Here is a 40882-nt window from a genome sequence, read left to right as displayed (position 1 = left end):
ACCCTTGACCCCGCCGTCCGCCCCGGAAAGACAAGGACTGTCGGGAAGCCCCCGGGGGGAGGGCCGGCATGGGGGACGTGTCCCAGATGCGGCCACGCGAGGGTGGCGGGCCAGCGGCTGTCGCCCGACCGGCCGCCCTGTCGGGCGGAGAGCTCCGTTTCCTCGAAGCCCCAGCCTGTTTGGCCCGGCGGAGCCCCGGGCGCCTCAAATCGCTACGCGCTCCGCCTGGTTTAGCGTCTCCGGACCGCCTGTGGCCGGACATAGGCCGCCATCGGCCACTACGCCCCCGGTTGTTTGGCGGCAGACGGACCGGCCGTGGTCGGACATAAGCCGCCATCGGCCCGTTTGGGGCAGTGGGAAGTCGAAAACACGGCGAAATGGAGCTCAGAGCAGGAGAGGCGGCCATCACGGCCTGAAGACCCTTCCATCCTGCCTGGATTGCCCCGATATGCGCCCCTGATTGGGGTCACGAGACGGCCGGTGGCCGCCGAGATGACAGGAGCGAGCAGCGATCGGCGGCGGCCTATGCCCGGCCGCGGCCGGTCCGTCTGTCGCCTGACCACCGGAAGGCGTGGTGGTCGGTGGCGGCCTATGTCCGGCCACAGGCGGTCCGTCTGACGCCTGACGGCAGAAGCGTGTAGCGATCGGTGGCGGCCTATGTCCGGCCACGGCCGGTCCGGAGACGCTAAACCGGCCGGAGCGCGCAGCGATCGTTGGCGGCCCATGGTCTGGCCTTGCCAAATGGGCGCGGGCTTCGAGGAAATGGAGCTCTCCGCCCGGCAGGGCGGCTGGCCGGGCGGAGCCGCTGCTCAGCCCCTTGTGCATGGCCGCATCTGGGCACCTGCCCCCATGCCATCCCCCCGGGGGCCGCCCGACAGTCCTTGTCTTTCCGGGGCCGGCCGGTCGGTCAAGGGTGGAGCGAAGCGGAATCGCGTAGCGACGCGACGAAGGAGCGCCCTTGAGGGACCGGACGGACACGGAAGGACAGTGAGGACTGACGGGCAGCCCCCGGGCACCACCCTGATTCCGCCCGACCGTTACTCGGCCCCCGAAGCCCAGCCGGTGAAATCAGTCCAGCTCGTGGGTGCCACCGCCAGCATGGGGCCGGCCGGGTTCTTGGAGTCCCGGACGTGGATGACCGTGGCGCAGGCCGCCACCTCCACGCACTCGCCGCCCTCACCACTGCTGTAGCTGGACTTCCGCCAGGCGAAGGCGACTTCAAGGCACTGGCCGCCCTCGCCACTGCTGTAGCTGCTCTTGAACCAGGCCGGATCCGTGGTGTTCATCGCTCTCCCAGCATCTTTTCGACCAGCGCCAGGGACTCCTGTGGAGTGAGTGCCTGTGCGCGGATGATCCCATAGCGTTCGCTGTAGATGCGGACCGCTTCCGGGTCGGTGATCAGGTTGGCGTGACCATAAGTCTCGGTGTAAGCCACCTCCTGGCGACCTTTGGGGCGAAGCAGGGTGAAGGAGCTGTCGAGGCTTGGGTGTTCCTCCCGGGACATCGGCATGACCTGAAGGTGGACGGTGCGGCGGCTGCCCACGGACAGGATCCGGCGGAGTTGCTCCCGGTGGATCTCGGCTCCGCCGATGGGACGGTGCAGGATCGCCTCTTCCAGGACGAAGCTGAAGGTGGGAGCAGGCCAGCGGTCCAGGATCACCTGTCGGGAGAGCCTGTCCGCCACTCGCTTCTCGATCGTCTGCTCGTCCAGGACCGGCCTGCGGTGCTGGAAGACCGCGCGTGCGTAGCCCTCCGTCTGAAGGAGGCCGGGCACGGCCTGGACGCTGTAATAGTGCAGCGCCTGCGAGTTCGCCTCCGCCGTCGCGAAATGGCGGAACCAGTCCGGATGCCGCGTACGCGCCCGCTTCAGCGCCTCCCGTACGTCCGGGATTGCCGCCAGCAGGACGCCCCGTGCCCCCAGCACTCCGTCCGCGCGTTCCAGTAGGTCCGGTTGTGGGGTGCGGACGCCGCGTTCGATCGAGGAGATCAGGTCCTCGCCCACGTGCAGGCGGGCGGCCAGCTCCTTCTGGTGGAGGCCTGCGGCCTCCCGCAGCGCCTTGATCTGTCTGCCCAGCGCGCGGAACAGGTGGGCCGTGCCGTCCGTCTCGACCGGGTGCTCGGGGCGCTGCTCGCGATCCGAGAGGTCGTGAGGGTCGAGGTAAGGGTCGTGCTGGTTGTTCATCGGATGAACCGCCCCCGTCCGTACGGGCCGTACACGGAGAGACCGGCGCTCCTACGGCTCACCGCCGTCGCGCCGCTGCTCCTGGCAAGCCTACGGCGGAACGGACACGCTCGGTGAGGTGACCACCGAAATCAGTTACCACGCGTCCGGATTCCGTCAGCGGTTCAGCGCCACCCGGCGAGGAGCCCGGCTGGCCCGGCGGCTCGCGCAGGCGCAGCTGGAGTTGTGGGGGGTTCCGTACGGCAGCGGGCTGTCCGAGGACGTGGGGCTCGTCGTCGGGGAGCTCGCCGCCAACGCCGTGCTGCACGGGCGGGTGCCGGGCCGGGACTTCGAGCTGCTGCTCGCGTACGACGGCGACGGCGGCGGGAAGAGCGTCCGGGTCGAAGTCGTGGACGCGCGGGGCGACCGGCTGCCGCCGGCCGAGCCGGGGCCCGTCGACCCCTGGTCGGCGGAGTGCGGGCACGGGCTGCTGCTCGTACGGGCCTTGGCGCGCGCCTGGGGCGTCAGCCCCCGCCCGCCCGGCAAGGCGGTGTGGGCGGAGGTTGAAGCGTGACATTGTCACAAAGGCAAGGGGGGACGGCGAGTCGGATCCGGATACCTGATAAACAGTGGATATTCACAGCTCGTCTTGGGGGGATCGCCGCACTGTGAAACCTCTTCACCGACACCTCGTCAGCACCTCGCGCAAAGTGCTCTGCACCGCCGCGCTCGCCGCCAGCCTGACCACCGCGGCCGTGGTGACGACCACTCCTACCGCCGATGCCGGGGAGTCCGAGCCGACCCCGGACAGCCCCCAGGCGAACGACCGGGGCAACGCCCGCCTGGACCTTCCCGATCTGGTGGCCAACCCGCCGACGCAGGGCACCGGCGCGGGCCCGGGGCCCGGGACCGCCGAGGGGGCCTCCGGCATACCCGCGACCGCCCTGGAGGCGTACCGGCGCTCCGAGGCGGCGGTGGCCGCCGCGCTTCCCAAGTGCAAGCTGCCCTGGCAGCTGCTGGCCGGCATAGGCCGGGTCGAGTCGGTCCACGCCTCCGGGTACGGGCTCAAGGCGGACGGGTACACCGAGAAGCCGATCCGCGGCCCCCGGCTCGACGGCAATGGCTTCGCCGAGATCCGCGACACCGACAAGGGCGAGTGGGACGGCGACAACATCTACGACCGGGCGATCGGCCCGATGCAGTTCATCCCGTCCACCTGGGCGCGGTGGGGGGCGGACGGGTCCGGCGACGGCAAGCGCGACCCGAACAACATCTACGACGCGGCGCTCGGCGCCGGGCTGTACCTGTGCGCCGGTGACCGGAACCTGAGCGATCCGGCCCAGCTCGACAAGGCGATCCTCAGCTACAACAACTCGCGCGAGTACGTGAACACCGTCACCGGCTGGATGCGGCAGTACCAGGGCGGAGCCACCGGCGTGCCGAACCCGCCCGCCGGCAACTACCCGACCCAGCCGCCGACCCAGCCGATCCCGACGCCGGTGACGCCGGCCCCGCCCATCACCCCGGCGCCGGTCACCCCGCCCGCCAAGCCCACGCCCACGCCGAAGCCCAAGCCGCCGGTCAAGCCGACCAACCCGCCGACCAAGCCGCCGGTCAAGCCGACTCCGCCGCCGGCCACGGTCTCCGGGCTGGAGGTCGTCGGCGAGCGCGCCCTGACCTTCGAGCCGGGGCAGACCGTCGAGCAGAGCTCGAAGGTCAAGGCGGTGCTGGGCAACGGCAAGCCGGCCGCCCGGGAGGTCGTGGTCTTCGAGATCGAGGACGACACCACCGCGGGCACCGTCTTCGCGGACAACAAGTCCAAGAAGCACCAGGTCGTGAAGACCGATGCGCAGGGCCTCGCGGCCATCCCGCGGATCAAGGTGGCCGACGACGCCAAGGGCGGCACCTTCACCGTGCGGGCCACCCTCTACGGGACCCGCGCCTTCACCCAGAAGTTCGAGGCCAAGGTCACCCCGAAGCCGGTCGCGGACAAGATCACCCGTACGGATGACAAGGCGCTGAAGGTGATTGCCGGCGCCAGCTTCACTCCGCAGGAGCTGCTGGTCACGGGGGCGGACGGGAAGCCGTTCGCCGGGGTCGCCCTGAAGGCCGCCATGATCGAGAAGAACGAGCAGGGCGAGTGGGTCCCGGTCGCGGCCGACGACACCACCGGCCCGTTCTTCAAGGACAAGGACGGCAAGCCGGTCCGCGCCCTGGAGCTGCCCGCCACGGACAAGAACGGCAAGGTCACCCTGCCGTGGATCTACACGGTCGGGATCGAGCCGGGCACGTATCACCTGCGCCTGGCCACCCCGGAGGGCGTGGAGCTCATCCTCGACCTGGTCGTGGAGAAGGCCCCGGAGACCCCGACTCCGAAGGGCTGAAACGTACGTACGGGCCGTGAGCAGTGCTCACGGCCCGTACGTGTGCTCACCGCCGCCGAGCACACAAAGGCAGGAGCCCTGCCTCCTCCGTTCCCACGGAAGAGGCAGGGCTCCTTAGGTACTGCTATCCAACCGCGATCCGGTTGGCCCAGGCGATTAAGCCGGGGTGACGTTCTCCGCCTGCGGGCCCTTCGGGCCCTGCGTGACGTCGAAGTTCACCATCTGGTTCTCCTCGAGGGAGCGGAAGCCAGAGGCGTTGATCGCGGAGTAGTGGACGAAGACATCCGGGCCGCCGCCGTCCTGGGCGATGAAGCCGAAGCCCTTTTCAGCGTTGAACCACTTCACGGTTCCGGTAGCCATGAGCCCTCCTATGGGCCAAAGGGTCGCCCTGCTCCAGAACCTGCTAAGAAGTCTGAAAACTACAAAAGCCTGCGGGTTACATGCTCCGCAGGCTTCGTACTGCAAGGGAAACCAAACTGCAACTTGCGTCGAGCCTAGCACGCAGAGTCCCGGGGAGACCAGAGGGAAAGATCACGTCACCCGGACGTTTGAGACCCTCGAAGAGGCTGACGGTGTCGCGCGGGCTAGTCTCGCGATGTGGACCCCTATCGCAGCCGGCCCCGGGTCGGTCACATTCAGTTCCTGAACTGCCTGCCCCTCTACTGGGGGCTGGCCCGCACCGGCACTCTGCTGGATCTGGAGCTGACGAAGGACACCCCCGAGAAGCTGAGCCAGCGGCTGGTGGAGGGGGAGCTGGACATGGGTCCCATCACCCTGGTGGAGTTCCTCCGGAACGCGGACAAGCTGGTGGCCTTCCCCGATCTCGCGGTCGGCTGCGACGGCCCGGTCATGTCCTGCGTGATCGTTTCCCAGGTGCCCCTGGAGCAGCTCGACGGGGCCCGGGTGGCCCTCGGCTCCACCTCCCGTACGTCCGTACGACTGGCCCAGCTGCTGCTCGCCGAGCAGTACGGCGTACAGCCCGAGTACTACACCTGCCCCCCCGACCTGGGGGTGATGATGCAGGAGGCCGAGGCCGCCGTGCTGATCGGCGACGCGGCCCTGCGGGCCTCCCTGCACGATGCGCCGCGGCTCGGGCTCGCCGTGCACGACCTGGGGCTGATGTGGAAGGAATGGACCGGACTGCCGTTCGTCTTCGCCGTCTGGGCCGCCCGCCGGGACTATCTGGAGCGGGAACCGCACGTGGTGCGGAGCGTGCACGAGGCCTTCCTCGCCTCCCGTGACCTCTCCCTCGAGGAGGTTGCCAAGGTGGCCGAACAGGCGGCCCGCTGGGAGGCATTCGACGCCGGGCTGCTGGAGCGGTACTTCACCACGCTCGACTTCCGCTTCGGCGCCGACCAACTGGCCGGCGTACGGGAATTCGCCCGCCGTACCGGCCCGACCACCGGGTTCCCGGCGGACGTGAAGGTGGAGTTGCTCGTTCCCTAGCCTGGCGGTAATTCCCTGTTAAATTCTGCGGGTTTAGCGGGCGCGTCAATTCGCCCGCGCCGAATTGCCCGTGGAGCAGGGGGAGTACGCGCATGTCCGGAGTACCGGGAGTCGTTGCCGCAGACGACATACGGCAGCCGCCGCCCACCCGTAAGCGGAAGCCGAAGCGGATGTCGGTCACGGTGGCCTTGCTGGTGCTCACCCCGCTGCTGATCGCGTTGAGCGGGTGGCTGGTGCAACCCCTGGGGCTGGGGTGGCTGGTGCTGGGCACCCTGCTCTCCTTCGTGGTGCTCTGCACGGCATGGGCGCTGTGCGGGGCCTGGCCGGGCGCCTGTGTCGCGGTGTCCGGGTTCGCGCTGATGCTGTTCCTCGGGCCCTCCCTGGACGAGGCCGTGCTCGAGGAACGCGGGGTCCGGTACGAGGCGTTGGTCGTCGACACCGACTCCCACAAGCGGACGAGCCGCCCCACGAAGTACTGGTGCCGGGTCGGCATCCCTCCCGAGGCCGGGGCGAAGGTCCGCTTCCACGACGTGAGCTGCGCAGCGGGCCACCGGGTGGACGACTGGGTGACGGTGGTGGTGGACCCGGAGGACTGGCTGGCGACCCGGCTGGCGGAGAACGCCCACGGGCCCTACACCGGGGTGCTGTGGACCTGCGCCGGGCTGTTCGTGGCGCTCGAAAGCAGCATCCTGTGGGGCAGGTTGCGGCGCCGCGCCGGGTGAGGCCCTAGGTGGCCGGTGCCGCCGTTTCGCTAATGTGCGGAGGGCAGTTGAGCCACCGTCGGGGGAAGGGACGCCATGCAGCCGCTGGACGAGGGGGAGCCGCGGACCATCGGGGCGTACCGGCTGCTGGGCCGGCTCGGGGCGGGCGGCATGGGCCGCGTGTACCTGGGGCGCAGCGAGGGCGGCCGGACGGTCGCGGTGAAGATCGTGCACCCGCACTTCGCCTCCGACGAGGAGTTCCGGGCCCGCTTCCGGCGCGAGGTGACGGCGGCCCGCCGGGTGGGCGGTGCCTGGACGGCGCCGGTCCTGGACGCCGATCCGGACGCGGCCGTGCCGTGGGTGGCGACCGGCTATGTGGCCGGTCCCTCGCTGGACCGGGCGCTGGCGGCGCACGGCCCGCTGCCGGAGGCGGCGGTCCGGGCGGTGGGGCTGGGGCTGGCCCGGGCGCTGGTGGCGGTGCACGGGCTGGGGCTGGTCCACCGGGACGTGAAGCCCTCGAACGTGATGCTGACCCTGGACGGCCCGCGGCTGATCGACTTCGGGATCGCCCGGGCCACGGACGGCACGGCCTCGCTCACCTCGACCGGGGTCTCGGTCGGCTCGCCCGGCTACATGTCGCCGGAGCAGATCCTCGGCAAGGGGGTCACCGAGGCGGCGGACGTGTTCTCGCTGGGTGCGGTACTGGCCTTCGCGGCGACCGGCACGCCGCCGTTCAGCGGGGACAACTCGGCGACGCTGCTCTACAAGGTGGTGCACGAGGAGCCCGACCTCGAGCTGATGCCGGCCGGGGAGCTGCGCGAGCTGGTGGCGGCCTGCCTGGCGAAGGCGCCGGCGGACCGGCCCGCTCCGGCGGCGATCGCCGCCGCGCTGGACGGGGCCCTGGACGTGCCGGGCTGGCTGCCGGGGCCGCTGGTCGAGGAGGCCAGCCGGGCGGCGGTCCGCCTGCTGGACCTCGACGCCATGCCCTCGGCCGGGCGGGCTCCTGCCGCGTCCGGGCCGGCTCCGGTCGGCGGGCCGGGTCCTGCCGCGGCCGGGCCCGGTTATGGCTACCCGGGCGCCGTCCCGCCCGCCGCCGGGCAGGACACCTTCGGCGCTGCCGACTCGTCGTACGGCGGGCTCGCGGGCTCGGGCCCGTACGGGCCGCGGCCCGGCTACGGCTACCCGGGCGCCGCCGGGCAGGACGGGTTCGGCGCTGCCGATCCGTCGTACGGCGGGCCGGCCGGCACTCCCTACGGGCAGCCGCAGGCCACAGCGGGCTCCGGCGCGGACGCCGGGCCGTACGGGGCGCCCACCGAAGCCGACGGCGGGGCCGGCCGCGAGGTCCGGGTCACCGCGGCCGGGCGCCGGTTCAGCTGCACGGTGGTGCTGGCCGCCGCCACGGCGGTGGCCGCGCTGGCCGGCGGGCTGTACGGGACGGGACTGCTGCCGGGCAGCGGCGGCGACAGGCGTGACTTCGCGGAGCAACCCCCGAGCAAGGCCCTGCCCGGCGACACCGCACCGAGTGCCGCGTCGAGCGCCAAGCCGAGCACCAAGCCGAGCGGTTCCGGTCCCGGCGCCGCCCGGGACGACGTGCCCAAGGAGCTCATCGGCACCTGGAAGGGCACCATCACCACCTCCCGCCTCGGCGTCTCCTCCGAGTTCGAGATCACCATCAAGGCCGGCAAGGTCGGTCAGGTCGTCGCCCGCGACAAGTCGGTCGTCGCGATCCTCGGCACCGACTGCAGCGGCGACTGGAAGCTCGCCTCCGCCACCGACCGCTCCCTGGTCCTGGACACCGCCGGCGGCCCCAACCCCGCCCCCGGCGTCTGCTCCAACGGTTCCGCCAACGAGCGGTTCACCCTCAACGCGAACGGCACCCTGCACTACGCCTCGGGCGACACACCGGCCGGAAACCCGGAGGGAGACCTCACCCGCAACCCTTGACAGCACTGGCGTAGGCTGGGCCGGTCCGGACCTCTCTTGACACACCGCCGAAGGGTGACGCACCGGTGACCGACCAGGCCGCTCTCCAGTCTGTCCTCGACCGAGCCGCCGCGGGGGGCCGGATCTCCGCGGAGGAGGCGCTCGACCTCTACCGCCACGCGCCGCTGCACGCCCTCGGCTCCGCCGCCGACACCGTGCGCCGCCGCCGTTACGCGGGTACCGAGCACATCGCGACGTACATCATCGAGCGGAACATCAACTACACCAACGTCTGTGTGACGGCCTGCAAGTTCTGTGCGTTCTACGCGGCGCCCAAGGACAAGAAGAAGGGCTGGAGCCGGGACCTCGAGGACATCCTGCGCCGCTGCGCGGAGACCGTGGAACTCGGTGGCACCCAGGTGATGTTCCAGGGCGGCCACCACCCGGACTACGGGGTGGAGTACTACGAGGAGCACTTCTCCGCCATCAAGAAGGCCTTCCCGCAGCTGGTCATCCACTCCCTCGGCGCCTCCGAGGTCGAGCACATGGCCAGGATCTCCGGGGTGAGCGCCGAGGAGGCGATCCGCCGGATCCACGCGGCCGGCCTGGATTCCTTCGCGGGGGCCGGCGCCGAACTGCTGCCCGCCCGGCCGCGCAAGGCGATCGCCCCGCTCAAGGAGTCCGGGGAGCGCTGGCTGGAGATCATGGAGCTGGCCCACAACCTGGGCGTGGAGTCGACCTCCACCATGCTGATGGGCACCGGCGAGACCAACGCCGAGCGGATCGAGCACATCCGCATGATCCGTGACGTGCAGGACCGGACGGGTGGCTTCCGGGCCTTTATCCCGTACACGTACCAGCCCGAGAACAACCACCTCAAGGGCCGCACCCAGGCGACCGTCTTCGAGTACCTGCGGATGATCGCGGTGGCCCGGCTGTTCCTCGACAACGTCGCGCACATCCAGGGCTCCTGGCTGACCGTCGGCAAGGAGGCGGGCCAGCTCTCGCTGCACTACGGCGCGGACGACCTCGGCTCGATCATGCTGGAGGAGAACGTGGTCTCCTCGGCGGGCGCCAAGCACCGCTCCAACCGGCACGAGATCATCGACCTGATCCGCAAGGCGGGCCGGACGCCGGCGCAGCGCGCGACCACGTACGAGCACCTGGCGGTGCACGAGGACCCGGCGAACGACCCGGTCGACCACCGCGTGGTCTCGCACATCTCGTCCACCGCCATCGAGGGCGGCACGGCGCACCCCGAGCTGAAGCTGATCTCCGCGAACTGATGCTCACGCTGCACACCGCGGACCTGTTGGTGCCGGGCGGCGCTGCGGACGAGGCGGTTCCGCTGCCCGGCGGGGCGGTCCTGGTCGAGGGCGACCGGATCGCCCGGGTGGGCCCGTACGAGGACCTCGCGGGCCGGTACCCGCACGCCCGGGTCCGCCGCTGGCCGGGGCTGCTGGTTCCGGGGCTGCTGGTGCACGGTGCGGCGGAGCTGCTGGAGCGTACGTACTACCCGGACGACCCGTACGAGGTCACCGAGCTCGGTGCGGAGCCGATCACCGGGGAGGCGGCGCTGGGCGACCTGAAGATGACCGAGGCCCGGTGGGGGCACAGTGCGCGGCGCGGCACGCAGAAGCTGTTGGCGCGGGGGGTGGTGGCGGTGACGGGCGGGCTCACGGTGCCGTCGGTCCGGACGGCGGTCACCCGCTCCGGCTTGACCGTCCTGCCGGCGCCGTCCGGCGGGGGCCGGCGCCCGGTCTCGCTGGACCCGTTCGCGGGTCTCGCGGTGCCTGGCGAGGCGTACTACGGGCGGCTGGAGGCGGGCGCGCCGGCCCGCTTCGCGGCGTTCGCGGTCCCGACCGAAGCGGCGCTGCTGGCTGAGGGCGCCACGACCTGCGTAGCCACCGTGATCGGTGGCCGCCTGCTCCACCGCCGCCGCTAGCGCGCCGTGTGGGCAATCGTGCCGCAGGGCGGCACGGGTGGGCACACGGCACACCGGCCCGCACCGGCCGCGCAGCGTGCACCCATTGCCCCGCCCGGCCGGGGTCGGGGGGACGCTGCGCGGACGGTGCGCGCCGTCGTTCCGGTGTGCCCACCCGTTCCGCCCTGCGGAACGACTGCCCACACCTATGGGACCGCCGGGCCCGACACGTAGCGGCCTGCCGTGTCGTATGGCCAGGCGTTGGCCTTGCAGCCCTCCAGGCCCTTGATCTGCTGCATCATCGCCGGCGCCGGCTTCCCCGCCCCCGGACACCCCTCATGGCCGCGCCCGATCTCGTGCCCCACCTCGTGGTTGACGATCAGCGCCCGGTACTCGCCCACCGGCCCGTCGAACTGCGGTGAACCCTGCTGCCACCGCTTGAGGTTGACCACCACGGTGTGGCCGGCCCGGCAGTTCGTCTCGCCCACCAGCTCGGGGGTGGTCACCTCGCACAGCCGGTCGGTGGTCGCGGGCGTCGCTATTCGGACGGTGAAGTCCACCGGGCCCTGCCCGGTCAGCTGGAAGCCGTACCGGTCGTCCCGGATCCAGCCGCGCCGGTTCGCGAGGATCGTGTCGATCTCCCGGGCAGCCGCGTCGGGGTCCACCCCGGCGCCCTCTTCCACCTCCACCCGGTAGCGGCGGGCGGGTCCTTTGCCGTGCTTCTCGGCAGAGAGCCCGGAGGCGGTGAACGTGCCCGTCCCGGAGCGCGGCACGTCTCCCCGGGAGGCCCGGGAGGCCTCGGGATCGGGGGTGCGGTCCAGCGGGGGCGGGCCGGACGGGGCGACAGTCGGGTCCGGCGCGGGGCGCAGGGCGGCCGGGGCCCGGCCCGCGGGCGGGTCCTCCCGGGTCAGGACCAGGGCGCCGGCACCGATCACGCCGGCCGAGCAGACGACGGCCAGCATGGTGCGGCGAAGCCGTTTGACGCGTTGGGCGCGGCGCCGGAGACGGCCTGAGCGGCGGCTTCCGCCGCCGGTGCTGTGGGACTGGCGCATACATGCGCCGCGCGGGCCTGCGCCGGAGTAAGTCACGTACCCCTCCGGCCGGTTCGCACGGCTACCTCCCGGCTCATCGGTACGAGTTCGGAACAGCTGGCTCCTCATGCCTGTAGACGGAGATCGGCAGGCCCCGGTTCCCCCCGGGGGGTGCCGCAGCCGTTCCGTACCGCCTGCCAGAATGGGGCAGGCACTCCACCCGAACCGAGACGAGCGAGGCCGAACGCCAGTGACCCGCGCACACCTGGACAAGCAGCCGCACGAAGTCGCCTCCATGTTCGACGGGGTCGCGGCGAACTACGACCTCACCAACGACGTCCTCTCGCTCGGCCAGGCCCGCCTCTGGCGCAAGGAGGTCGCCCGGGCGGTGGACGCGCGTCCCGCCCAGAAGGTGCTGGACCTGGCGGCCGGTACGGCGACCAGCTCGCTGCCCTTCGCCGCCACCGGTGCGTACGTCGTGCCCTGCGACTTCTCGCTCGGGATGCTCCGGGAGGGCAAGCGGAAGCACCCGTGGCTGCCGCTGACCGCCGGCGACGCGACCCGGCTGCCGTTCCGGGACGACACCTTCGACGCCGTCACCATCTCCTTCGGGCTGCGCAACGTCCAGGACACGGACACGGCGCTGCGCGAGCTGTACCGGGTGACCAAGCCCGGCGGCCGGGTCGTGATCTGCGAGTTCTCGCAGCCCACCTGGGCGCCGTTCCGGACGGTCTACACCGAGTACCTGATGCGCGCCCTGCCGCCGGTGGCCCGGGCGGTGTCCTCCAACCCCGACGCGTACGTCTACCTCGCCGAGTCCATCCGCGAGTGGCCGGACCAGCCCGCGCTGGCCGGGCTGCTGCAGAAGGCCGGCTGGGGCCGGGTGGCGTGGCGGAACCTGAGCGGCGGCATTGTGGCGCTGCACAGAGGCTTCAAGGGCGCGTAGTGGACTACCAGGCGGTGCTGGAGCGGATCGCGGCCGATGTCGCTCCGCTGGTCGGTTCCGGCACCCCGGCCGCGTACATTCCGGCCCTCGCGTCCGTGGACCCGGGGCAGTTCGGGATGGCCCTCGCCGATCTCGACGGCACCGTGTACGGGGTGGGGGACTGGCGGACTCCGTTCTCCGCGCAGTCCGTCACCAAGGTCTTCGCGCTGGCCCTCGCCCTCGCGGAGGGCGGGGACAGCCTGTGGGAGCGGGTGGGCCGGGAGCCCTCCGGCAACCCGTTCAACTCCCTGGTGCAGCTGGAGTACGAGAACGGCATCCCGCGCAACCCGTTCATCAACGCGGGCGCGCTGGTCGTCACCGACCGGCTGCAGACCCTCACCGGTGACGCGAGCAGCGAGCTGCTGGAGTTCCTCCGGCAGGAGAGCGGGAACCCGGAGCTCGCATTCGATGCCGAGGTCGCCGCCTCCGAGCAGGAGCACGGCGACCGGAACGCCGCCGTCGCCCACTTCATGGCCAGTTACGGCAACATCGACAACCCGGTCACGGACCTGCTGGAGCACTACTTCTGGCAGTGCTCCATCGAGACCAGCTGCGCCGATCTCGCCCTCGCCGCCCGCTTCCTGGCCCGCCACGGGCTGCGCGCGGACGGGACCCGGCTGCTGACCCGCAGCGAGGCCAAGCAGATCAACGCGGTGATGCTGACCTGCGGGACGTACGACGCGGCGGGGGAGTTCGCCTACCGGGTCGGGCTGCCGGGCAAGAGCGGGGTGGGCGGCGGGATCGTGGCCGTGGTGCCGGGCCGGTGCACGCTGTGCGTGTGGAGCCCGGGGCTGGACGCGCAGGGCAACTCGGTGGCGGGGGTCGCAGCGCTGGACCTGTTCACGACCCTGACCGGACTGTCCGTCTTCTAGAACTCTTCCAGAGTCCTTTCAAAGCCCATTCAGAGGCTGAGCCGGTAGCAGCGGACGGGGCGGCCGGACGGGGTGGTCAGCTCCTCGGCGAGTTCCATGCCCAGCCCTTCCGCGACCGCCACCGAGCGCTCGTTCCGGGCGTGGATCATCGCGACCACGTGCGGCAGACCCGCCGCCCGGACGCGCTCGACCGTGGCCGTCGCCGCGGCCGTTGCGTAGCCCTTCCCCCAGTGGTCCCGCCCGAGCCGCCAGCCGATCTCGATCTCCCCGGCCGGGCCCCAGGCGTGCGGCCACGGCTGGGCGCCGGTGAATCCGATGACCTGGCCTTCCTCGTCCAGCAGGGTCCACAGGCAGAAGCCGTGGCGGGCGTCGTGCAGGCGCTGCCGCGCGGTGATCTCCTGGTACGCCGAGAGCTCGGCGGGACCGCCGAGGAACTCCATCACATCGGGGTCGGAGAACGCCGCGTGCCAGGCGTGCGCATCCTCGTCGGTGGGTACGCGCAGCTGGACGACGGGGAGGGGCCGGGTCGGCGAGGGGGACGAGCCAGTCAACGGGGTAGCCCTTCTGATCGCGATCTCTCTCGCTGCATAGACTGCACATGTCCCGTGCCGTTCGGCACCCCTAATCGAGCCTTCGGGAGATCCCGCAGTGACCGAGCCCCTCTCCGAACACACCGCGGATGTGATCGTCGTCGGGGCCGGGCCCGCCGGCTCGACCACCGCCTACTACCTCGCCAAGGCCGGACTGGACGTCCTGCTGCTGGAGAAGACGGCGTTCCCGCGTGAAAAGGTCTGCGGTGACGGGCTCACCCCGCGGGCGACCAAGCAGCTGGTCGCGATGGGCATCGACATCTCGGAAGAGGCCGGCTGGCTCCGCAACAAGGGCCTGCGCATCATCGGCGGCGGGCAGCGGCTCCAGCTGGACTGGCCCGAGCTGGCCTCGTTCCCCGACTACGGACTCGTTCGCAAGCGCGACGACTTCGACGAGACCCTGGCCCGGCAGGCGCAGAAGGCGGGCGCCCGGCTCTACGAGCGGTGCAACGTCGGCGAGCCGGTCCGGGACCCGAGGACCGGGCAGATCACGGGGGTGCAGGCCAAGCTGGGCGAGGAGAAGACGGCGGTCACCTTCCACGCCCCGCTGGTGGTCGCGGCCGACGGCAACTCCTCCCGGCTGTCCCTGGCGATGGGCCTGCACCGGCGCGAGGACCGCCCGATGGGCGTGGCCGTGCGGACGTACTTCACCTCGCCGCGGCACGACGACGACTACCTGGAGTCCTGGCTGGAACTGTGGGACCGGCGCGGGGCGCAGGACCGGCTGCTGCCCGGCTACGGCTGGATCTTCGGCATGGGCGACGGCACCTCCAACGTCGGCCTCGGCATCCTCAACTCGTCCTCCGCCTTCCGCGAGCTGGACTGGCGCGAGGTGCTCAAGGCCTGGTGCGCCTCGATGCCGGCGGACTGGGGTTACACCCCGGAGAACATGACCCAGCCGATCCGCGGCGCGGCCCTGCCGATGGCGTTCAACCGGCAGCCGCACTACACCAAGGGCCTGCTGCTGGTGGGCGACGCGGGCGGGCTGGTCAACCCGTTCAACGGCGAGGGCATCGCCTATGCGATGGAGTCCGGGCAGATCGCGGCGGACGTCATCGTCCAGGCGCATGCCCGGGCCACCCCGGCGCAGCGCGAGCTGGCCCTGCACAACTACCCGAAGGTGCTGAAGGAGACCTACGGCGGCTACTACAGCCTGGGCCGGGCCTTCGTGAAGCTGATCGGCAACCCGAAGGTCATGAAGATCGCGGCGCAGCGCGGGCTGAGCCACCCGGTGCTGATGCGGTTCACCCTGAAGATGCTGGCGAACCTCACCGACCCGGCCGGCGGGGATGCGATGGACCGGGTCATCAACGGCCTGACGAAGGTAGCTCCGCGTTCGTGATCATTCAAGCGAGACAGCGGAACGACCGCTGAACTTCGGTGCTCCAGCCTACGGCGCGAGTCCTTTCGCGCCGTAGGCATGACAACGCCCGTCGGCCTCCTCAGTGGGCGCCGACGGGCGGGGGCGGTGGCGCTACGTTCGGGTGCGCCAGTAGGTCACCCAGTCATGGGCAAGCCGCCCCATGTGCCTTTTCCAGTCCTGCGGGTCCTCCCGGGCGATCTCATCCCAGGTTCGGGCGTTGGCCTCGGAGAATGCGGTGACGGAAGTGTGCGGGGCTGCTGCCCACGACGGGAACTGTCCGCAGGCCCATGCGTCCGCCGCTTCCGCCGTGTGTCCGGCTTCCATGAGTCGCAGGATGAGCACTGCGGGGTCGATCCATGCCGCGCCCCGGGTGGGCCATGCCCAGTCGATCAGGTGGGCACGGTCTGTGATGAACACATTGTGCGGAGCGAGGTCGGTGTGAAGCAGGGTGTCGCCGGCGAGCCGATCGACGCCGGCGGGGCCTGCGTAGCCGCTCCACCGGTCCTCGGCGCGTTTGAGCGGGATGTCTGGGCAGGGCGTGCTCTGGAGTTCGCGCAGGGCGACGGCGACGAGCTGTAGGTCGGCCGAGCCGGGAGCGTAGTCGGCGTGACGGGCGACGAGGTGCTCGTACCCGATCAGGTCCCATCCGGCGGCCTGTACGTGCCACAGCAGCCGGGGACATGACGGGGGCAGGTACGGATTGATCGACGCCTCGCGCTGCTGCGTCCGGATCTGCGGGTGAGCGGTGGGCACGCCCTTGACGAACAGGGTCTCGGCGGCGGTCGTGAGGGTGGCGGCGATGCCGCTGTTTGCGCCGCCGTCGGCGGTTGAGGCGTGCAGTACCGGGCCGGTGTGCTGCTCGACGGCGGCGCGCGCGGCGAGCGGTAGGTCGTCCCAGTGGATGCGGTCTACGGGCATGGGGGCTTCCTGGGGGTGGACAGCGAGCCGCCCCCGACCCTACGCGGGCGGGGGCGGCTCTGTGTGCAGGTGCGGTCTAGTACGGCTGGTCGTCGTCGGCCTGGCAGGAGCAGCCGAGGGCCTCGGAGAACGAGCCGATGTCCTTCGTGATCCTGAATCCGTCGTCCGCGATCGGACGGGACGTGATCGCGACGGGGAGCGGGCCGGCGGCCGACTCGGTCGGGCGCGGCGTGATCGAGAGCATCACGGGCGCGCGGCTGGTGGTGCGGGGCTCAATGGCGGTTGCCATGGGTTCACCTCACGGGTTCGGGGTCGGGATGCTGGCAGTACATGTTTCGCGGTGCCTTCGCCTCCTGGTAGAGCTTTGCCATGGGGCGGCAGGTGGTGCAGCCGCCCGGGTTGCCGTCGGCGTCCTTCTGACCGAACGAGCAGCCGGCGCAGCCCCCGGTGCGAAGCTGTAGGCCGTCGGCGATGCCGCCGAGGCGTTTGAGTCCCTCGATGCCTTCCTGCATGAGGGGGATGTGCGGCTCGCGGCCGATCTTGCAGATGGACGCGTGGCCGAACGGGTCCGCATGGAAGAACGTGTGTCCGGCGTTGCAGCCGGTGAAGGGCTTCCGCGCACGCAGGTACTTGAGGGCCTGCTCGGGGATCGGCGTCGCGTCGCCCTGGATGGTGGGCGACATATTCGTGAAGACGTATACCTGCCCGTACCGCTCGGCGAGCTGTTCCATGGCGGCGAACTCGTCGGCGTTGTCGTTGGTGACGACGATGTTGAGCTGCAATCGCAGGCCGGCCTCGCGGGCGGCGTCGAGTCCGGCGATGAAGCGGCCGAATGCGCCTCGGTTCCTGACGAACCCGTCGTAGGTCTCTTCGGTGGCTCCGTAGACGCTCAAGGACAGGTGATGGGGCGGGCGCTCGGTGAGCGTGTCGAGGATCTTCTCTTTGTGGAGCTGCGAGCCGTTCGTCGAGATCGTGAGCATGATCCCGAGGTCGTAAGCGTATGAGTACATCTCGGGGAACTCGCGGTCGATCAGAGGCTCGCCGCCGGTCATCTGGAGCCAGAGCACGCCGGCGTCGCGCATGATGTCGAGCAACCGGATTTTGTCCGGGCCCGGCATCCCCTCGAACTTCTTGAGGCCGAGGTAGCAGTGCGGACAGTCGTAGTCGCACCCCTTGTTGATCTCCCACGAGGCACGCGACATGCCGTATGCCGAGGGGGCACGCACGATGACGCGCTCACTAAGGGGACGGTGTTCGGGCAGGGCGATTCCCCATGCCTGGCGTGCGCCGTCGACGAGCCAAAGGGGAGCCGCAGCCCCGTTGCTCGCGGCCTTGCTCAGTTCGAGGTAACGGGCGAGCGGGATCTGCACCCCATCGTCGTGCCCGGGGCGTAACACGAGGTACTCGTCGAGGAACGGAGAGACGACGAGGTTATGAGTAGGTGCCGGCATGGGCCCCCCATGTGAGTGTGAACAGGGTCAGGGCGTGCAGGTTGGCGCGGGCGGGCGCCCAACGGCGCCAAAGGGCCTCGAACTCGCGGTCGGAACTCGGGAAGGTGAGCCCGGGTGCAGCTTTGCCGGCCCACGTGCGCACGGCGAGGTCACCGTGCGGGTAGATCGAGAAGTCGCCCGTGTAGTCGGCCGCGGCTGCTGCCGCGGTCCACGGGCCGAGGCGGGGCACCTCAACGAGTTCCTTGATCAGGCTTTCGGCGTCGAGGGTCGCCCACTTGTCGCCACTGTCGAGGTATGCCTCGGCGGCGGCGCGCAGAGCGCTCGTGTTGAACTTGCACCCGACGGCGGCGTATCCCTCGTCGGAGAGTTGCAGTAGGGCCTCGGGGGTCGGGGCGAGGGAGAGCTCGCCGGCGGCCGTGGTGAAGCTGCGCCCGTACGCGCTGTAGAGGCTGTGGTGCCGCTTCCGGGCCTGCCCTGCGGTCACGACTTGCCGCAGCAGCGCGGTAACGATCGCGTCCCACAACGAAGGGTTGTTGAGCCGAGCCACCGTGCCCAGTGACACGAGCTCGTCGAGCAGCGGTTCACCACCGTCCGGCGCTGCGGGCAGCTCGATCGACGATGTGTAGGCGACGGGAGGCTGCTCGGCGGCGGCGTCACCGGTGAGAGGCCACAGGGCCAGGTGCCGGGCCTTGTCGCTCCAGATGGCGAGCCACGCGGCCCCCTGGTGCTCGACGACGCGGGCACGCTCGCCCTTGCCGGTGGTCAACCATGCGGGGTGTTCCGTGATGATCGTCGTACTCATGAGCCCAATTCCGTTCGGGGATTGCAGTGTTCGAGAGATCGGCACGGGCCGGCCGTCCGCAGTTCGAGGTACTGCGAGGGGCGCACCGACCACTCGGCGACCGTCCCGCTCCCGAATACCACGGTGAAGCCGCAGTGGTGGCCCGAGTTGAGGAGCCCAAGGGCGTAGAGCCAACCGGAATCCGACCACTCGACAGCCCTAGCGTTCTCCCGGGGGGTCATGCCGAACACGTGAGCCGTCCGGATCTGAACGCGCATCGCCCGTACGGCGCTCGTCGCGGTGGGGAGGACGAGCGGCGCCTCGACAGGCACGGCACGGCGTGAGTTCTGCGACGCGTAGCGCACGACGGTAAGTAGGTACCCGTGTCCGACTAGGAACTCGTGGGGCGTGGTGAGAGCGGGCAAGGTTGCCCCGTTGACGCTGGTCACACTGGTTCTTGCGCCCATCCCTCGCCCTCCGGCTGCGGGTGACATAGTTGCCCCCTCACTGGTCGCTCGGCAGGTAGCGGCAGCGGAGGGCAACCCCTCGTGGTTCTCCCCAACAGGCGTAGGACAGGGGAGATTTGCACCGCATTGGGCACGGCCTTGTCGAGATCGACCCATTGAGACGGCGCAGAGTGACGCTACTGCTACCGAGGACAGGGCGGCAAGTGTGCTCCGGGGCATACATGCCCGCGGCCAGGGATTGGCATATGCGTGTGCCCCCCGACCGCAGGGGTCAGGGGGCACAGTTGCTACGGGGTGGCTGCCACTGCTCAGAGCAGGTGGTCGAACTCCCCTGCCTTCACGCCGGCGATGAAGGCGGCGAGCTTGTCGCGGCTCGTGGTGACGACGACGCCTGGCTCGTCACTCTCGCGCATCTTGATCTTGCCGTCGTGCTCCGCGAGCTCGACGCAGTTTTCTCCTCCGCCTCCGGAGAAAGAAGACTTCTGCCACTTGATGGGGGATGCGCTCATGCCGTTTTTCTCACAGTTCCCTTGCGATGTGATGGATGATATTGCGCGACTCTTCCGGGTCGAGCGAAGCGTGCTCGGCGATGTCGAGCAGAGTGCGGTATTTCTTCAATTCGGCCTCGGCGTCAAGGAAACGCCCACCGAAAGCGCTGTCGATCTGCACCGTGTCCAACTCGGGAACCGGGCCGCTCGCGTATAGCACCGGCTGTGTCACCTCGATGAAATCCTCGCTTGTGAACGGGATTACGAGAATTCTCACGGCCGGCATCCTGGAGACTTGAAGCAGGTATTCGAGCTGCTCGCGAACGACGTTGCGGCCGCCGAACCGCATCCGCAGGGCCGCCTCGTGGATGATCGCCGTGTACTGCGGAGGGTTCGGCCGCTCAAAGATCGTGAACCGTTTCAAGCGGTGCTCGACGCGGGCCTCGACCTCATCTGAGGGTAGCCTCGGCGTGGCGCCGGAGAACAGGGCGCGCGCGTAGTTTTCCGTCTGGAACGGGCCTGGAAACGTGATGCTCTGCATTGATCGCATGGCCGCGGCATGGTGTTCGAGCTCGGCGATATTCAACCATGCGGGGTCAAGCTTGCCTCGGTATTCGTCAAACCAGTGTTGGCCGCGGTGCTCAAGGGCTATGTGGGACAGGGCGTCGATCAACGATTCGTTGTCGCACTGGTAAAAGGTGGCCAAGCGGCGAATTCGCTCGGGGCTCACGCCAATGCGCCCGGCCTCGATGTGGCTGATTTTTGCCTGATCGACCGACAGCAGGCCGCCGGCTTCACGAGCTGTCTTGCCCGCGCGCTCCCGCAGCTTCCGCAGCTCAACGCCGAGCCGCTGTTGGCGTGCGGTCGGGTTGTCCCTCGGTGGCATTGGCCCCTCTCCTGTCGTTGACCTGAGTCTGCCGCGTAACCGTGCCATGGGTCTACCTGATGTCACCAGGAGAGGGGGGCACCCTTGCTCCGGGGCATGTATGCCCCCTACGATCCGGGCAGTACCGCGCCACGCCAGTAAGTCCGAAGTGCAGCCGTGGGGGCGCCTGTTGGCGTGCCCGCCCCGGGGGCCGGCCAATGCCACGCATGGTGAGCGCGTGTCGAGACCGCGTTGGGAGACGAAATGAACATCAGCGCCTTACCCGCACAGTCCAGCCCGAACGTCAGCTATCGGTTCGTCGTGCCTCGTGCCGCGACCGCACCGAAGATCGTGCGTGACCTCGTAGCCCTCCTCGTGGCCGCTTTCGGGCACGAGGACATCGTCGAGCACCTGAAAATCTGCGTGTCCGAGGTAGTGACGAACGCCTACCAGCACACGCGCACGGCCCGAATCACGGTGGACGTGTCCCTTGGATCGGACAACGTCACCGTGTGGGTGGACGATGGCCGGCCCGGGTGGCTGCCCCTGGTGCCGAGCTCTGCGCCGCCCTGGCATGACGAGTCAGGGCGCGGCCTCTACCTCGTGTCGAGGGTCGCAGACCAATTGGGCGTTGGCGACAACGACGACGGCGCGCCGCGCCTCGGGTTCAGCATCGGCTACCAGGGGGCGGCGTGATGCTGAGGCGCGAGACGAACATCGGCGCCATCTACCGGCCGGGTGACGACGGCGAGGCGCCCGCAGTGTGGCTGATCGACAGGAAGCGCACGCCGATCTGCGAGGTACCCGAGGGCGACGCGCGCGGCCTCGCGATCGAACTTGCCGAGCTGCTCGGTCTGTTCATCTGCGACCGCGGCGCAGTGGGGGAGGCGGCCGAATGATCAGCGATCAGGTGGTCGTCGGCGTGATCGCGGTGTGCGTCAGTCTGGGGCTGCTCGCGCTTACGGCGGTGTGGGCCTCGATGCCGAGCGCGCGGCGGGCAGTCACCCCTGCGCCGGACCGGCCCGGGAAGCGGTACCGGTGTTACTGCTGGAGGGAGCCGGTCGTCGTCTTCATTGGGGCGCCGCCCGCCCCGAAGATCGAGCGGCCATCGTTCCCGACGGTCGAGGCGCCATCGTTCCCGACGGTCGAGGCGCCACCGGGCCCGAGGGCCGAGGCGCCACCGGCCCCGACGTTCGGGGCGCCGCCCCCTCCGAGGATCTCGCCGCCGGCGCCGCGCGGGCGCCACGCCAAACCGCGCGCCACGAACCACGCTGCCCGCCCGGATAGCGCCTCCCTCGCGGGGGCGGGCGGCGGTGGAAGGGGAGCACCTCCCGTGCACGCGGCCGTGTAGATCGCGCACACGGTGACCCCGAGCGCAGGGCCCCCGACGAGTGCACCGGCGGGGGCCCTGCGCCTGCCCCAAACAAGAAAGGCGCCCCCGCCACCGGCACAAGGCCGGGGCGGGGGCGCGCTGCGTTCAGCGGGCGGCGGTCTGCCACAGGGTGAGGGCGAGACCGATCACGGCCACCAGGGCGAGGACGCTCGGGAGCGGCCACCGGGTCTTTTCGAGCGCGTCGAGCCGCTGCTCGTGGTCGGCGAGCTGCCGGTCGACTTGGTCGGACCGCTGCACGAGCAGCGCGAGTGATCCGTCGATGCGGGCGAACCCAGCCTCGACTGTAGAGCGGAGCCGTTCCAGTTCGAGGGCGACGTCGGACGGGGAAGGGTCGGTCACGGGCGCCCGCCGGTGTTCCGGTCGAGGGCGAGCAGCTCGGCGTCGGCGTCCGGTGCGGCGCGCAGCCATCGCGGCAGCAGGGCCTCGACGACCGGGAGCGCCATCACGCGGGTTACGCCACCCGCGACGGCGAGGGCGAGGCCGACGCCGGCGGCGGTCTGCGGGATGCCCGCAGCATTGATGATCAGCGGCAGACCCGCAGCGAAAGCGAGCACGGTCTGCACGATCGTGCGCACGGTACGGCGTGAAGCGTCAGTCACGGGAGTTCCTTTTCCACAGGGTGGGGACGACCCGCCCGCGGTCGCGAGCGGGCCAAGGGGGCAGGGTCAGACCTTGGGGACCTTGAGCGCCGCCCACGACGTCGGGCCGGGCCACCCGTCGGCGTCGTCGCCGGAGTACCCGAGGCGGCGCTGCCACGCGGCGTAGGACTGGCGATCGGACTCGGTCCACTGGGGGCCCGGACCCTGCGAGTACCGGCTGCACCCGACCGCGACGAGACGCCGACCCATGGCAGTGATGAGCGGAGAGCGGGGGTTCTGCCGGAACCATCCGGCGCCGGGGAACGGCGCGTACTGCGTGGCCGAGGGCTTGGTGGGCTCGGTGGGCTTGGGCTGCTCGGGGGTCCGGCCGAGGCGGCGGTCGATCCGCTCGCGCATGTCGTCCATCGACCACCCGCGCGGGTCCGACTTCCAGTCGCTCCACTCCTTGTGGCCGATGACCGATGCGGCCGACCACCCGTACGCGCGGCAGATCGCCGCCGAGGTCCGCTCGATCGCGTCGAGCTGCTCGTCGGGCCACGGGTCGCGTCCGTCGCCGAGGTTGACGCACTCGAACCCGTAGAAGTGCGCGTTTCCGTCGGTTGCGCCCGGCGATCCGTCGTGCTTGTTCGTCGCGGGCAGGGACTGCTCGGCGACGACCGCGGAGAGCACGCCAGGGTCGCCCCCGCCGGCGTGGTTCGCGCGGCCCGAGCTGATCAGGTAAACGGTGCCGTCCTTGGCGATCACGCCGTGACAGAGCGGTCCGGGCAGCTCGTCATAACCGTCGTAGCAGAGGCGTACCGACGACTCGGTGCCCGAGCTCACGGTGTGGTGGATCATCACGCCGTTGATCGGGCCGAAGCTGCCACGGTGGTTGCGGTTGTGGGTGCGCCATTCGTCGACCTCGACGACGCGCACGCCCTCGGCGCGCAGGATCGCGACGAGGCGATCAGGGCTGAAGGGGACTGCCATTGTGGTGCCTCCAGGCATGAAAAAGGCCCCGGCCAGAGCGGCACGGGGCGTACGGGAAAGGGGAGTTAGGCGAGGGCGGCCCAGAAGCGATTGGCGCCGTTCTCCATGGTTCCGACGTTGATCGAGGCGGGGGCCGACGCGGAGCCGATCGTGTAGACCCCGAAGCGCTTTACGGGTGTGCCGTATCCGAAGAAGTTCGGCGGCGCTCCCGCGCCGGATTCGGCGGCGAGCAGCATCGGCCCGTCACCGGTCGACGTGTTGTACTGGAGCCGCCACGCGACGTAGAAGACGCCGGCCGGCGCCGAGTACGCGGCTGTGAGCGGCGAGGAAATCGTCGCCCCGCCGGCCGTATGGACCTCTGGCGGTTCGTACGCCGCGGTGGACATGTCTCCGGTCGCGGCCACGCGCGCGCCGGTCGAGTCGTAGATCGCAGCCCACGACCCGGACGTGAGACCACCGGCGTACCCCGTGGCGAACCACACCACCCGGTTGATCGTGGCAGGCACACGCAGGATCACGGCCGTGACGCGAATCGGGCCGCTGCCGGGGTAGAGGGCGGTTGACTGGCCGAGCGCGGGGTCGAATGCCCACGCGGCGAGACCGTGGTCGGACGGGAGCCACTCGCCGCCCCCGAGCGCGTCGACGTACGACTTGCGCGCAAGGTGGTTCGCGGTAGTCGGCGCGGCCGAGCTCGACGGAATGCTGCTGAACGTCTTCGACCCGCTGATCGTCTGCGTTCCGGCAAGCAGGACGGCGGCCGAGGTTTGCGCGTACCGAGCGTCGCCGGCGGTCTGGTCGAGGGCGCCGACGTCCGCCGCGGTGAGCACGACGACACCGGTTTTGGAGTTGACCGAATCGACGGCGCCCCCGCCCGCGGCGGGAAGCTGCGCCGCAGGTACCTTGCCGTCGGTGCCGAGCGTGGCCACACCCGACGGTGCACCGGCCGCAGCGATCGCGAGGGCGCCCACGTCACCCGCGGTAAGGACAACTGCGGCGGCGCTCTTGCCGTTGACGGACTGCACGACGCCGCCCGGGCCGGTCGCCCCCGTCGCGCCGGCGTCCCCCTTGTCTCCCTTCGGTCCGCGGAGATTGCCGATCGCGGTTCCCCACCCGGACGCGTTGCGCTGCCACAGGTCGCCGGTATCCGTTCTGATCAACAGATCACCAGGCTTGGTGTTCGTCGAGGGGGTCGTCGCGTTGTTGGCGTAGATCGCCGCGCCGCGGACGTCGCCGCCGATCTGCGCCCATGCTCCGCCGGTCCGCTGCCACGTCGAGACGGTCGTCGAGGCGACGTTCAGGAACGTCGTCGACTCGTACCGCACGTAGAGATCGCCGTCGACACCGAGGCCGGCCGCAGGGGCGGCGGCGCCGCTGTAGATACGCGATCCGGGGGTACCGGGTACGCCCCGCGGCCCGATGGGTCCGGGGACGCCGACATAGTTCGGTTTGCTCGGGTCAGTAGGGGCGATGTCGGCGAGGTCGACCTCGGGCTGCGCCCGGGGCACCACGATGTTGTACGAGCGGCCCACGGGGATTCCCGAGAGCTGCTCGGTCACGACGTACGCCCATCCGACGGGGTCCATGTCGGGGGCGTCGGTAGCGGGCAGGGTGACCTCGACCGAGCCCTGCGCGTCGAGTTGGACTGTGACCGGGCCGCCGAGGATGACGTCGGCCGCGGGAAACGTGAGCGTCGCGGGTGCGCGGAAAACGATCGCCCCCGACAGCGGCGTGCCGTCGGGGGCGAGGAAGCGACCGCGCACGGTCACGGTGGGGATGGATGGGGGCAGCAGGGCGGGCCCTCCTAGTCGTCGATGGTGTGCCACCCGGGCTCGGCGGGAGCGGAAGGCTTCTCGGGCGGCGCCCCCTCGGGAACGCCGGTGAACCCCCGTACCGCGGCTGCGGTCCCGTGCGGCGGCGGGTCGGGTGCCTCGTCCGCGCTGAAGGTGTTTCGGGTGTAGGCGTGAAAGACCCTTGTCTCGATGCCACTGTCGGCCCCGGTCACACGGTGCTGAATGTTCCAACCCACGTAGTCCTGAAAGCCGACCCTGTGCAGAGGCTGCGTGATCGTCTTGTTCACCCACGTGCGGGGCGGCACGTCGTACTCGGCGACTTCTACCTCGCCGCCACCGGGCGGAATCATGTTCACGCGCACCTGCCCGCCGGATGGGCTCGCGATGCTGGACAGAGTGATGACTGCGACGGCGTTGTGCGCCGGCGCACCGCCCACCCACGCGTACTGATAGGTGGTGCCCTCGGTCCCCTGCTGCTTCGTAGGGAAGAGCTGAATCGGCATCCACGGGCGTCCGAGGAACTCGCGGCTGTAGTAGTCGTCCATCATGATTACGGCGCCCGCGCGTGAGAACGTCCTGATCATGTTCGAGCCCTCGCCCGATCCGCCGACCATAAGGGCGAGCGTCCCGTCGGACCGCTGCACCTGCACGCCGTAGGCGCCATCCCACAGACGTCCGACGCCGAATATCCCGGTCCCGTCCGGTGCGCGAACTTCGAGCGATCCGCCCTCGGCGATCTTCACGGGTCCGGACGTGATCTCGTTGAGGGCGGGGCGAATCTGAGTGCGGCCGGTGAGCTCGCGCACCTTCCGTTCAAGCTCGCGGATGCGGTCGAGTAGGTCGAGGGGGATCGCTGCCACTAGGCGGCCTCCAGGAAGAGTTTCGCGGTCTCGGGCCGACCACGCAGGGGCGGACTGATCGCGAGGCCGACAACGCGGTATCGGCGGTCGAGCCCTTCGGCCCACCACAGATCCCGGATGCGCACGCGTACGGTCGCGCCGAGCAAGGCGGGTGAAAGGGGGACGCGGTCGAGGGCGACGGTCAGCTCGGGAATCGGCCGCGGGTTGAGCGCGGCGGCGAGGTCCGCGCGGGCATGCGCGCCGAGCGTGGCAGGCTCCGTAACGGTGGTGTAGTCCGAAGTTCCGTCCAGCCGCGGCCATCCGGCGGCGAGCTGCGTTTCGTCGACGAGCAGCTCGGTCATCATGGGCAGTGACTCGGCGGTCTGGTTTCGGTTTTCGCTCGCGCCTCGGGACTGCCACACGTTGGCGCGCACGGTCGCGTCGATGGGCCACCCGTACGAGAGGATCGGCCCGGGGTGGTCGAGGACGATCTCGGACTCGCCCGTACGGATCACGGGGGCCCCGAGCTGCACCTGCTTGATGCGCCGGCCGCTGCCCGTGTCGCGGTAGCTCGCGATCCGCCACTCGAACCCGCCCTCGACGCTCGCGAGTTGGTCAATGACCTCGCGTATGCGTGGCTGGTCGAATCTGCGGTACGTCCGGTCGCGCAGCGTGCCCGAGAGCTGCTCGGCGTCGTACTCGATGCCGATATCGCCGCCGGTCAGACTTGCGCTGTAGTCGAGCAAGCCGCGGACGATGTCGAACTGATCGACTTGGTTCGCCTGCTGTGTGTGGAAGATCGCTCGGTGATCGAGGTAGGACGCCCACCCGCCGGCCTGAATCCGCAGGCCGAGGGTGCCTCGGGCGTCGCTCGCGAGGTCGGCGGTCCAAGGGATGCCGCCCCACCAGACGTCAGGGCCGCGCTCGATCCACATTGCCGTTCGACCGAGTTCGAGAGCGGCGCGGGCGCGGGCCGCGATCTGGCGATTTGGCAGAGGGACGGTTGCCGAGGCGGTGCCCACCTTGCCGATGAAGTCGTCGAGCGACACGTCGTTCACGGGCAGGATGTCGAGCACCTGATCGGTGCGCAGGTCGCACAGAACAACGCGGTACGCAGGGGATGTCACCTGATCACCCCCTATCCGTCGAGCGGGTAGATCAGCCCCGACAGGGCTGCCCACGTGGTCAGACTCGGGTTACCGATCAGCTTCAAATGCCCGTTCGTTTGGGCATCGATCTTGATCGGCACGCCGCCGGCCGCGATCGAGGCCGAGGTGTGCAGCGCCGGCCGGGCCGCGGCCGGGAGCGGCGCGGCGAGCGGCTGACCATTGGCGGGCGGAGTGGCGCTGGTGGTCCAGGACACACCCCCGCGCCATTGCAGGTGGGGGATACCGCCGAGCATGATCGCCCGGTACCGCAAAGGCCCTTGGCTGTTCCCGCCGTTGGTGTATCCAGCGGCGAGGGTGGGCGAGGTCCACCCGATGACCGGGTCGAGGGTCTGCCACGTCCCGCCGTCCCACCGGTCGAGGCCACTTCCGTTGTCGCGGTACTGGCCCGGGTAGGCGCCGGCGAAGCTCAACCCCCAGCCTCGGGGGACGATCCCCCCGTATCCGGAGGTGTAGCGGCGGCGGTCGGCGAGCGCGCTCGCCCATGTGATCCCGCCCGTACCCGCCGAGATGCCGGCCGGAACCGTGATCTCCCACAGACGGAGCGTCGCGTTCGGCAGGTTGGGCGGCGTGGGGGTCGCGGTGGCGGCGCCTTGGACGATCTCGACGCGGGCGAGCGTCTGCTGCCCGTTGTCGTACTGCGGGTCGTAGACGCGAAGCACGACCGCGTCGATTCTCCCGTACAGGGCGTTCCCGTCGGCGACGGTCAGGGTCTCGGGGGCAGTGACTGCGACGGGATAGGCGCCCTGCCCATCGATCCCTTGCACCAGGGCGCGGCCGACGGCGATCTGCACTTGCATGGCGCCGACGCCGGTCGCGATGAGGGCGGTTCCGCCGGCGATCACGCCGTCGCGAGAAGTCATCGCGCCGTCGGGCGCCATGGTGCCGAGCGGCACGAGGCGGGTGTCTTCGCGGGTCTGCCCTGCGGGGAGCAGCCATCCGGTACGGACGGTCAAGGGGTTCCCTCCTTACCAGTAGGCGGAGCGCCATCGGAGAGCGATCGAGGCGCGGGAGTCGGCGGCGCCGGGCGCCGAGCGGAACAGGAGCGAGGTCGCGCCGGGTGCGAGGACGAACAGGTTCTCGGGCAGGCTGCGGCCGGTCGCGGTGTAGAGCCGCGCCGCGGTCGCGTTCAGCGTGACCGTGCCTGCGGCGGTATCGACGATCAGTGTGTCGTCGGCGGCGAGGTCGATGTCGTACTCGATCACCTCGCCCGTTCGCACGTTGGTCAGGGACGGGAGAGAGACCGGGCCCCGAATCACGATCACAGGGTGCGCGGGGGCGTCGCCGTCGTTGACGGCGAGCAGCGCGCCCGTGCTTCCCGGGGTGCCGAATTCGAGCGGATAGGTCAGCCGCTCCGGCCCCGGGCTCACCTGCCAGTCGAGGCCCGGTTCGGCGATGGGCAGTCCTGTCTCGGTCTGCCGTTCGGCGAGGCTGTAGCGGCGCGGGTCGCTCGCCTCGAACATCAGCGCCGCCCCCTGCACGACGCCGACCGCGTACCCGCCAACGCCGACGGGGATCGAGCGGCGTAGGCAGCGGGCGAAGCAGAGCAGGGGCGGCTCGTCGTCGAGCATCACGACGAGCGGCTGCTCGTCGTCGCGCAGGGCGGTCGCCGCGCGCAGCGTGCGCACGGCGGCGCCCATCCGACGGGGCTCGGTCCGGATCACCATGTCGTCGAGGGCGATCGTCCGTGGCTGTGCGAGCAGTCGGCCGGGGTAGGCGCCGTGGGCGTCGGACCGGTTGACGGTGCCCGAGTCGAGGCCGGGAGAGTCTTCCCACCCGGTGAGGGTCCGCCACCGGTAGGCGGTGTGGGGGCCGAGCAGCAGCTCGTCGCCGAACTGAATGTGTCCGGCAACGGCGACGCGATCACCCGCGGCCACCGGTCACCCCCTCCCCTTGGCGTGCCACGCGAGGGCCGCCGCGGTCTGGTCCGCGGTCGCCGTGCCGGCGTGCCAGTTCTCGATGTGGACTGCCGGACCGCCCCAACCCCCGCCCGCACTAGCGCCGTTGGCGGGAGCGCCTGCGGTGGCGAACTGCGGACCGGCGGGAACCGAGACGAGGCTGCGCATGGTGCGGTCGATCGCGGGGGCGCCGGCCTTGATTCCCTCGACGATTCCCGCGGGAATGAACTTGCCGATCTTGTCTCGCATGAGGCGCGACGGAGAATGAATTCCGAGCGCCTTTGCAATCGGCCCCGGAATCAAATTCTTAGCCCAAGACGTGAGGGTTGAACGCAGCCAACTCCCCATGGCCTTGATGCCGTTCCAAAGTCCAATGATCAGATCGCGGCCCTTGTCGTACAGCATCGAGCCGAAATTGCCGAAGTAACCTGCGATCATTCCGGGCAAACCGCGGACCCAATCGAGCATTTCACCGGCCTTGCGCACGGTGCCCGACTTGATTGAATCCCAATGCTTGATAATGAGGCCGACGAGCGTCCAGTTAAGGAAGAAGTCGACGATCCGACCCGGAATCCCGCGGACCCAATCCACGGTTGCATTCCATGCGGATATGGTCCCACTTTTGATGGAATCCCAGTGTTTGATGATCAGTCCGACGAGTGTCCAGTTAAGGAAGAAATCGAGGATCGCCTGACCAACCCACTTGAGCTTTCCCCACACCCAATCCCAAGCGGCGGACGTCGCCGAAACGATCGTGTCCCAGTTGGCGACGACGAGCGCGACGATGCCGACCACGGCGGCGATGATCAGCCCGACAGGGCCCATCGCCAGCAGCCACGCAGCCGCCATGCGGGCACCCTGAATCATGGACTGAGTGCCCATGAGAATCCAGGCGCCAACAACGCGCAGCGCGGCGGCGCCGGCGCTCACGCCCTGCGACACCCAACCCGCCAACATCATGGCGTTGACCAGCACAAACCGTCCTGCAGCGGCTACGCCGGCCGCGGTCTGAGTGGCCCATCCGGTGACGACCGCCGTCGTCGTCGTCCACGCAGTGACGCCGAGCGCGACGAGCGTCGGCAGCATCAGAACCGCAATCACGCCGGCGGCGATCGAGAGCGCCGTCGAGTGCTCGGAGATCCACCCGACGGACGCGCGGAACGCACCGCCGAGCCCTCCCGCGCCGAGCCAATCAGCAGCCTTCTCAATGACGGGGATCGCGTAGTTTCCGAGAACACCGACGAGCTTCTGCTCTATCCCACTCTTGAACGCTTCGAGCTTGGTCGCAGCATTGTCGTGGAGAGCTTTACCGGCCGCGTCGGTGGCGCCCTTAACGTCGCCGAGCGCCTTTACCGCGCTTGACGGATCGAGCGAGTAAATCGCTTTCTGCATGTCCTCGGCCTTTGTGCCGAAAAGGCCGAGTGCGATCTCGCTCTGTTTTGCGGGATCCTTGACGCTGCGCAGCTTGTCGAGGATTTGATCCAGCGCCTTTGCTGCCTCGGGTCCACCCTTCTGAAAGACCTTTTGCATCTTCTCGGCAGAAAACCCGAGATCCTCATAGGCGCCCGCCGTCGCCTCGCTCATTCCCTGTGCCATCAAGGTGAATTCCTTGAGGCTGTCCGCGACGACGTCGGCGTCTCGTGCGCCACCCTTGAGACCCTGCTGCAAGAGGCCCATCGACGTTTGAGCGTCGAGGCCGAGCTGCCGGAACTCGGTCGGGTATTCCGCGAACGTGTCGAGCAGGTCCTCGGCGACGTCGACACCGTTCTGCGTGCCCTTCACGAGCACGTCTAGAGCCTCCTGCGCCGAGTTGGCAAGCCCCGTTTTCATCATCGTGCCGACGGCACGACTCACCTTGGACACGTCCTCGCCCATGACCGAGGCGGCGCTCGCGACCTGCGTCGCAAGCTGCTTGACCTGCCCTTGCGTAGCGTCCGGCGGAAGAAGTCCACCCCGCGCGATGCCCTTGATGATCTCGGCGCCGTCGGCGACCGAATCGACGATCGCCGAGGCGTAGAGGTCACCCGCGACCTTTCCGTATGTCTTGGCTACTGGACCGGTTGCGCCGAGCTGTGCCTGCAACAGGCCCGGCACTTTCGCTTGTTCGAGGGCCTGCCCGAGTCCAGCCATGAGGGCCCCGCCGATCGCGGTCCCGATTGCGGCGGCGGCGAAACCTTTCAGCGCGGCCCCCATGCCCGATGACGCACGTTCGGCGCCGTCGGCCGCGCCCTCGGCGAGACCGTCGCCGAGGTTGTCGCCGGCCTGTTCCCCTGCTCGGTCTGCGGCGGCGGCGATCTGATCGCCGCCCGACTGCACCGCGGCGCGGGCGCGCGCCATTCCGGCATCTGCGCCCGAGTCGTCGATCGTGATTGTGGCGGCGAGCTCGCCCACCATGAGGGCCACGGGTGGTCACCTCCTGGGGGTCGCACCTCCCCTTGGGGAGAAGTCGGGGGGAGGGGTGAGCACCCGTGCGAGGCGAGACTCGGCCGAGAGCAGAGCGAGAATGCGTACGCGCAGCCATCGCCAGGAACGAGCCCGTAGCAGCCTGGGGTCGCCTACGTCGATGCCGTAGACCTCGTGCAGATCAGCCTCGACGAGCGGCCACTCGGCGAGGATCGCGGCCCAAGTCAGTGACGCTTGCGGCCCTTCTTGCCCGCGCCGCGGGTGGGCGCCGGGCGGGTACTCGTACCACTCGTAGAGCCCCGAGACGGGGTCGAGCTCGCCGCACCCGACTGGCTGCGGCGGGCCGCCCGATTCGGGGCCAGTCGAGAAGGGTCGCCGGCCGCGGTCCAATAGCGCTCGGCCGCGGCCTTGTCCTGCGCAATCCACACCATGGCGGTGATCGCCGCGTGCTTGAGCGTCGGCCACTTCACGCCGTCGGCGATCATCTCGTCGTGGGCGGGCCCGAGGACGTCGCGGTACAGGTCGCGCTCGGCGGCGTCGCCGAGCACCTGCTCGTCGGCGCGCCCACCGTCCGCGGCGACCGCAGCGGCATGGATGAGCGCTTGCGTCCGCAGACCGATCTCGGCCGACGGCGCGGGCACGATATAGCGGCGGCCGGCGACAGGCAGCTCGATCGACTCGTCGAGCAGTTCGCCGAGTTCCTCGAACGCCACTAGCTGTCACCCCCCGTCTTGGCGGCGACGGTTCCCCCGCCGGCCACGGGGTTGGTGATCTCGGCGAGCGGACCGCTACCGGTCAGCGTGACCTTGATCGTGTCGACCTCGTCGGGGCCGCCCCCGTCCGGCTCCCACGTCACCAGGGCGAGGCCCTGCTGCGCGTCGTCGGCCCCGGTGCGGTCGTAGTAGCGGACGCTCACGTACGACTTCGCTCCGAAGCTGCGGGATGCCTTCCGCAGTGCCTCTTGGGCGGCGTTGAACTTGCCGGTGACCGGGTGGGCGCGGTGGGCGATCGTGGTCTCGATCGACCACGCAAGCATGGTCACGGCCTGCTCGCTCCATCCGTCGGCATCGTAGGTCGTCACCTCCTGCTGAGTGGGTTCAATCTTCGGCGTGAACTCGGTGACCCCGGGCACAAGGACCCAATTCGGGGTGCCGGGCGTCGTGCCCATGTCCAGCTCAAGCCTGTACCTGCGGGCGAGCGCGGTTACGGTCTCGGCCGGGGGCGTCGGGGTACCCAAAGGGGGCGCCTCCTTATTCGAGGTGGGGGTGCGCCCGGTGGGCGCGAACGTGGAAGTTGGCGGAGCGCTCCCAACGGCCCGAGGCGTCGGCTCCGATCGGGGCGGCCGAGACGCGAAAGACGAGCTGCGCCCGGACCGAGCCGAGTAGGTGCGGGCCGCTGCCGTGCAGCACCTCGTGCACGTGGTCGTCGAGGGCGTCGACCTCGCGGGGGTCGGCCCCCGCGCGGGTGCGCGCCTGCACGCCGGTCGTGGTGTCGGTGAGCACGGGGGAGTCGGTGACCGGGTAGGCGGCGAGGCAGATCACGCGGTCGGGGACGGGGGGAAGTGCGGCGATGGTGATCGCGGTCTCGTCCGCGGCGTACACCCCATCGGGGCGGTAGATGCCGACGCCGGCGGCGTGCAGCAGGCGGGCGAGACCGTCGAGCAGGTCGACGGTGTAAGTCATCGCAGCGCGCGCCGGATCTGCGCGGCGATCACTGCCTGTACGTCGCCGGCGACCTCGGGCAGAACTGCCTCGACGTACTTCGCGGAGCGGCCGGGGGAGTGCCGCGCGGTCATGTCCTCATGGACCCTTGCGGCGTATGGGGTGTCGTAGCTGACGGCGGCCGTCATGGTGGCCTCGTCGACCGAGGTCGCGCCGGATCGTTCGAGGGTGCCCTCGGCGATCGGCACACGTTGCCGGGTCGCTTGCAGGGTGAGTTCGCCGGCGAGGTTCAGCCCTCGCAGGAGACCCGAGCGGATTGCGGTGGTGGCGGCGTCGCCATTCCAGCGCAGGCGGGCGCGGCTCACTCGGTCATCACCTCCGAGCAGGCGGGGACCGGTAGGCCCGGGGCGGTGTGGTGGGTGATCGAGAGCGCCGTCGTGATCCGCCCGTCGGGCAGGGTGACCCGTGATTCGGGCGGACAGTCGAGGCCGGGCGCGGTGATGATCTGCGCGCTACTGGTGACCTCGCGCCCGTCCGGGGCGCGCACCATGCGGGCGGATGGGGAGACGAGCGCGGGCACGTCGGGAATGGGTGCGCCGTAGCGCGGCCCGTACGCGCCGTCGCCGAGGTACGGCTCGATCGTGATGAGGTGGCGCAGCAGCACCTCGGGAACGCGGGTCACCATCCGATCACCCGTCCCGGGGTCAATCCCGCGCGGCGCAGCGCCCGGTCGGCGCGTGGGGCGAGCTCGACGCCGGCCGCCGCGGTGCGCGAGCTGCGCCCCGACAGGCTCACGGGACCGATGCTGACCGAGTCCCACTGTCCGCCGGCACCGGTCCCGTCGTCGCCGCCGGCGAGCCAGAACTCGACCTGCGCACAAGTGGCGTTGCTAAGAGCGGTGCGCACTTCGAGGTCGAGGGGGTCGCCGTCCTTGTCCACGGGATAGATCGCGGTGAGCAGGGCACTGTCGACGTCCTCGCCGGCCCGTGCGAGGAGTCGCTCGGCGTCCGCGGGGGCCGGGCGCCCGGTCCATGCGGCGAGCTGCTCGGGAGTCGCGTAGGGGCTCCGCACTGGCTACCCCTCCTTGTCGGGTTTGCGGCGAGACGATGAACGCCCCGCGGCCGGTGGCTGCGGGGCGTCCTGGTCGGGCTCGGTCTCGGGTGTGGGGTCGTCGTCGGGGTGTTCGTGGTAGCGGCGCAGCAGCACGTCGGTGCCCTCCTTTCCTGATCAGGTGGCGGCGAGGGTGCCGACGCACACGCCCCGGTCGTCGAGCCTCTTCACGGCGTAGTGCACGTTCGTCGTGATCACGGTCGTGCGCTTGAGGATGTCGCGGTCGGTCTCGACGAGCGGGCGCCTCTTGTAGAGGGCGCCGAGACTGTTGTTCTTCAGGACAAGAAACTTGCCCGCGGTGATCCGGTTCGTGATGAACACGGGCAGTCCGGCGATGGCGCCGATCTGGCCGGTGCGTACTGGGGTGTCGCCGCCCAGCTTGGACGCGTCGATGAACTGCGGGTCGGCGAACGCCTCGGCCTGCTGCGCCGAGTTGAGGAACAAACCGGCAAACTCCGCCGGTTCCCACTCGTCGCCGAACTGCGCGAGCGCGGGCACGACGGCGTCGGCCCACGTGAACCGGGTCTTCCCCGCGGCGGTGGTGAACTGGAACGGCTTACCCCCGCCCTGCGCGGTCTCGTCCGCCTGCGCCTGCGAGATCAAGGCGGCGTCGACCTTGCGCGCGGCAAGGATGCCGAACTGTCGCTGCGCCTCGCCCCGGGCGTCACCGAGGCCGGTAAGCAGAGCCTTGTCGGTAATCTCGACAGCCTTACCCGCTTCCGCGATGACTGCCTCGCTGTGCGACTGCTTCATGACGCTGGTCGTCATGGCGGTGCCCTCGGTGAGGTCGTCGAGCTCGCCGAGCGCGGCCCACTTCGGGAAGTTGATCCGGTCGCCAGGCTGACCGGTGAGGGTGTCGTCGGTGACGACGGCGCCGCTCGCCATGACGCGAACGGTGCCGGTGAATCGGGCCTGTGCCATGTCGGCCCAGACCTCGGGAATGATGAGATCAGCGGCGGTGGTGTTGGGCACGCGGACACTCCTTGATTACTGAGTTCCGGCGAGACGCCGGTACGTATCGGGGTCGGTCTGGAAAAGGGCGGCGCGGTCGGCGTAACCCATGGCGGCGAACTGCTGGCCGGTGACTCCGCCGCTCGGTGCACCGGAGAACTCGGCGCCGCCCCGGGGCGGCCCTGCGGGTGCGGCGCGGTAGAGATCAGGGTCGGCCGTGACTGCCGCGGTGATCGCGGCCGCGAGCTTGCTCTCGAACTCGGCCGCGATCGGGTCGAGGTCGGCGACCGAGGCGAGGAAGCTGCGGGAATTCAGCAGGCGGTCGCCGCGCGCGCCCGCGTCGGCCGCGGCACGGGCGACGGCGAGCTCGACGCGCGCCGACCGCAGCTCGGCGGCATGGTCGGCGAGCAGCCGGTCGCGCTCGGCAACCGCGGCGGCGAGTGCGACCGGGTCCTGCTCGGCCTCGCCCCCGTTGGGATTGAGCGCGCGGGTTACCGCGTCGAGGGCGGCGCGCAGCTCGTCACGCTCGGCCGCAGTCTGCTCGGCTCGGGTCGTTGCCTCGGCGAGCTGCTGCTCGGCGGCCGGCGGTCCGGCGGTCGGCGCGGCGGGGTCGGCGTTCGGCGCGCCGGCGGGGTCTGCGGCGGGCGGCGTACCGCCCTCGCCGCCCTCGCCAGAGCCGCCCTTGATGGGCCAGATCGGGCGGCCGTCGCGACGGAAACCGAGGGCACTCTCGCCCGTACGGGGATGGGTGGGCAGGGCGCCGTCGAGGGTGTTCTCGGGCATGGTGGGTCGGCCCTCCGGGGCTCGTGCGGGCATGAAAAAAAGGCCGCCGAATCGGCGGCCCTAGATAGGGGTGAGAGCGACTACGACGGGTCGGGCGGTGCGAGCTGCTGCTCGGCGGCGACGTAGCCGCGCACCCATGCGGAGCGCAGCAGCGGCTCGTCGCCGCGGTGCGGGCAGTCGGTCGCCGGGCGGCCGGCGACCGCGGCGGCGGCGCCGGCCTCGCGGGCGCGCACGGCGTCCTCGCGGAACCCCATGATCACCCCCCCCTCCTAGAACTTGTTGCGTTGGGTCTCACGGGCTGCGCGAGCGGTCTCGCCGGCGCTGCTCCGGACGCCGGTCACCTGCTCGGTGAACTCGGCGAGCGTGACGCGGGGTGAGACCTCTTCCCAGAAGCGGATCAGGTCCTCGCTCGCTCTTGCGTAGGCGACGTGGGCGGGGCCGCTGAACAGAGAGAACGGGTCGACGCCGGCGGCGCGCGCCTTGCGGTTCAGCATGAACCCGTTGGTGTAGTCCTCGGCGGCGAGCACCTGCACATAGACGTGTTCGCGGTACATCTCGCGAATCTCTTCACGGCTGTACGCGTCACGAGCTGCGCGCGCTTCGAGTTCCCGCTCGTACGCCCACCGTTCGGCGGCCGACATGTGCTCGGTCCCGTCGGGGCCCCTTTCAAGGTCGCGTCCGTAGGCGCCCCACTCGTCGGGGTCAGCCGGCGCCGGGTCGTCGAGGTGCACGGGCTGCATGGCCTCGTCGAGCGCTGCCCGGGTGGCAAGGGTGTCGGCGACCCGTGCGCCCGCGGGGGCGGCCGGCGGCGGGGCGGGGTACCGGCGGTCGATCTCGGCGGCGATGCGGGCGGCATCCTCCGGAGAGGCGTAGCGCACCCCCCACACGAGCAGGTCGTCGCCGAGGGCGGAGAGGTCGCCGGCGAGGCGGCCGGCGGGGAACAGCTCGGCGAGCGCACGGCGGCGGTGGATCTCGGCGCCGATCGCCGCCCGGTCGTCCTCGACGTTGCGGGCGCGGGCGGCGAGGTCGCGCTCGGACATGCCGACGAGGTCGCGGCGGATACCGGGCATGGCGGCGTCAATGTCGCGCCGGTCCATCTCGCCCATGATCCGCAGCATGTCGTTGTCGCCCAGGTGGACGGCGACGGCGGCGAGCTCGTCGTCGCTGAACTCGGCGAGGTTGTCGACGAGCCGGCCCTGCGGCCGGATGCGGTCGAGCAGCACCTGCTCGTCGCGCCGGCCGGCCTCGCCGCGGATGCGGTCGAGGTCGCGCTGATCGAGCACACCGGGCCGGATCGCGGCGCCGAGCTGCTCGTCGGTCATCTCGGGCAGGGTGCTCTCGTCGCCGGAACGGACGCGCGCCGCCTCGATCGCGTCCTGCGGCGGGCGCGGTGTGGTCGAGGGGAGGTTGCCGGCGCCGGGCTGCTCGCGCTCGCGGCGGCGGATGAGTTCGGGGTGCTCGGCGAGGTGCGCGCGCTGCTTGGCCTGCCACTGCCGCACCTTGGCCTCGGCCGCCCGACGGGCCTCGGGGCTCGTCGCCGCGGCCGAACGATTCTTGTACTTCCTGATACCGCGCTCGATCGCACGTTGCCGCTGTGTCGCCTCGTACCCGTCGGGGTCCTCGGACGCCTCGACGGGCGCCCGGGTCACTCCGGGGAAGAATGCCGACAGGCTGTGCCTGCAATTGGGGTGCTGGAATCCGCGTTGCCGCGCCTCGTCGACGCTGCCCGCGATGTGCACCTGCATGGTGCGCCCGTCCTCGACGGCATGCTCGACCTCGACCGTGCGGGCGCCGCCCGGTCCGTCGAGCGACAGCACCTTGCCCTCGAACGGCTTGCAGATCGGGCACTCGTGCGGCGCGTTGCTGACGATCACGAGGTCGAGGCCAGCGGCGCGCAGCTTGTCGCCGTGCGCCTCGACCGCGGCCCTTCCCGTCGCCGTCCGCACTGCCATCTCGGCATAGCTCGTCATCTGCCACGCACGCCCGCCGCGGTCGACGAACGTCCGCAGCCCACGATCGCTGAATCGCTCCATCGCGGATTGTGTGGCCTGCCTGCGGGTGTCGATCCCGAGCAGGGGAGTCGCCGACACCTCGGCGATCACCTGCCGGTACCCGTCCTCGACACCGCGGAGAATCCCGCGGTGTGTGGCCGTGACGAGCTCGACGGTCTCAGCGGCGAGTCGATCGACCGCCCTCGTGTTCGGCGTGGTCTCGGCGATCCGCCGCAGGTCGACATCGTGCAGCGCCCCGAGTTCGGCGAGACCGGACCGGGCGCCGACGGTGTACGCCTCGGCGACGACGTCGAACACTTCCAATTGCACGGCCTCGGCGAGGGCGTCGACGACACCCTGCGCCCCGCGGCGCAGCGCCTGCACGTCCCTGAGTTTGTTCGTCGCCCACCCCGGGGCCTCGAACCCGTCGGCCAACTGGCGGGCCACGATGCCGAGCAACCGCTGCTCGGCGTCCGCGTAGAGGTCGCGGACGCCGGCCGAGAGATCCTCGACCATGCCGGGGTGAATCGGCATCGCACCCCCTCACGCGGTCAGACGAGGGCGCCGGCCTGCATGGGGTCGGGCACAACCTGCCCGGTCTCGGTGAGGATGCGGCCGACCTCGGCCTGCACCGCAGCCTCGTCCCACTCGGGGTGGACCATCCGCACTTTGGTGTCGACGCTCACAGCCTGCGCCTGCTGGAACAGGCTCAAGGTCTGCGCGAGCGTGGCAGCATCCTCGGCGACGGTGTCCCCGAACACGGTCCGCGGACGCTCGGGCGTGATGCCCGGGGTGAACATGCGCTGATCGAGCAACAGCATGACGTGCAGCATGTCGCCGAGGGGCGGCGAGTAGTACCGAGCTTTTTTGCCCCGAGTGGTCATGCTTTGGCGCTCGCGTGCCTTGACCTCGGTCGCGGTCGCGGCGACCTGATCGCCGATGCCGAAGGTCTGCGCGCTGTAGCCGGCGGACCGGATGGCTTGCCGGGTGGCTGCTTCGGCGGTCCTCTCGTGCTCCTCGACCCTGATCGCGAACTGCGACAGGGTGATGCCGCCCTGCTCGGTGGGCGGGATGTTCAGCAGCTGCCAGATTTCCCGGTCGTCGTCGAACGAGGCGCCGCGGCCGGGGCCGTGGTCGCGCAGGTAGGCGTCGGGGATGATCAGGCGGGCGCGCGCGAGGCGGATGTCGCGAATCCAACTCGTCCATGTGGTGTCGAGGGCGTCGAGGAGGTCGTACAGCGGGGCGGCGTAGTCCGAGCGGCCGAAGTCCGATCCGCGGTGCCGGCGGTTGGGTCCGATGTTGCGGACGTAGGCGGCGGTCAACCGGTCGATGCCGGTGTCGATCGACTCGCCGTCGGGGCCGAGTGCCTCGGCGAGCGGGGCGACCGCGGGGTGCTCGGTCAGCGGAATGCGTCGGCCGAGGTTGTCGGTCGTGCCCTGGTAGAGGGCGTGCAGGATGCGCCCGCGCTCGTGCCGTTCGAGGTGGCGGAGCACGGTCGCGCCGTCCGAGGCAAGCTCGTGCCAGAAGGTCACGGCCCGCAGGATGCCGAACGAGAACTCGGGTACCGCACTGTCGGGGTGCACGGTGGTGAGCAGCGGCCGGTCGACGAGCGAGTGATCCCAGGTGATCCGCAGGTACACGCCGCCGAGGGCGGCGGCGACCTCGGCGGATTCGAGCAGGGTGTTCGCGATGCCGTCGGCGTCGGTCAGCTCGTCGAGCCGATCCTGCGTCGGGCGGTCGGGCACGGTGAACGTGGGCGGCTCACTGAACAGCAGGTCGGCGGACGCGGTGGCGATGTCGCCGGCGAGGGGGATGTGCAGGCGGGCATCGCGCTTGCCGGGCGTTGGTGTTCGGCGGCGCGCCCACAGTCGCGAGGTGCCGTCCTTGCGCGTCGGGCTGTTGCCGTAGACGGCGGTCAGCTTCGCGGGGTCGCCCGAGTACCAAGCGTCGTCGACCTTGATCTCGGCGAGGGTGGCGGCGAGGTGCGGCGGGGGCCACGGAACGTTGGCGTCAGGCAGCGGCACAGTCCACCCCCGTCCTGCTCCGAGCGCGCGTGCGGGCGCGGGTGCGCGCGGCCGTCCGGCATGTGCGGCACTTGCGGGTGCCGTTGCCGGCCCGGTAGGTGTTGGCCTCGTCGAACGGGTGGCCGTGGATGCAGGCGGTTTGACGCGCGCGGGCGGCGACGTGCGACTCGCCCCGCAGCACGTTGACTCGCTGCGTGACCGGTTCCAGGTGGGCGGGGTTGACGCACCCGCGGTTACGGCACAGGTGGTCGATCACGAGGCCGGCGGGTATCGGCGCGACGAGGGCCTCGTACGAGGCGCGGTGCGCGTACTGCCGTTCGCCGTCGATGGTGAAGCGGGCGTATCCGTTGGGCATGAGGTAGCCGGTCCACTGCCAGCAGCCGGCCGGGGTGTCGGTGATGCGGGCGAGGAATCGGTCGGTCCAGTCGGCGCGCATGGCGGCCCCCTTGGGCATGGCAGAGCCCCCGCGCCGACCTCGGCGGCGGGGGCCGTGGTCGGGTTGGGTTATGCGGTGTGCGCGAGCAGGGGGCGCCACTCGTGCGCCGTCGAATGGATCACGTAGCGCAGGGCGTCGACGCTGTGATCGTCCTTCTTCACCGGCTTGTCTTCACCGCGGGCGGCGGCCTCTTCTGACCACACGTAGTTGGGTAGTTCGCCGAGCAGCCCCTCGCACGAGCGATGGATGCGCAGCAGGCCGGCGTCGAGGGCGTTCGAGACGCTGCGGATGCCGTCGATCACGTCGTTCACCGCGCGGGTGATGCCGGGGTGTCCGTCGGCCCAAAGCTGAGTGGAGTACGAGGCGGCCGACGGGTCGATGAACGTCCATTCGGGCTGCACGTCCAGCTCGGCGAGCCAGTCGCGGACGGCGCGGCTGTACTGCGCGTCGGTCATCTGGCGGTGTGCGAGGCGGGAGTCGTGGCGCCACTCGCTTACCACGTACAGGCGGTCGTCGTTG

The 40882-nt window shown here is 70.4% G+C and carries 45 protein-coding genes (1 of these 45 cut by a window edge); 12 read left to right on the top strand and 33 right to left on the bottom strand.

Translation table 11 applies throughout. The annotated features are described in order from the left end of the window. Window positions 1–1037: 1037 nt before the first annotated feature. Window positions 1038–1286: a DUF397 domain-containing protein gene (locus ABT123_RS28710; RefSeq protein WP_351319889.1), complete on the bottom strand. Its 249-nt coding sequence runs from the start codon at window positions 1284–1286 to the stop codon at window positions 1038–1040. Beyond that, entirely contained in the window at window positions 1283–2182 is a 900-nt protein-coding gene (locus ABT123_RS28705; protein WP_351319887.1) for a helix-turn-helix domain-containing protein, read from the bottom strand. Before ABT123_RS28705 ends, ABT123_RS28710 begins: the two co-directional genes overlap by 4 nt. Window positions 2183–2300: 118 nt before the next feature. Here ABT123_RS28705 and ABT123_RS28700 point away from each other — a divergent pair, with 118 nt between their 5' ends. Together ABT123_RS28700 and ABT123_RS28695 are read left to right on the top strand one after the other, a co-directional pair. Next, window positions 2301–2735, top strand: a complete 435-nt coding sequence (locus ABT123_RS28700; protein WP_351319885.1) for an ATP-binding protein — start codon at window positions 2301–2303, stop codon at window positions 2733–2735. 94 nt (window positions 2736–2829) lie between these two features. Next, window positions 2830–4545 (top strand): lytic transglycosylase domain-containing protein, encoded by a 1716-nt coding sequence (locus tag ABT123_RS28695; protein ID WP_351319883.1) that lies wholly within the window; start codon window positions 2830–2832, stop codon window positions 4543–4545. A 156-nt stretch (window positions 4546–4701) separates the two neighbouring features. Here the strand turns inward: ABT123_RS28695 and ABT123_RS28690 are convergent, their stop codons facing one another. Further along, window positions 4702–4905: a cold-shock protein gene (locus ABT123_RS28690; RefSeq protein WP_030162033.1), complete on the bottom strand. Its 204-nt coding sequence runs from the start codon at window positions 4903–4905 to the stop codon at window positions 4702–4704. Between the two features lie 237 nt (window positions 4906–5142). Between ABT123_RS28690 and ABT123_RS28685 the strand changes: the two genes are divergently transcribed. The 5 genes from ABT123_RS28685 (at window position 5143) to ABT123_RS28665 (ending at window position 10560) form a co-directional block, all read left to right on the top strand. Further along, a complete protein-coding gene (locus tag ABT123_RS28685; protein WP_351319881.1) occupies window positions 5143–5991 on the top strand; it encodes a menaquinone biosynthetic enzyme MqnA/MqnD family protein in 849 nt (282 codons plus the stop codon). A gap of 92 nt (window positions 5992–6083) precedes the next feature. Further along, window positions 6084–6713, top strand: a complete 630-nt coding sequence (locus ABT123_RS28680; RefSeq protein ID WP_351319879.1) for a hypothetical protein — start codon at window positions 6084–6086, stop codon at window positions 6711–6713. Between the two features lie 75 nt (window positions 6714–6788). Further along, complete coding sequence (locus tag ABT123_RS28675) at window positions 6789–8636, top strand: protein kinase domain-containing protein (RefSeq protein ID WP_351319877.1); 1848 nt, start codon at window positions 6789–6791, stop codon at window positions 8634–8636. A 65-nt stretch (window positions 8637–8701) separates the two neighbouring features. Continuing rightward, window positions 8702–9901, top strand: a complete 1200-nt coding sequence (mqnC, locus tag ABT123_RS28670; protein ID WP_351319875.1) for a cyclic dehypoxanthinyl futalosine synthase — start codon at window positions 8702–8704, stop codon at window positions 9899–9901. Continuing rightward, complete coding sequence (locus ABT123_RS28665; protein ID WP_351319873.1) at window positions 9901–10560, top strand: imidazolonepropionase-like domain-containing protein; 660 nt, start codon at window positions 9901–9903, stop codon at window positions 10558–10560. Before mqnC ends, ABT123_RS28665 begins: the two co-directional genes overlap by 1 nt. A 185-nt stretch (window positions 10561–10745) precedes the next feature. Here the strand turns inward: ABT123_RS28665 and ABT123_RS28660 are convergent, their stop codons facing one another. After that, the gene (locus ABT123_RS28660; protein ID WP_351319871.1) at window positions 10746–11501 is read right to left on the bottom strand and encodes a DUF3152 domain-containing protein; all 756 of its coding nucleotides are present in this window, start codon (window positions 11499–11501) and stop codon (window positions 10746–10748) included. A 319-nt stretch (window positions 11502–11820) separates the two neighbouring features. Here ABT123_RS28660 and ABT123_RS28655 point away from each other — a divergent pair, with 319 nt between their 5' ends. After that, window positions 11821–12516, top strand: a complete 696-nt coding sequence (locus ABT123_RS28655) for a demethylmenaquinone methyltransferase (RefSeq protein WP_351319869.1) — start codon at window positions 11821–11823, stop codon at window positions 12514–12516. Continuing rightward, window positions 12516–13427, top strand: a complete 912-nt coding sequence (locus tag ABT123_RS28650) for a glutaminase (protein WP_351319867.1) — start codon at window positions 12516–12518, stop codon at window positions 13425–13427. Before ABT123_RS28655 ends, ABT123_RS28650 begins: the two co-directional genes overlap by 1 nt. A gap of 29 nt (window positions 13428–13456) precedes the next feature. Here the strand turns inward: ABT123_RS28650 and ABT123_RS28645 are convergent, their stop codons facing one another. Next, window positions 13457–13978, bottom strand: a complete 522-nt coding sequence (locus tag ABT123_RS28645; RefSeq protein WP_351319865.1) for a GNAT family N-acetyltransferase — start codon at window positions 13976–13978, stop codon at window positions 13457–13459. A gap of 97 nt (window positions 13979–14075) precedes the next feature. On the opposite strand from ABT123_RS28645, the gene ABT123_RS28640 reads away from it, so the two are divergent. Continuing rightward, window positions 14076–15359 carry a geranylgeranyl reductase family protein gene (locus tag ABT123_RS28640; RefSeq protein WP_351319863.1) on the top strand — a complete coding sequence of 428 codons (1284 nt, stop codon included), beginning with the start codon at window positions 14076–14078 and terminating at the stop codon, window positions 15357–15359. 132 nt (window positions 15360–15491) lie between these two features. Here the strand turns inward: ABT123_RS28640 and ABT123_RS28635 are convergent, their stop codons facing one another. The 6 genes from ABT123_RS28635 to ABT123_RS28610 form a co-directional block, all read right to left on the bottom strand. Continuing rightward, complete coding sequence (locus tag ABT123_RS28635) at window positions 15492–16298, bottom strand: aminoglycoside phosphotransferase (protein WP_351319861.1); 807 nt, start codon at window positions 16296–16298, stop codon at window positions 15492–15494. A 76-nt stretch (window positions 16299–16374) separates the two neighbouring features. Continuing rightward, entirely contained in the window at window positions 16375–16587 is a 213-nt protein-coding gene (locus ABT123_RS28630; protein WP_351319859.1) for a hypothetical protein, read from the bottom strand. A 4-nt stretch (window positions 16588–16591) separates the two neighbouring features. Next, a complete protein-coding gene (locus ABT123_RS28625; RefSeq protein WP_351319857.1) occupies window positions 16592–17668 on the bottom strand; it encodes a radical SAM protein in 1077 nt (358 codons plus the stop codon). A gap of 61 nt (window positions 17669–17729) precedes the next feature. Next, complete coding sequence (locus ABT123_RS28620; protein WP_351319855.1) at window positions 17730–18551, bottom strand: DNA glycosylase family protein; 822 nt, start codon at window positions 18549–18551, stop codon at window positions 17730–17732. Window positions 18552–19305: 754 nt separating this feature from the next. Continuing rightward, window positions 19306–19506: a DUF397 domain-containing protein gene (locus tag ABT123_RS28615; protein WP_351319853.1), complete on the bottom strand. Its 201-nt coding sequence runs from the start codon at window positions 19504–19506 to the stop codon at window positions 19306–19308. A gap of 10 nt (window positions 19507–19516) precedes the next feature. Next, window positions 19517–20371, bottom strand: coding sequence for a helix-turn-helix domain-containing protein (locus ABT123_RS28610; protein ID WP_351319852.1), 855 nt, complete (start codon window positions 20369–20371; stop codon window positions 19517–19519). Window positions 20372–20614: 243 nt separating this feature from the next. Here ABT123_RS28610 and ABT123_RS28605 point away from each other — a divergent pair, with 243 nt between their 5' ends. Together ABT123_RS28605 and ABT123_RS28600 are read left to right on the top strand one after the other, a co-directional pair. Next, on the top strand, window positions 20615–21046 hold the full coding sequence (locus tag ABT123_RS28605; protein ID WP_351319850.1) for an ATP-binding protein: 432 nt from the start codon (window positions 20615–20617) through the stop codon (window positions 21044–21046). Next, on the top strand, window positions 21046–21249 hold the full coding sequence (locus tag ABT123_RS28600) for a hypothetical protein (protein ID WP_351319848.1): 204 nt from the start codon (window positions 21046–21048) through the stop codon (window positions 21247–21249). Before ABT123_RS28605 ends, ABT123_RS28600 begins: the two co-directional genes overlap by 1 nt. Before the next feature lie 578 nt (window positions 21250–21827). On the opposite strand, the gene ABT123_RS28595 is transcribed toward ABT123_RS28600, so the two are convergent. The 22 genes from ABT123_RS28595 to ABT123_RS28490 form a co-directional block, all read right to left on the bottom strand. Then, a complete protein-coding gene (locus ABT123_RS28595) occupies window positions 21828–22082 on the bottom strand; it encodes a hypothetical protein (protein ID WP_351319846.1) in 255 nt (84 codons plus the stop codon). Further along, window positions 22079–22342, bottom strand: coding sequence for a hypothetical protein (locus ABT123_RS28590; RefSeq protein WP_351319844.1), 264 nt, complete (start codon window positions 22340–22342; stop codon window positions 22079–22081). The genes ABT123_RS28595 and ABT123_RS28590 overlap by 4 nt, the downstream gene beginning before the upstream one ends. A gap of 66 nt (window positions 22343–22408) precedes the next feature. Then, window positions 22409–23311, bottom strand: a complete 903-nt coding sequence (locus tag ABT123_RS28585; RefSeq protein WP_351319842.1) for a peptidoglycan-binding protein — start codon at window positions 23309–23311, stop codon at window positions 22409–22411. A gap of 65 nt (window positions 23312–23376) precedes the next feature. After that, window positions 23377–25077: a hypothetical protein gene (locus ABT123_RS28580; protein ID WP_351319840.1), complete on the bottom strand. Its 1701-nt coding sequence runs from the start codon at window positions 25075–25077 to the stop codon at window positions 23377–23379. A 35-nt stretch (window positions 25078–25112) separates the two neighbouring features. Continuing rightward, complete coding sequence (locus tag ABT123_RS28575) at window positions 25113–25961, bottom strand: hypothetical protein (RefSeq protein ID WP_351319838.1); 849 nt, start codon at window positions 25959–25961, stop codon at window positions 25113–25115. Continuing rightward, the gene (locus ABT123_RS28570) at window positions 25961–27067 is read right to left on the bottom strand and encodes a hypothetical protein (protein ID WP_351319836.1); all 1107 of its coding nucleotides are present in this window, start codon (window positions 27065–27067) and stop codon (window positions 25961–25963) included. Before ABT123_RS28570 ends, ABT123_RS28575 begins: the two co-directional genes overlap by 1 nt. 11 nt (window positions 27068–27078) lie before the next feature. After that, window positions 27079–28062, bottom strand: coding sequence for a hypothetical protein (locus tag ABT123_RS28565; RefSeq protein WP_351319834.1), 984 nt, complete (start codon window positions 28060–28062; stop codon window positions 27079–27081). A 12-nt stretch (window positions 28063–28074) separates the two neighbouring features. Beyond that, window positions 28075–28983 carry a phage distal tail protein gene (locus tag ABT123_RS28560; RefSeq protein WP_351319832.1) on the bottom strand — a complete coding sequence of 303 codons (909 nt, stop codon included), beginning with the start codon at window positions 28981–28983 and terminating at the stop codon, window positions 28075–28077. Between the two features lie 3 nt (window positions 28984–28986). Further along, window positions 28987–31398 (bottom strand): phage tail tape measure protein, encoded by a 2412-nt coding sequence (locus ABT123_RS28555; protein ID WP_351319895.1) that lies wholly within the window; start codon window positions 31396–31398, stop codon window positions 28987–28989. Between the two features lie 233 nt (window positions 31399–31631). Then, complete coding sequence (locus tag ABT123_RS28550; protein ID WP_351319830.1) at window positions 31632–32120, bottom strand: DUF7426 family protein; 489 nt, start codon at window positions 32118–32120, stop codon at window positions 31632–31634. Further along, window positions 32120–32644, bottom strand: coding sequence for a phage tail tube protein (locus ABT123_RS28545; protein ID WP_502971081.1), 525 nt, complete (start codon window positions 32642–32644; stop codon window positions 32120–32122). Before ABT123_RS28545 ends, ABT123_RS28550 begins: the two co-directional genes overlap by 1 nt. A 13-nt stretch (window positions 32645–32657) precedes the next feature. Next, window positions 32658–33089 carry a minor capsid protein gene (locus ABT123_RS28540; RefSeq protein WP_351319826.1) on the bottom strand — a complete coding sequence of 144 codons (432 nt, stop codon included), beginning with the start codon at window positions 33087–33089 and terminating at the stop codon, window positions 32658–32660. After that, complete coding sequence (locus ABT123_RS28535) at window positions 33086–33433, bottom strand: hypothetical protein (protein WP_351319824.1); 348 nt, start codon at window positions 33431–33433, stop codon at window positions 33086–33088. The genes ABT123_RS28540 and ABT123_RS28535 overlap by 4 nt, the downstream gene beginning before the upstream one ends. Next, a complete protein-coding gene (locus ABT123_RS28530; protein WP_351319822.1) occupies window positions 33430–33753 on the bottom strand; it encodes a hypothetical protein in 324 nt (107 codons plus the stop codon). The genes ABT123_RS28535 and ABT123_RS28530 overlap by 4 nt, the downstream gene beginning before the upstream one ends. After that, window positions 33747–34139: a hypothetical protein gene (locus ABT123_RS28525; RefSeq protein ID WP_351319820.1), complete on the bottom strand. Its 393-nt coding sequence runs from the start codon at window positions 34137–34139 to the stop codon at window positions 33747–33749. Before ABT123_RS28525 ends, ABT123_RS28530 begins: the two co-directional genes overlap by 7 nt. A 156-nt stretch (window positions 34140–34295) precedes the next feature. Then, window positions 34296–35150 carry a phage major capsid protein gene (locus ABT123_RS28520; protein ID WP_351319818.1) on the bottom strand — a complete coding sequence of 285 codons (855 nt, stop codon included), beginning with the start codon at window positions 35148–35150 and terminating at the stop codon, window positions 34296–34298. A 15-nt stretch (window positions 35151–35165) separates the two neighbouring features. Further along, window positions 35166–35912: a hypothetical protein gene (locus ABT123_RS28515; protein ID WP_351319816.1), complete on the bottom strand. Its 747-nt coding sequence runs from the start codon at window positions 35910–35912 to the stop codon at window positions 35166–35168. 80 nt (window positions 35913–35992) lie between these two features. Further along, a complete protein-coding gene (locus tag ABT123_RS28510; protein WP_351319893.1) occupies window positions 35993–36166 on the bottom strand; it encodes an Rmf/CrpP fold protein in 174 nt (57 codons plus the stop codon). A 15-nt stretch (window positions 36167–36181) separates the two neighbouring features. Continuing rightward, window positions 36182–38437, bottom strand: coding sequence for a phage minor capsid protein (locus ABT123_RS28505; protein WP_351319814.1), 2256 nt, complete (start codon window positions 38435–38437; stop codon window positions 36182–36184). A 17-nt stretch (window positions 38438–38454) separates the two neighbouring features. Beyond that, window positions 38455–39927, bottom strand: coding sequence for a phage portal protein (locus ABT123_RS28500; RefSeq protein ID WP_351319812.1), 1473 nt, complete (start codon window positions 39925–39927; stop codon window positions 38455–38457). After that, window positions 39914–40363, bottom strand: coding sequence for an HNH endonuclease signature motif containing protein (locus tag ABT123_RS28495; RefSeq protein ID WP_351319810.1), 450 nt, complete (start codon window positions 40361–40363; stop codon window positions 39914–39916). Before ABT123_RS28495 ends, ABT123_RS28500 begins: the two co-directional genes overlap by 14 nt. A gap of 68 nt (window positions 40364–40431) precedes the next feature. Beyond that, window positions 40432–40882, bottom strand: partial view of a PBSX family phage terminase large subunit gene (locus ABT123_RS28490; protein WP_351319808.1) — the final stretch only. It continues 782 nt past the right edge of the window; the window shows 451 of its 1233 coding nt (coding positions 783–1233); its start codon lies beyond the right edge, outside the window — the gene reads right to left on this strand; it ends in the stop codon at window positions 40432–40434.

Origin of the sequence: Streptomyces sp. NPDC002054, from assembly GCF_040296685.1 — a bacterium.
Taxonomy (GTDB): Bacteria; Actinomycetota; Actinomycetes; order Streptomycetales; family Streptomycetaceae; genus Streptomyces.
Note: the sequence above shows the minus strand (reverse complement) of the source record. Positions and strands in the feature narration are given on the sequence as shown.

Excerpts from the sequence above, each read along its gene's own strand:
- ABT123_RS28505 (WP_351319814.1), bottom strand. The coding sequence starts at position 38,437 with ATGCCGATTCACCCCGGCATGGTCGAGGATCTCTCGGCCGGCGTCCGC.
- ABT123_RS28600 (WP_351319848.1), top strand. The coding sequence starts at position 21,046 with ATGCTGAGGCGCGAGACGAACATCGGCGCCATCTACCGGCCGGGTGAC.
- ABT123_RS28635 (WP_351319861.1), bottom strand. The coding sequence starts at position 16,298 with ATGCCCGTAGACCGCATCCACTGGGACGACCTACCGCTCGCCGCGCGC.
- ABT123_RS28540 (WP_351319826.1), bottom strand. The coding sequence starts at position 33,089 with ATGACTTACACCGTCGACCTGCTCGACGGTCTCGCCCGCCTGCTGCAC.
- ABT123_RS28555 (WP_351319895.1), bottom strand. The coding sequence starts at position 31,398 with ATGGTGGGCGAGCTCGCCGCCACAATCACGATCGACGACTCGGGCGCA.
- ABT123_RS28665 (WP_351319873.1), top strand. The coding sequence starts at position 9,901 with ATGCTCACGCTGCACACCGCGGACCTGTTGGTGCCGGGCGGCGCTGCG.
- ABT123_RS28675 (WP_351319877.1), top strand. The coding sequence starts at position 6,789 with ATGCAGCCGCTGGACGAGGGGGAGCCGCGGACCATCGGGGCGTACCGG.
- ABT123_RS28615 (WP_351319853.1), bottom strand. The coding sequence starts at position 19,506 with ATGAGCGCATCCCCCATCAAGTGGCAGAAGTCTTCTTTCTCCGGAGGC.
- ABT123_RS28705 (WP_351319887.1), bottom strand. The coding sequence starts at position 2,182 with ATGAACAACCAGCACGACCCTTACCTCGACCCTCACGACCTCTCGGAT.
- ABT123_RS28660 (WP_351319871.1), bottom strand. The coding sequence starts at position 11,501 with ATGCTGGCCGTCGTCTGCTCGGCCGGCGTGATCGGTGCCGGCGCCCTG.
- ABT123_RS28585 (WP_351319842.1), bottom strand. The coding sequence starts at position 23,311 with ATGGCAGTCCCCTTCAGCCCTGATCGCCTCGTCGCGATCCTGCGCGCC.
- ABT123_RS28630 (WP_351319859.1), bottom strand. The coding sequence starts at position 16,587 with ATGGCAACCGCCATTGAGCCCCGCACCACCAGCCGCGCGCCCGTGATG.
- ABT123_RS28680 (WP_351319879.1), top strand. The coding sequence starts at position 6,084 with ATGTCCGGAGTACCGGGAGTCGTTGCCGCAGACGACATACGGCAGCCG.
- ABT123_RS28510 (WP_351319893.1), bottom strand. The coding sequence starts at position 36,166 with ATGGGGTTCCGCGAGGACGCCGTGCGCGCCCGCGAGGCCGGCGCCGCC.
- ABT123_RS28610 (WP_351319852.1), bottom strand. The coding sequence starts at position 20,371 with ATGCCACCGAGGGACAACCCGACCGCACGCCAACAGCGGCTCGGCGTT.
- ABT123_RS28530 (WP_351319822.1), bottom strand. The coding sequence starts at position 33,753 with ATGGTGACCCGCGTTCCCGAGGTGCTGCTGCGCCACCTCATCACGATC.
- ABT123_RS28620 (WP_351319855.1), bottom strand. The coding sequence starts at position 18,551 with ATGAGTACGACGATCATCACGGAACACCCCGCATGGTTGACCACCGGC.
- ABT123_RS28495 (WP_351319810.1), bottom strand. The coding sequence starts at position 40,363 with ATGCGCGCCGACTGGACCGACCGATTCCTCGCCCGCATCACCGACACC.
- ABT123_RS28690 (WP_030162033.1), bottom strand. The coding sequence starts at position 4,905 with ATGGCTACCGGAACCGTGAAGTGGTTCAACGCTGAAAAGGGCTTCGGC.
- ABT123_RS28710 (WP_351319889.1), bottom strand. The coding sequence starts at position 1,286 with ATGAACACCACGGATCCGGCCTGGTTCAAGAGCAGCTACAGCAGTGGC.
- ABT123_RS28515 (WP_351319816.1), bottom strand. The coding sequence starts at position 35,912 with ATGCCCGAGAACACCCTCGACGGCGCCCTGCCCACCCATCCCCGTACG.
- ABT123_RS28605 (WP_351319850.1), top strand. The coding sequence starts at position 20,615 with ATGAACATCAGCGCCTTACCCGCACAGTCCAGCCCGAACGTCAGCTAT.